Here is a 57,671-nt window from a genome sequence, read left to right as displayed (position 1 = left end):
GCTATTATTCCTTATTTAATTGAGCAAGACCCAGAGCTAAAAGACGCTGCTGATGTTGTGAATATGTTAAACAAGACATCAGGTCTTGGTGGGGTGTCAGGCATTTCTAGTGATATGCGTGATATTGAAGCTGGTTTGCAAGAGAAAGATCCAGATGCCGTTTTAGCTTACAATATCTTCATTGATCGTATTAAAAAATTCATTGGTCAATATTTCGCTGTTTTGAATGGAGCAGATGCTTTGGTCTTCACCGCTGGTATGGGTGAAAATGCACCATTGATGCGCCAAGATGTTATCGGTGGCTTGTCATGGTTTGGCATGGAAATTGACCCTGAGAAAAATGTTTTCGGATACCGTGGTGATATTTCAACACCTGAGTCAAAAGTGAAGGTTCTTGTTATCTCAACAGATGAAGAATTATGCATTGCGCGTGATGTTGAACGCTTAAAAAATACAAAATAAAAGAGGCTAAGTTTCAATAAATAACCAAGTAAGGTAAAGCGATTGATTTCCCTACTTGGTTTTTTTGATAGTCTTCTAACAATTTTCCGTTGCCGCTCTCATTACAGCCAAGTAGTGAAGAAAGATTGGTGGATGGAGTATCTAAGGTGGCGCGTTGAGATAGTATTATGATAAAGAGAGATATGGCTCTGGGCTACTAGAAGATAATCTCTAGCAAAACTATGTTTAAAATGACAAATAAGTGAGAAAACTATTGACAAAAAATGTAAAGGAAACTATACTATAAATGTAAAGTTAACTTGACAATATTTTGGAGGATAAGATGGATAATCGTATTCAGGAACTCCGTAAGGCTAGACATATTAGCCAGGCAGAACTTGCTGATGCTATGAATGTCACGAGACAGACCATTATTTCTTTAGAAAAAGGTCGTTATAATGCTTCGCTTGAATTAGCCTACAAACTTGCTATTTTTTTTCAACTAAGTATTGAAGAGATTTTCTTGTTTGATCTTAATCAAGACGATTAGGTTATTTACGGCGGTATGGGGCTTATTTTGGGTTCTGTTATCGCAAAATACAAAAACGAGCACACGTCCTGCTGGTTCACTTTTTGAATAACGGCATAGCCCTGATAGTGATGACTCTTGCGACAACGATGATTTCTTAACATAAGGAGATTGAGGTATGAAAAAGGAACCTTCACTTAAACAAAAATGCCAGTACTGGGAAAAGGTCTATACTCGAATTGGCCATGTATTGGTTGCTTTAGGCTTTTTATCCGCGACTTGGGGTATTTGGTCAATGACACGTGGAAATATGAGACAGGGAACTCTGTTCTTTTTCCTTGCCCCCTTGTTTTTGATTGCTTCAACCTTTTTCTTTTATGTGTTTACAGAACCTACTGATTTAAAAAATTATTTGGTGGCTCTGCACGATGAGCGTAATCGTGCCATTCGAAAACAGACACAGGTCTACTGCTTTTACGTGATCATTAATCTTTTTATTGTTTTATGCTTTTTTTCCCCAATTAACTATTCGAGACCTTGTGTCGTATAAATTGCCTTTGATTTTGACTTATCTTTATTTCTTCCTTAGACATTGGGTTTCTAAAAAAATGTAATCCCATTCTAAACATTCTAAAGACAAGAAAACACCCCTGTTTGAGAACAGTTTAACTTCCTTGTTAGATGTTTTGTCTAACAGTTAAGTGACTTGTCCTTGAACGGGGATGTTTTGCTAAATGAGGTACATGGTAGTACCTATTTTTGTAACTGTTTAGCCTTATCAATGGTTTTGTCAATGGCAGAGCTGACAGTAGCTGTGAGGCCAAGGCGTTCTAATTCTAATAGCCCAGCAATAGTTGTTCCACCAGGACTGCAGATGGCATCGATAAAGTCGTGAGGACTTTGAGAGCTGGCTAAGAGATTGTTGGCGCTTGCCAAGACTGTCTGGGTAACAATCTCCAACGCCTTTGCTTTAGGAATGCCATTCTTGACACCAGCCTTAGCCAAGGCCTCAATAAAGAGGTAAATATAGGCGGGACTTGACCCTGCTAAAGCGGTAAAGGTGTCAAAATCCTTTTCACTGATAACAAAAGTGCTGCCAAAGCTATCTGTTAAGTCTCGAACACGTTCTTGTAATTCCTGAGACACCAAAGCGTTTCCAGTTAAAGCGGTGCTGCTTTGGAGAATCTGTGCGTTCATGTTTGGCATGATACGTAGCAAAGGGAGGTCTTCTCCTACTAATGTTGCCAGTCTTTGGAGAGAAATGCCTGCTGCCATAGATATAACAGGTTGTTTGAAGTGAAGTGGTTTGAGGACCATTTCAAATAATTGAGGCTTGATGCCTAAAATAACAAGGTCAACTTGGTCAATAAGGTCTTGATGGGACATGGCATAAGGCAGTGTTAATTGCTCAGCAAGTTCCTTAGACCGTTCTAAAGATGATCCTGAAATGATAAGTTCATGGGGCGTTTGTTTAAGGCCTTTGATGATAGCGCTAGCCATTTTGCCAACACCAATAATTCCAATTTTCATGCTGTTGCTCCTCATGGGATATTGTGGTTAGTCAGGCTAACACTAATTTAGTAATGTTTAATCAAGTCAACGGTTGAGCGATCCAGTTTTTTGACAATGGCTTGTAAGAAGGCTTGGGCTTCTACGAAATCGTCCATGGCGTAGAGGGTTTGGTGAGAGTGAATATAGCGTGCACAAACCCCAATAGTTGTTGATGGAACACCATCATTTTGAAGGTGTGCAGCACCTGCATCTGTGCCTCCCTTGCCACAATAGTATTGGAAATTGACACCAGCTTCCTCAGCCGTTGTGAGTAAGAAATCACGCATATCTTTGAGCATGACATGGCCTGGGTCGTAGAAACGCAACAAGGTGCCATCTCCGATTGTCCCAGGATTGCCATAAATATCGCCAGCAGGCGAACAATCTACTGCAAAAAAGAGTTCAGGGTTGAACTTGGTGGTTGAGACGTGGGCTCCGCGCAGACCAACTTCTTCTTGAACGTTAGCACCTGCAATTAGGGTGTTGTTAAGGTCTTGTCCTTTCAGAGTTTCAAGCATTTCTGTTACCATGAGAACGCCATAGCGATTATCCCAAGCTTTTGAAATGATATTTTTTTGATTGGCTGTTAGGATAGTTTCAGATTGAGGGACAATAATATCTCCCGGTGTAATGCCAAAGCTTTCAGCTTCTGCCTTATCTGTAAAGCCACCATCAAACACAATATCTTCAATGTTAGGTAGGCTAGCAGAGCCATTTGCCCCACGTAAAAAATGAGGTGGTACTGATCCTGAAATAAGGGGAATAGCTTGACCAGTGCGTGTGTAAAGAGTAAACCGTTGTGAGCTGACAACAAGTGGGTTCCAGCCACCGATACCAACCACGCGCAGGGTTCCGTCAGCTTTGACATCGCTCACCATAAACCCAACTTCGTCCATGTGCGCAGCTACTAAAATACGAGGTGCTTGCTCAGCTTTACTGTCTCTAATACCAAAAATCCCACCAAGCCCATCTGTTTCAACACGGTCAACCAGTGGGGTTATTTTGGTGCGGAGGTAATCACGGACACTATGTTCGTAGCCAGCAATACCATCCAGTTCAGTTACTTCTTTGATTTTTGAAAATAAATCTGTCATTTTTTTGCTCCATTAATAAGGTTTCAGACCAGTTCAACACGGTCATCTATCTTATATTTTACCACTTTTTAAGCAAGAATGGGTTACGATTTCCAGACCCTACAGGTCTTGAAGCCGTTTTCGACTGATAGCGTGTAAAAAATCAGGAACATTAAAGGCAAACAAAAAACCTAGAGATTAGGATTCTCTAGGACTTTTGTGAGGAGTGCTTGTCTTTTTGCCGTAAGCTGTTTTTTTAGGAAGTAAGGTGATCATTAAGATGATAAAGCAAAGGCTGGTCAGTAAGAATAGTAGGGCACTTATAGTACGAAAAGACTCTCCACTGGCGAAAAGTAAGGATAATGGGGTCATAAGAGGAACCTTCTATTTTCTAGAAATTATCAAAAGCATGGGTTGTTTAATTTAAAAATAAACCATGCTTAATAAATGTAATTTCAGTCTAAGCACTTTTGCCTTTTTTGTCAAGTAGTGATTGGATAAAATTTTTAATTTTAGCTGATTTATGCCCGTCATGGTTGATTTTAGGCTAGCTTATCTTGCCTTTTTTATGATAAAATGAAAGGTATGAGTAAAAAGAAAATAGGTATTATTTCAGGATTACTTGGAGCAGGCTTGGTTATCGGTCTCGGAATAATGATAAATGATTATTATCAGGAGAAAGAACGTCAACAAGTAACAAGAGACTTACGTGCTTTTTTTTCAAAACTGGGGCAAATTGACGTTTTATATGTGACTACTGTAAAGAATAGTTCTGAGCCGATTTCGGGTGGTGTTGTCATGACAGGTGGCAAACAGTATCTGTACACCTATCATAATGGGCATATTAGCTTTGAGGAGGAATAGAGATGATTACACCAACAACTTACGAGGAGCTAGCAGCTCTTATTGAAAATGAAGATAAGCTCGTTTTGTTTTTCACAGCTGACTGGTGTCCAGATTGTCAATTTATCTACCCTGTAATGCCAGACATTGAAGCAGAGCATGCGAGTATGACCTTTGTCCGTGTGAATCGCGACCAATTTATCGAAGTGGCACAAGAATGGAATATTTTTGGGATTCCTAGTTTTGTGGTGATTGAAAGTGGTCAAGAAGTGGGTCGTTTGGTTAACAAATTGAGAAAAACGAAGGCTGAAATCAACAGTTTTTTAGCTGACCATCATTAAGAGAGAAGGAAGAGATAAATGATTTTTGCATATAATAAAGAACAAGTTGGGGACGTGTTGATGGTTATCTTCCAAGATACCAAAGATATTAAGCGTCAAGTGGAGCGTCGAGGAAAAGTTGCCCGTGTTTTTGCAGAAGAAAGTGGTAAGACCCTTGCTTGGAATATCTTTGAAGCATCAAGCCTGATTGCTGTTGAGGGCAATGGACAGGTCTTTTTGACAGATGAGGACGTTGCAACACTAAATGCTGAACTTGCTAAAGAAGGCTTTTCAGAAAAACTGGAGAATACTGCGCCCCCTGTTTTTGTGGTTGGTCAAATCATTGAGATGGTAGCTCATCCAGATAGCGATCACCTTAATATTTGTCAAGTAGCTATTGGTGAGAATAAAACAGTTCAAATCGTAGCTGGGGCACCAAATGCTGCATTGGGCTTAAAAACGATTGTTGCCCTACCAGGTGCCATGATGCCAAATGGTAGCCTCATCTTCTCAGGTCAACTGCGTGGCGAAGAGAGTTATGGCATGATGTGCTCTCCACGTGAGTTAGCCTTGCCAAATGCACCGCAAAAACGTGGTATTATTGAGCTTGATGAGTCAGCTGTAGTAGGAGAAGCTTTTGACCCGGCTACACATTGGAAAGGTTAGAAAGATCAGCTGAAATAGGACTGTATTTAACTAAATGACCAGAAGCAAGGTTTAGGAGATCCTAATCCTTTTTTCTTATATGTTCAAAAACGTTTAAAATGAAACTTGTTTTACCACAATTTTTACGAATAATAAGATAAGGAGGTCAGTATGTATAATAAAGTAATCATGATTGGTCGTTTGGTGGCTAAACCTGAATTGGTAAAAACAGCTACGGATAAGCATGTGGCGCGTCTATCTTTGGCTGTTAATCGGAGGTTCAAGAATGCTTCAGGAGAGCGAGAAGCTGATTTTATTTCTGTTGTTGTCTGGGGAAAGTTGGCAGAAACTCTGGTTTCTTATGCCAGTAAAGGTAGTTTGATGTCTATTGATGGCGAGCTTAGAACCCGCAAATATGATAAAGATGGGCAAGTGCATTATGTGACGGAAGTGCTATGTCAGTCCTTTCAGTTATTAGAAAGTCGTGCTCAGCGTGCAATGCGAGAAAATAATGTGGCCAGTGACTTGGTGGATTTGGTCTTGGAAGAGGAGGACTTGCCTTTTTAAGCAGTAGTAGCCGAGTGATTTAGGAAATGTCTTGCACGCAGTTCCACTGTGAGTATTTTTTCCTAACAATTTGTCTTAAAAATCCTGTTATTTAGCAGGTTCAACTACTTTTTCAACTTGTCAGAATATTATTAAGAAATCGAAAATTCCATTAATAACAAAAACCTTGACAGTGTTTAGAAAGAGAGTTAGAATGTTAAACAATTAAAATGGAAGAAAACAGGAGGTGCTGATATGGTATTAAATAGCACAACTTACACGATGATTAATCGTTATTACTATAGCTTCTTTAGATAGTGTTTGTAGACATGGGAAATATGGGTACAAACACGGTGAACGTTACGTTTGTATCTATGAGGCTATGGCTATTTGAGTTGTTTGTCCGCATAGATGATATATCTAGGTGGACACCATACAGCGCGTATTTTGTGATACCCTTACACGTATAAGACCATTTAGGTAATGCTAAATGGTCTTATTTTTATTATGGCTTCAAGCCAGTTTTTCTCGAAGAGAAAAATAAGAAAACCACCAGCTAAGCTGGTGGCTGATAAGGCTTATAGCTTCCATTTATTTTTCTTAGTATAATCTAATTGTTCAGGTTAGACAAAGGAGGAAAAATAAATGGCTAAAACCAGTTACAGTCTATCACATACCAAGTGGATGTGCAAATATCATATTGTCTTTACACCAAAGTATCGTCGAAAATCTATCTACTACACAATAAGAAAAGATTTAATTGAGATTTTTCGACATCTATGTCAGTATAAAGGCGTGGAGATAATTGAAGGACACATGATGCCAGATCATGTTCATATGTTAGTGTTAATACCACCAAAAGTTGCGATTTCCGATTTTATGGGCTATCTGAAGAGTAAGAGTGCTCTTATGATATTTGATAAACATGCGAAATTAAAGTATAAATACGGAAATCGCAAGTTTTGGGCGAGGGGATACTACGTCAGTACAGTTGGATTGAACGAAAAAACGGTAGCGAAATACATACGTGAGCAAGAGAGGAATGACATATCTCTTGATAAATTGAGTGTAAAAGAATACGAAGATCCGTTTTCAGATGGTGGATTTAGAACACGATAAAAGCCCGTTATTACGGGCATCAGTCAAGTAACGAAAGCATAACCTGAACGAAGTTCAGCGAGCGTCTTTAGACGCCGCTGGAAATTATCGCCTTATAGGCGGTGTACAAACCACCCGTCTAACGGGTGGTCATGATTATTCTAGATAGTCAGCGGAATTAGACATGCTGTAACGACCCTAGATGTGATTCAAGTCTTTGGCCGAAAACGACTACAACAAACCTAAGGCTTTGAGTTTATCATCAACCAGTTGTAACACGGTTGCTAAGTCATCTGGATTTTGAACGAAGTCAAGAGAGTTGCCATCAATTTTCATTTTGGGAGAGATCTTGTAGTCTTCGTACCAGGTTGGGTATTCACCATGTACTTGATGGTAGTAGTATTCTAAGTCAGGATTATCATCAACCTGTTCAAAACTTCGGCCGCGTTTTTCAATGCGTTCAAGCATTTTATCAAAGGATACATCAATATAAATGAGAAGGTCAGGGCGTTTCTTAGGCATGCCCTCTAGCTCCTCAAGCATATTTGCGAGTAATTCTTGGTAGATTTCGAGTTCTGTCTTAGTGACATTCCCATTTTTGTAGTTGAGTTTTAAAAAGAGTTCGTCTTCAAAAATGGAACGGTCGAGGATATTATTGTCAGCCTGATAAGCCTCTTTGATGGATTTAAACCGTTTATTTAAAAAGAAAATTTGAAGTAAAAAGGCGTATTTTTTAGGGTCTTGGTAATAAAGGTCAAGTACGGGATTGTTGTCAACCGCTTCGTAAAAGACTTCAGTCCCCAAATGCTCTCCAAGTGCCGCAGCAAGAGAACTCTTGCCAGCACCAATTGTTCCTGCTAGTACAATCAACATGTGTCTCCTTCTAATGTGTTTAGCGTACTTGTGCAAAAATCGCTTCAACCTCAGCTAGAGTCTCAGCGCGTGAAACAGCACCACGAACCTTGGCAGCACCAGCTGTTCCACGAAGATAGTGTGGCGCTAAGCCACGGAATTCCCGAACAGCAATGGTTTCACCTTTGAGGTTAATCAAGCGTTTGAGGTGATCTTCGGCGATGTCTAGTTTTTTGGCAAAGGGAAGATCAGGCAATTCTTGCCCAGTCTCAAAGAAATGATTGATCTGAGTGAAAAGGTAAGGATTGTTCATGGCTGCGCGGCCAATCATCACGGCATCCACACCGATTTCTTCAATCATAAATTTGGCGTCTTGAACGGAACGCACGTCCCCATTTCCAATAAAAGGAATCTTGGTAATAGCTTTAGAAACTCGAGCCAGTGTGTCATGGTCGCAGGTTCCTGTATACATTTGTTCACGGGTGCGGCCGTGCATGGCAAGAGCAGAGACACCGGCTGCTTCAGCCGCAAGGGCATTTTCAACAGCAAGCGAACTATCCGCCCAGCCTGTACGCATTTTGACAGTCAGTGGAATGTCTAAAACAGAAGTGACTTCCTTGACAATGTGGTAAATCTTATCCGGGTCACGCAGCCATTTCGCACCAGCCTCGTTTTTGACAACCTTATTAACAGGGCAGCCCATATTAATATCAACAATATCGGCCTTAGTGTTGGTTTGAATGAAATCAGCGGCACGTTTCAATCCTTCCGCATCACCACCAAATAATTGAATGGACATAGGGTGCTCATTCTCGTCAATGTGGAGCATGTGGAGGGTCTTTTCGTTATTGTAGAGAAGCCCTTTTTCGGAAATCATTTCCATAACCACTAAACCAGCACCAAATTCTTTGGCGATGGTACGAAAGGCAGAATTGGTCACTCCCGCCATGGGAGCAAGTACGGTGCGGTGAGGGATTTCCACATCACCAATCATAAAGGAAGAATTAAGCTTTGTCATTGATGAGGACCTCCAAATCATTTTCGTTAAATTGGTACTTGGTGCCGCAGAATTGGCAAACAATCTCAGCACCTTTATCTTCATCAATCATGGCCTGCAAATCTGCTTTAGGCAAGGTCATTAAGGCTGTCTCAAAGCGCTCTCTAGAACAGTCACACTGAAAACTCAGAGGTTCTTCGGAGAGACGTTTGTAAGGCTCGTCTCCATAGATGGCCTCCAAAAGAGCATCCACATGATTTTCGGAAGTTAGCAGTTGAGAAATAGCAGGCATTTCTTGTAGACGTTTTTCATAGCGAGCAATCTCTTCCTCAGAAGCGCCTGGTAGCACCTGCACCATAAAACCGCCAGCAACTTTGACCTTATCATTCTCATCGAGCAGCACATTAAGCCCAACAGCAGATGGTATTTGCTCTGATTCGGTCAAATAATAGGCAAAGTCCTCACCAATTTCCCCAGTAATAAGAGGAGTTGTTGAGGTGTAAGGGTTACCTGTGCCATAGTCGATGATGGTCACAAAATGACCATTTCCCATAAAAGGTCCAACAAGGACTTCACCTGTTGCTGTTTTTTTGATGTCGACACCAGTATTTTGAATGTAACCTTTCACATGCCCTTTGGTATCTGCCACAGAAATAATGTGTCCAAAGGAAGAATCACCAATCACTTTGACGGTGATTTTGCTGTCGCCTTTTTGGTTGGCCGCTAATAGTTGATTAGCAATCAAGGTACGACCAAGGGCCACTGTTGATGATGACAGGGTATTGTGTTTTTCCTGAGCCGCTTTAACTGTTTCAGTGCTATCAAGAACATAAGCCCTAAAAGCACCTGATTGAGAAATTGATTTAATAATGTTATCCATAACTCATATTATAGCATAAAGGCCTCACTTCGAGAGGGGGAATGACCTGAAAATTTTGCTTTGACGCCTTAGCAGCGCCAGCGATTCTAACAGGGAATTGAACCCCTTCCCGCCTGAGCGAGAAGGGGCATTGAAAGGTTTGTGAGGTTAGCTGTCTAACTCAGATGATTGGCCTGAACAATTGCACAAGGAAATCATTTTGGAGCAGTGTCACGGTATTTGGCGAGATACTCGTTGGATGACATGCCTGTGTATTTTTTAAATGTCTTGAGGAAATGCGTGGTGTCGTAGAAATGCAAAACTTTAGCCACCTCTCCGACAGGCATCCCTCTTTGCAAGAGCAGCTGTGCTTCTTGAATCTTAGCCTTGAGAATATGGCTTTGCAAGGAAATATCAGAGTATTTTTTGAAAACAGAACGTAAATGAGACTCTGATACATATAAGTGACTAGCAATATCAGAGACCTTGAGCTTGGAATAAAGGTGACTATCTACATAATGGAGGACACTGTTATACATTTGACGCTTATCAGAAATGCTTTTATTGACTATAGATTCGGAAAAACTGATAATAGCAGCGCAACGAATCCTTAAAACGTCGATTAAATCTCGAGCTTCTTCATTCAAGGCCATATAATGTTTCACAAGAGTGTAATTCTTGGCGACATCAGTGTTTTCCTCAAAGCTTAACTCTAATAATCTGGTGAAATAAATAACAGACAGATTTTTTTCAGCCCTCAGTGCTGGAATCGAAGAGGACGTCACAGTGGATAGGGGAATACGATTGATTTCTTGCTGGAGCAATTGTGGATTGCCTAACCTGACGAGACTGATAATATGATTAAGATGTTCTAACATAGTAGGCAACTGAAAAGTAGGTTTGTTTTCATGTTTGAGCTGATGAATAAGCTTAGAATCTGCCACAATCTGTTTCGAATGCTCCGACAATTGATTAATAACTTGCTGGCAAGTAATCTCAAACTGAGTATTAAAAAAGGCATCAATAGTTATCAAAAGGCTGCGCATATTGTTAATTGGAAAAAATGGCACAAGCCCCATATAAGTTATAAGCTCTTCTTTAGTGCGTTCAGAAAAGAGCTCTAAAAACTGATCTGCCAATTTTTCATGGTAGGCCTTATCAAGGGAATAAGGGTAAAAAGGTCCAATAACGACAATCTGTTGTCGAATCGGAAAAATCAAAAAGGACTCTTCAAAAAGTCCCTCATAAAAACTGATGTCTTCGGCATCATGAGGGATAACCAGACGCTTCAATATTTGATGGTAAGGCAATAAATAGTCTTCATTACCATAGACCTGAATCAGTTCCTTATCCAGCGACATGACTGAAATAGGCAGTTGAGATAAGTTATGCAATGTTTGAACATATTTAAAATCGAATGTAACCATTTTGATAAACCTGCTTTCATCATTAAATGTACAACTCTTTTAGGACTATAAAAGTTATAAGTAATATCAATGATGAAAACAACTGATTTTTAGGCACACTAAAAAACGTAGCAATAGCGCAACTCTCTCCATCATCTCTCTCTTACTAATTATACTATTAGTCATTTAGTAAATAAAGTTAAGTGATTTTTTTAACAATGGCAATTTACCTATGCATTTAAACTTAATAATAAACAGACTAAATGATAAATACAAAAATATATGTACAAACCGATTTGTATTAGAGGGGTAATGAAAATTAAACGAACAAGAGGGTATAATGAATGATTGTATAGATAACAGATAATCTGTTACTGATTTTATTAAGGATAGAGAGAGCATGATACCCCCAAATAGATTATATAGAGTTGTTAGGCTAATAGTTGTTATAAGCCTAATTTTTTCGCAGTTAGTTTTACCTATAGGGCAACTAGGCTTGCAGATGGTTTTTACACATACCAAAGAACCTCAAGAGACTGTTATTCAAGAAGACAAGGGAGCTCAGGTAGTCGCAACGAAACAAGAATTAGAGTCAGAAAATAGTAGCTTAAAAGTAGCCCTTAAAAGAGAATCGGGTTTTGAACAAGATGCTACGCTTGATGCTTCTTTGGATACAGAATCCAAAGAAGATAATAATCAACGTAGCGTAATTCAAGCTATCGCTACTATGGCATTAGAATTGAGAAAGCAAGAGCTATCAATCATCGATGCCAAAATAATTAGAATCCAGTCTTCTACCAACCAAAGAAACGATGTCACAACAACCTTAACTTTTAAGAATGGCTTATCTTTAGAAGGTGTTTCAACCGAAATAAATAACCCGAATGTAAGAGTAGGTATCGTAAATCCCAATGATACCGTTCAAATAATAAGACCTACTGTCAAACAAGAAGCAGATGGTAAAGTTAAGAGTCTTGTTTTTACAGGCCAGCTTGGGGATCAGCTCCTAATCGCTAGTACAGCTCATCTAAAAGAAGAACAATCAATTGCGTTAGATTCTTATGGAGAATTAGTCATTGATGGAGCTGTTGAACTCAACCAGAAAGATAGGCCCCCTTACAGCAAGCCAATCACAGTAAATATCTTAAAGCCAAAGTTATCCTCAATGGAAAGTTCGCTTGATTCTAAAGATTTTGAAATCGTTAAAACGATTGACAATCTCTACACTTGGGACGATCAGTTTTATCTCTTGGATTTTATTTCCAAACAATACGAAGTTTTAAAAACTGACTACCAATCGACTAAAGACAGCGTTCCACAAATACGAGACATTTTGTTTGGAGAATACGCTGTCGAGCCTCTAGTCACGGCTAAAGACCATAGCAACACGATTAACATTTATATCCGCTCAATAAAACCGCTTGGTTTAAAACCAATGGGAGCAACACCGGTAGCAAACCAGCCACGTCCTTTTCGCTCCTTGACCCCCAGATCAGCTAGAATGAGGAGGTCTGCCCCAATCGAAGAACCCAAGAGTGAATTGGAGCACCATAAGCGGATTGACTATTTAGGAGATAATCAAAGCACTCAGCAGGATAACCCTGATACTACAGTTGATAATGCGGATAGCCAGCACGACACTTCGGACCTTTATCGTCTTTATTTGGATATGACAGGTAAAAAGCAACCATTGGATATTCTTCTTATTGTTGATAAGTCTGGCAGTATGCGAGAAGGAATTGGGTCAATAGAGAAATATAAATATTGGGAATCTCGATATGATCAGTATTATCAGACTTGGATAAGTGTTGGTGCAGTGTATTTTGATGAATATTTTGGTCCTACCTACCAACCTGACAGATTCACTTCTTACACTTATCGTTCGAAAGAATCCGTATCCTCTGGTACGAGGAGAGATCAGGCTGTTAAAGATGCTTTACTTGGCTCAACAGGACTTCTGCAGAAATTTTTAGATATTAATCCTCAAAATCAACTTGCTGTTGTTGGATTTCAAGGAAGTGTGGCTCATAGATATTATGACGAAAAGCTTGAGCGAACTCCTTGGAATACAATTATGTATCAACCAAGTATTGAAACCAGTAAAGATGCTGATATACTAAAAAATTGGGAAAATTCAGCCACCTTAGATTCGGAGAGTCTTTCCTATCTTTCAAATAATGGTACTAATTATCATGCGGGATTATTAAAAGCTGATGAAATGTTACAAAAAGTAGCTAATAATGGGCATCGAAAGATTATGCTTTTTATTAGTGATGGTGTACCGACATTTTATTTTGGAACAGATAAATATCGTTCAGGGAATGGTACAACGAGTGATGAGAATAATATTATTAATTCTCAAGTAGGTAGTAAGCTTGCGATAGATGAATTTAAACGAAAATATCCGAACCTTTCCCTCTATTCTCTAGGTGTTTCAAAAGATATTAATAGCGATACAGCTAGTTCTAGTCCTGTTGTTTTGAACTATTTATCTGGTAAAGACCATTACTATGGTATTTCAGATACTCAGCAATTAGAAGATACCTTAAATAAAATTGTTGAAGACAGTAAGATATCACAGCTAGAGATTTCCGATAGCTTAAGCCGGTATGTGGACTACTATGAGCAACAACCTGACTTACTTGTTACTAGAACTTCAAAGTCTACAAAAGAAGTTCAAACGCTATTTAAAGATAAGCAGATAACTAATGAGGGGAAAGACATTGTTGATAAAGTCTTGTTCACTCCAAAAGCTGATATGCAACCAAAAGGTAAAGTTACTTTAACTTTTAAACCTGATTATAAGGTTGATGATGAATATACCTATACGCTTTCTTTCAATGTCAAAGCATCTGATAAAGCTTATGAAGCATATAAGGATATGCAAGGAACGTATTCAGTGAATGGTGATAATGATACGGACTATTCAGGTAATCAAACCAGTTCTGGAAAAGGTGGATTGCCTTCTAATTCAGATGCTTCGGTTAATTATATGGCAGATGGCCGTGAACAGAAGTTACCTTATAAGCACCCAGTGATTCAGGTCAAAACAGTACCAATCACGTTTACTAAAGTAGATGCTGACAACAGCCAGAAAAAACTTGCAGGTGTTGAATTTGAACTTCGTAAAGAGGACAAGAAAACAGTTTGGGAAACGGGGACAACAGATTCAAACGGTAGACTAGAGTTTAAATACCTTCAAAAAGGCAAAACCTATTATCTTTACGAGATTAAGGCCAGAATAGGGTATACACTTCCAGAAAACCCATGGGAAGTTGCCATTGCTAACAATGGTGATATAAAAGTAAAACACCCGATTGAAGGTGAATTGAAGTCAAAAGATGGCTCTTACATGATTAAAAATCATAAGATTTATCAGTTGCCATCGTCTGGGGGAAGAGGAAGTCAAATTTTCATTATAGTTGGTAGCCTGACAGCAACCATAGCATTATTATTTTATAGACACCAACATAGGAAAAAGCAATATTAAATTAATGGTCATATTTATTGACAAATAGGAGAGAAACAGTGAGAGAGAAAATATTAATAACAGCAAAAAAATTAATGCTAGCTTGTTTAGCTATCTTAGCAGTAGTAGGGTTTGGAATGACACGAGTATCAGCTTTGTCAAAAGATGATAAGGCGGAGTTGAAGATAACAAATATTCAAGGTGGGCCAACAGTCACACTTTATAAAATAGGAGAAGGAAAGTATAGCGAGCGAGGAGATTCCTTTATTGGGTTTGAGTTAAAGCAAGGTGTGGAGCTAAATAAGGCAAAACCTACATCTCAAGAAATAAATAAAATCGCTAATGGTATTAATAAAGGTAGTGTTAAGGCTGAAGTAGTTAATACAAAAGAACATGCTAGTACAACTTATAGTTATACAACAACTGGTGCAGGTATTTACTTGGCTATATTGACTGGAGCTACCGATGGACGTGCTTATAACCCTATCTTACTGACAGCTTCTTACGATGAGGAAAATCCACTTAAGGGAGGGCAGATTGACGCAACTAGTCATTATCTTTTTGGAGAAGAAGCAGTTGCTAAATCTAGCCAACCAACAATTAGCAAGTCAATTACAAAATCCACAAAAGATGGTGATAAAGATACAGCATCTGTAGGTGAAAAAGTTGATTACAAGTTAACTGTTCAGTTACCAAGTTATTCGAAAGATGCTATCAATAAAACGGTGTTTATCACTGACAAATTGTCTCAGGGACTTACTTTCCTTCCAAAAAGTTTGAAGATTATCTGGAATGGTCAAACGTTAACAAAGGTGAATGAAGAATTAAAAGCTGGAGATAAGGTAATTGCTCAACTTAAGGTTGAAAATAATGGATTTAATCTGAACTTTAATTATGATAACCTTGAGAACCATGCTCCAGAAGTTAGTTATAGTGCTCTTTTGAATGAAAAGGCAATTGTTGGTAAAGATGGTAACTCCAACAACGTAGATTATTACTATTCAAATAATCCCAATAAAGGGGAGACACATAAAACAACTGAGAAACCTCAAGAAGGTGGTAGTATTTCTAAAAAAACAGATAAAAAGGTTGTCTATACTTATCGCGTAGCTTTTAAGAAGACAGGCAAAGATAATGCCCCGCTAGCTGGTGCTGTTTTTGGAATCTATTCAGATGAAACAGCTACAAAATTAGTTGATATTGTTGTAACAAACGAAAAAGGTTATGCAGCGTCAAACCAAGTAGGCAAAGGCACTTACTACATTAAAGAAATCAAAGCCCCTAAAGGTTATTCTTTAAATACAAAAGTGTATTCAGTGGAAACTTCATGGGACAAAGCTACGATGACTTCTATCACTAATCGCACAGAGACAATTTATACAACAGATGAAAGTCAAAAATCTCCAGGGACTAATTCAGTAGGCTGGTTGGTAGACAATGCCTTCTATAAAGAAAAGCCTGAAGGGAAAGATGCTAAACCTGCCTATATCAAAAAATCTACAGAAGAGGCGTCTACAACAACCGAAGTTAAAGAAAATCAAAACGAAGGAGCAGGAACTGTTTTGTTAAATCAAGACATTCCTAACACAAAACTTGGCGAACTTCCTTCTACAGGTAGCATTGGAACTTACCTCTTCACAGCAATTGGTTCGGCTGCAATGATTAGTGCTATTGGTATTTATCTTGTGAAGCGTCGTAAAGCATAAAGCCATCTCAGTAGTAGTAAAATACAACGAGACTGTCTAACTACAGTCTCGTTTTTTAATGATAAGGAGGCACTGTGATAGAAAAACTAAAAAATTTAGGGATACTCTTATTATTTTTATTGGGGACAGTCATTTTTCTTTACCCTACGATAAGTAGTCAGTGGAATGCCTATCGTGATCGTCAATTGTTATCAACTTATCACAGGCAAGTGACTAAAAAGAGGCCGTCAGAAACGGAAGAGATGTGGCAAAAGGCTAAGGCCTATAATGCTAGACTTGGGATTCAGCCAGTACCAGATGCCTTTTCTTTTAGAGATGGGATTCATGACAAAACTTACGAAAGTTTACTGAATGTTGATGAAGTTGATATTATGGGATATGTTGAGATTCCCTCCATAAAAGTTACTTTACCAATCTACCATTATACAACGGATAAGGTCTTGTCCAAAGGGGCTGGGCATTTATTTGGGAGTGCTTTGCCTATTGGTGGAGATGGAACTCACGCAGTCATTTCAGCTCACAGGGGGCTTCCATCGGCAGAAATGTTCACTAATTTGAATTTAGTGAAAAAGGGAGATACTTTTTACTTTCGTGTGTTAAATAAAGTGTTGGCTTATGAAGTTGATCAGATACTCACTGTTGAACCAGATCAAGTCACATCACTTTCTGGGGTAGTGGGAAAAGATTATGCCACCCTAGTTACTTGCACACCATATGGTGTTAATACCAAGCGTCTATTGGTAAGAGGTCATAGAATTGCATATCATTACAAAAAGTATCAAAAAGCTCAAAAAGCCATAAAACTAGTGGATAAATCAAGAATGTGGGTAGAATTATTGTGTGCTGTTTTCGGGGTGGTTATAGCTATTGTTTTAGTATTTCTGTATTCGCGAGTAAGTGCTAAGAAAAACAAGTAATAGTTAATTAAGAGATTGTAACAAAAACTGCTGGACCTTGCCCACCAGTTTTTTGGGGTACGATGGGTACGTCGTACAGAGGTCCTCCTTCGGTCACTTCAAGTATAATAAAAGAAATAAAAAGAGTCTGAGCAATCATGCTGTCTCAGACTCTAACAATATTAATTAAAAGGTAATCAAACTAGCAGTTTCATTTACTCACCGAACTCTCTCCTTTGTAGCTTGGGAATGAGACTGCTAATGAATGATTCTGCTTAATATCTGCTAAAAATAGCAATTTATTCTATTTATCTTGATAGCTATCTTCTAATTCTGTGGTAAATCGCCCTACAAGTTTATGAGAAAAATAAGTATGTGATTGACGACCCTAGGTGTCTACTAAAACGTGAGAGAATTTTCCTTCGTCTTTTAGTTTGTAAAATTTATCTAGAGATGAACTCCAATCAGTATAACCAGGGAATTTATCAAATTATTGTTTAAAATTAGTTTTTTGGCTTTCCAAATTATCATGTCATTGTGCATTTGGTGCTGTTCTTGAATCAATTTTTCTGTTTTGCCAATGCTCTTGAATTGTTATTTGCGCAGGAGCTTTCATGCCCTTGGGTAGAAATACTGAAAAAATAGGATAAGTCTATTTTTCTAATGCGTTATTAAAAACTACTACCCATTCACACTCTTTCTATCTGCAGTTAATGTGTTTGTATAATCGACATAGTTATCAACATAGTAATTTCCCTGCTAGTAAAGGTGTACTTTCCCTATCTCATCAATGTTATCATGGACATGTACTGGCTTATGAGAACTAAATAGCATCAAGACTGCTAGCAGTGAAGTGAAGAGAATTTGTCACATTATTTCATATCATGAAAAACTTTTCTTTTAATACTAATATATAAATTAAAAAGTAAATTATTTTTTAGTTGTTTATCATTAACTAATAAACATTAAAATAACATTGAGCCAGGACAGAGAGACAGTTGCTTAATGGGAGACTTGCTTTCTTTCTATAAATAATGTTTATGGGAATGATAAAAAAGAGGTAGTTGTTTATTTTTGGAAGCGCTGTCATAATAAAAGGGTAACAAAAGAGATTTCCTTTTGGTAATTCTTACTTTACCTGTTGATAATCACACAGATTTTGATGAGACGCTTACAGCTTTATCAGAGGTTTAGCAGGAGGCAAGAGGAAAAGGCTCTTTTGGACAATGTGAAAGGAAATGACAACATGAATGACACCAAAACGAAAAAAAGTTTTATGGATCGCTATATTGATGGCTTTATGAAATGGATGCCAGAATCTCTATTTATCTGTTTTATTTTAACCTTTTTAGTTGTTGCTATGTCTCTTTGGATGACAGATAGCCCCTTTATTGGTACAGAAAAGACCGGCGGTATTATCTATGGCTGGGTAAATGGTTTTTGGGGACTCTTATCGTTTGCCATGCAAATGACGGTTCTATTAGCAACAGGAAATGCCGTGGCAAGTTCGCCACCTGCTCATAAAATGTTTAAGTCCCTTGCAAAATTACCTCGTACGAGAACACAAATTTTTATTTTTTCTATCATTGTAGGCTCCACGTTTGGTTTTTTGCACTGGGGACTAGGTATGATGGTTGCTATCGTTTTTGGTAGAGAACTATTGGTACAGGCTAGGCAAAAAGGCATTAAAGTGCATACACCACTGTTTGTTGCAACCTTGTTTTTCACCTTTTTACCAGCTACATCAGGCTTATCAGGAGCAGCTGTGCTTTATTCGGCCACTCCTAATTATTTACGCAATAGCGTTGCGGAAGCTTATAAACAGGTCGTCCCTGAAAGTGTTCCCCTGACAGAATCAGTTTTAAATTTACCTTTTATTAGTCTTTTAGTCGTTTGTATGCTAGTACCGCTCTGCTTTGCATTATTGGCACACCCAAAAGATGATGCAAAAATCATGGAACTTGATGATGAGATTTATCACCATAGCATCAGTGACGCTTCTCGCATTGCGATTCCGAGAAACACACCTGCTGAAAAAATGAATGCATCACGTGTGGTGATGTACCTTGTGGGTGGCGTCATTGTTAGTTACAGCCTTTATCACTTTTCAGTCGTTGGCTTGTCTGGCTTGGATTTGAATAGCTTTAACTTTTTATTCCTTGGGCTTGGTTTATTGCTCTGTGGCCAGCAAGGACCAGAATACTATGGATCTTTGTTTAAAGACGGTGTGATGTCATCTTGGGGCTTAGTTCTTCAATTTCCTTTTTATGCTGGGATATTTGGAATTATCCAGAGTACAGGCCTAGGGCTAGAGATTTCACATTTCTTTGTAGCCATCTCAAACGGAACAACTTGGCCAGTCTTTGCTTACCTTTATTCAGCTTTGTTGAATATTGCGGTGCCGTCAGGAGGCTCAAAATTTGTGATTGAAGCTCCATATATTGTTCCGGCAACGATTGAAGTTGGGAATGACTTAGGTAAAATTTTACAGGCTTATCAGTTAGGAGATGCTACAACAAACTTGATTGTTCCTTTCTGGGCCTTGTCTTATCTCTCAAACTTTAAGTTAAAATTTAATCAAATTGTGGCTTACACGATTCCGTGTGTCTTGGTGGTTACAGGGATTGTCATTATTTACTTGCTTGTCTTTTAGGGAAGACAGATGGTTCTTGAGCAGAAATAAACGTCTGAATCTTTTGATTCAGGCGTTTTTAATTTGATGGGAATATGATTTAGAAGCGTTGATTGCTGAAATAATCTAAAATACTGTTTTTAATATAGGTTTTTAAGTGACTGGTTTTATCACTTTTGAGTGAGGCGAGAACAACTTCCCATTTGGGACGCTCGACTAGCTGTATTTCAACAAGGCCATTCATGTTGGCAAAGTGGGTGATGGGTCTTGGTAAAATCGTCAGGTAGGAGGAATACCGTGTACTATTCAGTAAAAAATCCCAAGAAGCTGAGTAATACTTGATTTTGGGGCTGATGCGTTCTTTTTTAAACAGGGTATCAAGCTGATGGTTAATCATAAAGGTTGAATCAAAAGTCACCAAGCTTTCTCGATGGAGATCTTTGATGCCAATATACCGGTTGCCATGAAATTTGTCTCGGAAGGTTTTTTCTCCCATATAAAGGCAAAGTTGATCTCTTAATAGTACTTCGATGTCAGCCATATTAGGGTCCAGTGTTGTTGGGGTCAGTAAGATGCCAAAGTCGACATCCTTTACAAATAGTTTTCGTTGCAATTCGTAGGCACCGGTCTCAATGATGTTAAACTTAACATCTGGATTTTCTTCAATGAGTTTTGGGATAAGCTCAGAAAAGACAATGCCAGAAATTAATTGGGGAATCCCAATCGTAACCTCTCCTTTGTATTTTTTTGATTCATTGCGCAAATCAGCCATTAATTGTTCATGTGAAGAGATGACAACTTTAGCATTTTCAAAAAAACGTTCACCAACCGAGGTAAGTCCCACCAGTCGCCCCTTTTGACGATGGAACAGAACAACACCTTCATCTTTTTCGATGGTTTTAATATAACTACTGAGAGCAGGCTGGGAAATATGGCTCTTTTGAGCCGCTTTCGTCAGGTTAAAGTCACAATTAACAATCTCAACAAAATAAACCAAGCTTGAAATATTCATAACGCCCTCTTTTCGATAACTTTTAGTTATAGTATATATAATAAAACGATATTTGTTTATTATAGTTTCCATTATATAATAAAAATGTAAGCGTTTCAATAATGAAAAAGGAGACTCATATGAGTAGAGAAGTTGTTATCACATCAGCCTATCGTACCCCAATTGGAAATTTTGGAGGTGCTTTTAAATCAGTGTCAGCGGTTGACTTGGGCGTAACAGTTGTTAAAAAAATTCTAGCAGAAACAAAGCTTCCTAGTAATGCTATTGATGAGGTTATTTTTGGAAATGTTTTGCATGCAGGACTTGGGCAAAATGTCGCTAGGCAAGTCGCCCTTCACTCAGGACTTCCTTATGAAACTCCAGCCTTTACCATTGATATGGTTTGTGGGTCAGGTTTAAAAACGGTGGAGTTAGGTGCCCAAAAAATTCAAGCAGGAAATGCTGATATTGTTTTGGTTGGTGGCACGGAAAACATGAGCCAAGCTCCTTATATTTTACAAAATCAACGTTGGGGCTCTCGTATGGGAGATGCTAAAGTAGTGGATACCATGCTTAGAGATGGTCTAAGTGATGCCTTTGAAGGGTATCATATGGGAATAACCGCAGAAAATATCGTTCAAAAATATGGTTTCACCAGAGAAGAACAGGATCAATTTGCAGCTAACAGCCAACAAAAAGCACAGAAAGCTATTGAGCAAGGTCGCTTTAAAGATGAAATTGCTCCTGTAACGGTTCCTCAGCGTAAAGGTGATCCGCTTGTCGTTGATCAAGATGAGTACCCTAAATTTGGAACAACGGTTGAACAGTTGGCCAAACTAAGACCAGCTTTTATCAAGGACAAGGGGACAGTAACAGCTGGTAACGCTTCAGGAATTAATGATGGTGCAGCAGCCATTTTACTGATGAGTAAAGAGAAAGCTGAAGAACTAGGGCTTCCTATTTTGGCGAGAATTGTTAGTTATGCAAGTGCAGGTGTAGATCCAAGTGTTATGGGATGTGGTCCTATTCCTGCTACGCAAAAAGCTCTTGCAAAGGCACAGCTTACGATTGATGATATTGACTTGATTGAAGCTAATGAAGCATTTGCTGCTCAGGCTTTGGCAGTCTCTAAAGACCTTGGTTTTGATGATGCTAAGGTCAATGTCAATGGTGGAGCAATTGCTCTAGGACACCCAATTGGAGCTTCTGGTGCTCGTATTTTAGTAACTCTATTAGCAGAAATGTCTAAGCGTGAGGTGCAGTATGGTCTAGCGACACTCTGTATCGGTGGTGGACAAGGACAAAGCTTGATTATAACAAGATAGAAGGTGACCCTATGGAAAATAGTAAAACAATTTCAATGGCAGAAGCTATTAGTCATATTAAAGACGGCGATACGATTATGGTAGGTGGTTTTATGGCTAATGGAACACCAGAAGCCTTAATTGATGCACTGGTTGAAAAAGGTACAAAAGATTTAACCTTGATTTGTAATGATGCTGGGTTCATTGATCGAGGAGTCGGCAAAATGGTTGCTGGTCATCAATTCAAAAAGATTTATGCGACCCATATCGGTTTGAATAAAGAAGCTGGTCGTCAGATGACAGCTGGAGAAACCATTATAGAGTTGATCCCCCAAGGAACATTTGCTGAGAAGATTCGTATTGGGGCTTATGGTATTGGAGGGTTTTACACACCAACTGGCGTAGGAACCTTGGTAGCCGAAGGAAAAGAAACAAAAGTTATTAATGGAAGAACTTATCTGCTAGAATACCCATTTGAAGCAGACGTTGCCTTGATTTTTGCCAATAAGGCTGATGAGCTTGGAAATCTACAATACAGTGGCTCAGAAAACAATTTCAACCAGTTGATGGCAGCCTGTGCCAAGACTACTATTGTGCAAGCTAGAGAAGTAGTAGCAGTCGGTGCTTTACAGCCCGAACATGTTCACACACCACATATTTTTGTGGACTACATTGTTGAAGAAGGAGCATAGTTATGGCCATTGAATTAAGTAAAGAAGAGATTCAAAATCGTATTGCAAAACGCGTCGCACAAGAATTGACAGATGGTTCTTTGGTAAATCTAGGAATTGGGTTACCAACCAAGGTAGCTAATTTTGTTCCTGATGATATGACCGTTTATTTCCAATCCGAAAATGGCTTTATTGGTTTAGGTCCTAAATCAGATGATCCCAACTCAACGATTGTTAATGCAGGTGGACAGCCTGTTACCGTTTACCCAGGTGCTGCTTTCTTTAACAGTGCAGATTCCTTTGGGATTATTCGTGGTGGACACGTTGACCTAACAGTATTGGGTGCCTTAGAGATTGCAGAAAATGGGGATATTGCTAACTACCTCATTCCAGGGAAAATGGTTCCTGGTATGGGGGGTGCGATGGATTTGTTAGTTGGTGCTAAAAAAGTTATCGTAGCTATGGAACATACCAATAAAGGTAGACATAAGCTTTTAAAAGAATGCACACTGCCTTTAACCGCAAGGGGAGTTGTCGATATGATCATTACAGAAATGGGTGTGTTTAAAGTAACTCCTGATGGAATCAAAGTCATTGAAATCAGTGAAGGCTTTACCTTTGATGAGGTTCAAGCAGCAAGTGGTGTTCGTTTGAGCATGTTTGAAGCTTAATCCCTAAGCACAGTGACTCATTTCTTAATAAACTAAAGCGTCTCTTTCGTATTAATGTTAGGAAAGGTGGCTCTAAGAATCTGGGAAAGAACAGGTCAGTTACTGGAAGCGGTCAAAAACAGGGAACAAGATAGGCTAAAATTTACGGTTCTCATTGGTCCTTTCTCATAATAAAGTTTGATAAAAAAAGTTCAGCCAGAGGAATTCCAGAGATTGTGATGCTAATCTGGAATACTTCTGGCTGATGTTTGATAAGGTATTTTAGTACTATCAATCAGACTCGATTTTTTTGAGGTAGCGATAAACACTGGGTTCAGAGATGCAAAGAATGTCAGCAACCTTTGAGACCGCTCCTTTGAGTTGAAAGACCCCTTTTTCAGAGAGTTTGGCCACAATGTCGATTTTGACATCTTGGCTAAGGTGAACATTGTGTCTTAACAATGAAGGGTCTATGATTTCGCTGATAATGTCTTGAATGTTAGAGGTTAAAATTTCAACTGCTTCTTCTTGTGGGGCTGTTGGTGGTTTGGCTTCTGTGGCATTAGGAATGAGATTTCCCAAATTGAGGTTGGCCAGTTTTAACACTTCGCTAGCCACCCCTTGATAGGCAGAAATATCTAAATTAATACACAACATGCCTTCAAGGTTACCGTCTTTGTCTTTAATAAAAAAGGTGGAGCCGCGGACTTCCTTGTGTTGTGGGCTAACAATGGCCTTATAATTGGTCACGAAATCTTTTTCTTGATAAACCTTTTGGGTAATCAAGTCAAGGGCAAACTTCGTTAGAGGGGAATTTTTAGAGCGCCCACTGATGTGACTATTAACAAGTTCTCCAATATAAATATCATTTTTATCAATGACATGTAAAATAATCTCGTAGTTATCACCTAAGACATCATGAAGAAATGTGATAACGGTTTTCCAGTAGTTTAACGTTTCTTTATCCATGTCGCACTTCCTATATCTTCTTATTTATCAATATAGTAATATATTTTAGACTAAAAGACAATGAGCAATTATACCAATAATAATTTTTTATCAAAACAATAATTTATTATTGACTGTGAATGCGGTTTCCTGTAAAATTTAACTATATTATCAATGAGGAGGTTCGTATATGAACAGTTACCCAGAACCAATGGGACCCTATTCACCTTATACGATTGAAGGAAATCTTCTATATACTGCAGGGCAATTACCTCTTAATCCAGTGACAGGTCAGTTGCCAGATGGTTTTGAAGCGCAGTGTCGACAGGTTTTTACCAATCTAGAATCCGTTTTAGCGCAGCAGCAGGTGGCTATGAGCCATATCTGTAAACTAAACGTGTATTTATCAGATGTGAGTCATGTTGACACCTTAAATCACGTGATGAGTGATTTGTTTGAGGAACCCTACCCCATTCGGACGGCGGTTCAAGTGTCAGCTCTTCCTCTGCAAGCTTTGGTTGAAATCGAAGCTGTGGCAAGAGTGAAACAGTAGTAGTTTTGTAATGACATAGATTGGTGGAAAAGAATATGGATATTATTATTGGAACAGGTCTTTTGATTCTTGTTTTAGCTATTTTTAGTTTATTTAACTATAAGGCTCCTCATGGTGCCAAGGCCATGGGAGCTTTGGCATCGGCAGCTTGTGCATCCTTTTTAGTAGAGGCCTTTCAGGATTCCTTTTTTGGGAAGGTTTTGGGCTTCCAATTCTTAAGTGAAGTTGGTGGCGCTAACGGTTCCTTGTCAGGTGTTGCCGCAGCTATTTTAGTTGCCATAGCCATTGGGGTGTCACCAGGTTATGCTGTTTTGATTGGCTTGTCCGTTTCAGGAACAGGGATTATCCCAGGTTTTATCGCAGGGTATTTGGTATCTTTTTTAATCAAATGGATGGAAAAAAATATTCCTGGTGGGCTTGATTTGATTGCGATTATTATTGTCGGAGCACCTTTGACTCGTTTCTTGGCTCAGTTGATTACTCCTGTGATCAATAGCACCCTGTTAACCATTGGTGATATTTTAACGTCAAGTGCTAATAGTAACCCGATTATTATGGGAATGATTTTAGGTGGAACCATTGTGGTGGTTGCAACAGCACCTCTCTCATCAATGGCCTTGACCGCTATGCTTGGTTTAACAGGTATTCCAATGGCCATTGGCGCCCTATCTGTTTTTGGATCTTCCTTTATGAATGGGGTTCTTTTCCACCGACTAAAACTTGGAGAAAGAAAAGACAATATTGCCTTTGCCATTGAACCGCTGACTCAAGCCGATGTTACTTCAGCCAATCCAATTCCAATTTATGTGACGAATTTCTTTGGTGGTGCGGCTTGTGGTGTCTTGATTGCTTTGATGAAATTGGTCAACGATACCCCAGGAACCGCTACTCCAATTGCTGGTTTTGCGGTGATGTTTGCCTACAATCCGATGATGAAAGTGTTGATTACAGCCTTTGGTTGTATTATTTTGAGTTTGATTGCTGGTTATATTGGAGGCTCAGTTTTCAAAAACTACCGTTTGGTAACAAAACAAGAATTGCAAGCAAGAAATTAGCAAGTCGATTTTCTGGCAGATTTTTAAGGATAGCCTGATAGTGCTTGAGTCTTATTTTGACTCGGCAGGCGCCAGGCAATCTGCTAGAAATCCTAGGGTCTTGCTTTTGAAGAAGATGATAAATGGCTGGGAGATTCTTATCTTTTAGCCAATGTGAGTTGATGACATGCCTGGAAAAATAGGATAGCATGATTATAGCTGGGAGAAAGTACTCGTAGCTTTGCAGCCACCTCATGTTTGACAGGCTTTTAGATAATCTCTATTTGAATACAAGGACACGTTTTTTAGCCAAAAAATGTAAGCGCTTAATGAACTTAAGGGTATTATCAGGTAGAGAGAGGTCTTTTGTAACCTAAAGATAATATTGAAGGATAACACTGGTACACGCTTCCTAGCCTTTTACTTTTATAGGAATCTTAAAAGGGCACAGATGACAGCTGATAACCTACGAAAAAGCTCTCCTTTCGGGATATGGTTTGTCCCTAAAATGAGAACTAATAGAATTAAGGAGTTGATGTGTGATGAATACGATGTTGTCACTAATGAGTAGCATCGAACAAGAAGCAAAAGACATTTATGATAGTTACGATGCTAAGAAAAAAGCTCTGGCAGATCAAAAGGAGACAACCCTTAATGAGTTGTTCTCGGTATATGAGCAAGAAACTCAGGCTCTCTTACAAGAGGAGCGTGACAAGTTTCTGGCAACTCATCATCAAGAAAAAGAAGTCTCTCAAGAAAGCATAAGCAAGCAAAGAGTGGCTCTTCACACCATGATGACAGAAAAAAAGCCAGCGCTTGTCACTGAGATTGTGGATAAGGTGGTGGAGATATATGGCCATTAGTCAAATGAAAAAGCTGTCTTTGGTTTTTGGAACAGACCATCTTGATCTGGTGCTAAAGACGCTTCAACAATCTCAGCTAGTTGAGGTCCGTGACATGGCACGGCTAGACCATTGGCAGGATGCCTTTGAAGAAGGAAACGTGAGACTACCACAAATTATCCAATATGATGCAAGTGGTCAACGATCCTTGGTGGATGATGAGGCCTTGCAGTATCTTTTGCAAAGGCAGCAAGACCTAGAGGCCGCTCTAGCCAACCTATCCCCCTTTTTACCGCCAGTAGGAAAACTAGCTGCTTTGAGACAGGGGTCACCATCTCTTTCGTTTGGTCAATTTGAGGAAAATCAGCGCCAGCAAACAGCCCAGAAGGCTTTGAAGGCTCTTGATCAAAAAGTTTATCGACTAGAGCAACTGCAAAGAGACATCGATCAGATGGCTGAGACTTGTCGTGACTTAGAAAAGTGGCAAAACTTGTCCGTTTTGCCCCAAGACTTAACAGGTTTTCACTTTTTAACGGCGAGGGTTGGAACCATTCCAAGCACGGCAGATGATCGCTTTTACCATCAGCTTAAAGCCAATAAGGACATCTTTGTTGAAGAGATTTACCATACGGAGTTAGAATATGGGCTTTACTTATTTTGGCAGTCCAGTAATGCTGTTTCGTTGGAAGACTACCACTTTAAACCGTTGGTCTATAAAAATCAAAAGCTCCCCTTAAAGCAACTTCAGATTAACCAAACATTAATGGCGGATTGGCTGGCGGAAAAAGAAGCCTTGCTGGAAGAGTTGGGACAATCTCAAGAAGTATTGGTACAGTTACAGGTTGAGACGGATTATGTGCTTAGCCAGTATCGACGTCAAGAAGTCAAAAAGCAGTTGGTCAGCACAGGCCATTTAATTGCCTTAGAAGGTTGGGTGGAAGCTGCTTGCCTAGACAAATTACAGGAACTTTTGACGGAACAATTGGGACAGCTTATTTATATAGAAAGCCACGACGTCACCCCAGCTGACTGGGAAGAGGTACCTATCAAGTTACACAATCATCCTTACCTTGCTCCCTTTGAATTGGTCACCGAAATGTATGCTTTGCCAAAGTATCAAGAAAAAGACCCCACTCCCTTTTTAGCACCTCTATACATCACCTTTTTTGGGATGATGGTGGCTGATTTGGGTTATGGCTTACTCTTATATGTTGTCACGCTGCTTGCTTTGATTTGTTTTAATCTCCGTAAATCAGGCAGGCGGTTGATGACCTTCTTTAACCGTTTAGCCATTTCAGTAGCTATTTGGGGACTTATTTATGGGTCATGTTTTGGTTTTGACTTGCCTGTGGCGCTCTTATCAACCAAAACAGATGTGATTACGATTTTAGTTCTCTCCTTACTTTTTGGCTTTGTTACCCTTATCTTTGGTTTATTATTGGGAACTTGGCAGCAGGTGAGAATGAAGGATTATGCTACAGCCTACACGGCAGGAGCTGCTTGGGCACTTATTTTACTGGGTCTCTTATTATTTGTAGTGGGTAAGAATTTGTCTGGTTTAGCCTACCTTTTGATTTTGGGGAAATGGCTGGCGCTTAGTAATGCTCTGGGGATTTTGTTGGTCTCTGTGCTTAAAAACAAGAGTTTGTTAGGCCTTGGCAGCGGGCTTTATAATCTTTATGGTATTAGTTCTTATCTCAGTGACCTGGTTAGCTTTACAAGATTAATGGCTTTAGGTCTTTCTGGAGCCAGTATTGGATCAGCCTTTAACATGATTGTTGGGATTTTCCCACCAGTCACGCGCTTTACAGTTGGTGTCTTTATTTTTATTCTGTTGCATGCAATCAATATTTTCTTGTCTATGCTGTCGGGCTATGTGCACGGTGCTCGTCTCATTTTTGTGGAATTTTTTGGTAAATTCTATGAAGGTGGAGGTAGGGCCTTTAGCCCTCTAACCTTAGCTGATAAATATGTCAATGTCAATGGAGAAACGGATTTGGAGGAAAATTAATATGGAACATTTAGCAAACTACTTTACAGCACATGGCGGTCTCTTTTTCGCTGCTTTAGGAATTGTTCTAGCAGTCGCTCTTAGTGGCATGGGATCGGCCTATGGTGTTGGTAAAGGTGGTCAAGCAGCGGCAGCCCTCTTGAAAGAAGAGCCTGAAAAATTCACATCTGCCCTTATCTTACAATTATTACCGGGTAGTCAGGGGATTTATGGCTTTGCCATTGGCATTTTGATTTGGATGAAATTGGCTCCTGAACTTCCTTTAGATCAGGGGGTCGCTTACTTTTTAGTTTCGCTTCCTGTTGCGATTGTGGGTTATTTTTCTGCCAAGCATCAAGGGAATGTCTCAGTGGCAGGCATGCAGATTTTGGCCAAACGTCCTAAGGACTTCATGAAAGGGGTTATCTTAGCAGCCATGGTTGAAACTTATGCCATTCTTGCCTTTGTGGTCTCTTTTATCCTGCTTAATAAAATTGGATAAGTTTTACCGTGATGATTTTAGCTAAAGGAAACAGGGCTATTCATGGCGATATTAGAAGGGGGAATTTAGGTGAGTGATGTAACACAGTTAAAAGAGGCTGTCCTTGAAAAAGCCCACCAGGAAGGGGAAAGACTCCTAGAGGCAGCGACGGTCTCCCTCGAAGCTGATTTTGAGGTACGAAGACAGGAAGGGTTAAAGCGACTAGCAGCTAAGCGTCAAGGGGAACTACATGCCCTTTACCAGCAATTTCAAGTAGAGCAACAAGAACTGAAGAACCAAGAGCGACAGGCCTTGTTGGCATTAAAACACGATAGCATTCAAGAATTGTTTGATGCTTCCTTAGAACGATTAGAGGCCTTCTCTAAAGAAGAAGAATTAGCCTTTCTCAAACAAGTTTTATCTAAGTATCCTGATCAGCCTCTCCTTGTAACTTTTGGGGAGAAGACTGGTCAGAAGCTCAGTTCCTACGATTGCGCTGAACTGAGACTTTCCTTTCCCCAAATCAGTTATAATCAGGAATTGATTCCTCAGGAGGCTGGATTTTTAGTCAGTTTGGAACAGGTCGATGATAATTATTTGTACCGTCATCTTTTAGAGGCAATCTTTAAAAAGGAAAGCTCTCACATGATTAGGACGATTTTTTCGGAGATATAGGAGGGGTGACCAAGGATGACGACATGTTCAGAGCTCAACACAACCATTAGTGTCAAAGAAAAAGACTTATTGACCAAGGACCAATTTGACAAGCTCTTGCAGGCGCCTGACACAGAGACCTTGGCTCGACTGTTACAGCCGTCGGTCTATCGTTTAGATGCTCAAACCTTGACTGATTTAGATCAGGTAGAGACGGTTTTAATGGCAGAGCTAATCAAAACTTATCGGTGGGCCTTTGCAGAATCTCCTCAGCCAGAAATCGTGCAGTTGTTTACACTGCGTTACACTTATCATAATGTGAAAGTCCTGTTAAAAGCTAAGGCGAGCCAAACGGATTTGAGTCACCTATTGATTCCGATCGGTGTCAAACCTTTAGCGGCTTTGGAACATTTGGTGACGACCCTGACTTCTGATGAATTTCCAGAAGAAGTGGTCTCAGAAATCCAATCCATTTGGTCAGAATATGAAGATTATCAAGACGTGCGTGTCTTGGAAATTGGAGCAGATTTAGCTTATTTCAAGGCTTTAAAATGGATAGCAAAACCCTTAGGTGATGCTGTTTTTCAACAGGCCATTCTTGTGATGATTGACTTGTATAACCTGATTACAGTGAGACGGGCTAAGGCGCAAAATAAACCGATTGGTTTTATGAAACAACTGCTCTCTGATGAGGCTAGCCGTCCAAGTGGGGAATTTATTACCTTGGAAGAAGATCAGGATGTGATGGCTTGGTTTCAAACCCTCAATCCTGACCTCTATGCAGTTGACCTAAGATCTTATGAAGAAAAACTGCGGCAAGGAAAACTAAGAACTATTGATTTAGAGTACCTTGTTGATGATTTTCTTTACCATTTGTTTGCCCAGGCCAAATATCAGGTGGACGGGCCTTATGTTCTGGCTCGTTTCTTGTTAGCCAAGACATTTGAAGTGAAGAATCTCCGCCTCTTAGCGTCAGCACTTGCCAATGACTTGCCTAAAGAGCGCGTGATAGAAAGAATGAGACCAATAGGATGACGAAAAAGATGTATAAGGTTGGAGTAATTGGGAATCGTGATGCGATTCTTCCTTTTCGGATGATTGGGTTTCAAACCTTTCCTGTGACAGAGGCACACGAAGCCGTTAATCAGCTCCGCCAATTGGCTATGGAAGACTTTGGCATTATTTATGTGACAGAAGACATTGCGGCAGCTATTCCAGAGACCCTTGCCCACTATGATAATCAGGTTCTACCGGCAGTCATTTTATTGCCAACTCATCGTGGTACACAAGGACTAGGGCTTCAGAGAGTGCAAGATATGGTGGAAAAGGCTGTAGGGCGAAATATTTTATAAGGCTAAGCCTATTAATCAAGAGCAAAAGAGTTTTCAAGAGGAAGTAAGGAAGGAAAACTGGTTTGCCGCCCCTTAGCTGTTGCCTTAGTAGTTAATACTATTTGGCCTATGTCTTTGGAGGTGTCTTAAAAAAAGTGGTTAAGGAAATAGTGTCTGTAACGTAGTCTCAGGCCTTGATGTGACAGACCAATCAGAGTTGTTTGGGGAAAATAAAGGAGGAAAAAGGTGAACCAAGGAAAAATTATAACCGTTTCGGGCCCTCTTGTAGTGGCTTCTGGAATGCAAGAAGCTAATATACAAGATATTTGCCGAGTGGGCCATCTTGGTTTGGTTGGAGAAATTATTGAAATGCGACGGGATCAGGCGTCCATTCAAGTTTATGAAGAAACATCAGGTATTGGTCCAGGAGAACCAGTGGTGACCACAGGTCGCCCCTTGTCAGTAGAGCTGGGACCAGGTCTGATTTCAGAAATGTTTGACGGCATTCAGCGGCCTCTTGATCGTTTTCAAAAAGCCACAGAGAGTGATTTTTTGGTTCGTGGTGTGGCTATTCCAAGTCTAGATCGGGAGGCTAAATGGGCATTTACCCCCACATTAGCCATTGGTCAAGAGGTTGTTCCGGGTGATATTTTAGGAACTGTGCAAGAAACAGCCGTCATTGAACATCGCATCATGGTTCCTTACAAGGTTTCAGGGACCTTGGTGGCTATCTATTCAGGGGATTTCACAGTAACAGATACGATTTATGAAATCAAGCAAGCCGATGGTTCCATTTACCAAGGGACCCTAATGCAGACTTGGCCAGTTCGCCAAGGGAGGCCAGTTGCTCAAAAACTCATTCCGGTTGAGCCTTTGGTCACAGGTCAGCGGGTCATTGATACCTTTTTCCCTGTTACAAAAGGTGGTGCGGCTGCTGTGCCTGGGCCATTTGGAGCAGGAAAAACTGTTGTGCAGCATCAAATTGCTAAATTTGCCAATGTTGACATTGTTATTTATGTTGGTTGTGGAGAACGCGGCAACGAGATGACCGACGTTTTGAATGAGTTTCCAGAATTGATTGACCCAAATACAGGCCAGTCTATTATGGAACGGACGGTATTAATTGCAAATACCTCTAATATGCCAGTGGCCGCTCGTGAGGCTTCAATTTACACAGGTATTACCATTGCCGAATATTTCCGAGACATGGGCTATTCCGTCGCGATTATGGCGGATTCGACGTCACGTTGGGCAGAAGCCTTGCGCGAGATGTCTGGTCGTTTACAAGAAATGCCTGGTGATGAAGGCTACCCAGCTTACTTAGGGAGTCGTATTGCCGAATATTACGAACGTGCCGGTCGAGCACGTGTCCTAGGGAGCGAAAGACGCGAAGGTACCATTACAGCCATTGGAGCGGTTTCTCCTCCCGGAGGGGATATTTCAGAACCTGTCACCCAAAATACCCTTCGCATTGTCAAAGTTTTTTGGGGACTGGACGCTCCCCTGGCCCAACGTCGTCACTTCCCAGCGATTAATTGGTTGACCTCTTATTCTTTGTATAAAGACGAGGTTGGCAACTATATTGATAAGAAGCAGCAATCATCTTGGTCTCAAAAAGTGACTCGCGCCATGGCTATTTTGCAACGTGAAGCCAGTCTGGAAGAGATTGTTCGCTTGGTTGGGCTTGATTCGCTGTCAGAACAAGATCGGCTGACCATGGCTGTTGCTAGGCAAATTCGGGAGGATTACCTCCAACAAAATGCCTTTGATTTGGTGGATACCTTTACCTCCTTTCCGAAACAGGAGGCCATGTTGACCAATATTTTGACCTTTAATGAGGAAGCCAGCAAAGCCTTGTCCTTGGGAGCTTATTTTACAGAAATTATGGAAGGAACTGCTCAGGTACGTGATCGTATCGCACGTAGTAAATTTATTCCAGAAGAAAACTTAGAGCAGATTAAAGGGCTTAGTCAGAAGGTTACCGAAGCGATTCACCAAGTTTTAGCAAAGGGAGGAATTTAGATGAGCGTTCTCAAAGAATATCGGACGGTTAGCGAAGTGGTTGGCCCTTTGATGATTGTGGATCAGGTGGCAGGCGTTCACTACAATGAATTGGTAGACATTACCTTGCATAATGGGGACAGCCGTAAAGGTCAAGTGCTAGAAGTCCAAGGGGACAAGGCCATGGTACAGCTGTTTGAAGGATCAACTGGTATCAACCTAGCCAAAACCAAGGTTCGCTTTACAGGGCATCCTTTGGAATTGGCAGTGTCAGAAGATATGGTAGGGCGTATCTTTGATGGCATGGGGCAGCCCATAGATGGTGGTCCTGAGCTGATTCCTGAAAAGTATATGGACATTGATGGGCAGGCCATCAATCCGGTTGCCCGTGATTACCCAGACGAGTTTATCCAGACAGGGATTTCAGCCATTGACCACCTCAATACCCTTGTTCGTGGTCAAAAGTTGCCAGTTTTTTCAGGCTCAGGGTTACCCCATAATGAATTGGCAGCACAGATTGCTCGTCAGGCAACTGTTCTAAACTCTGATGATAACTTTGCGGTGGTTTTTGCAGCGATGGGTATTACCTTTGAAGAGGCAGAATTCTTTATGAATGACTTGCGTGAAACGGGGGCCATTAATCGTTCTGTCCTGTTTATTAATTTAGCCAACGACCCTGCTATTGAACGTATTGCGACACCACGTATTGCCTTGACAACAGCCGAATACTTGGCCTATGAAAAAGGCATGCATGTTTTGGTCATCATGACAGATATGACAAATTATTGTGAAGCCTTGCGCGAAGTCTCTGCCGCTCGCAGAGAAGTTCCAGGCAGACGAGGTTATCCTGGCTACCTCTACACGAATTTGTCTACGCTATATGAACGGGCTGGTCGTCTAATAGGGAAAAAAGGGTCAGTCACTCAAATTCCTATTTTAACCATGCCAGAAGATGACATTACGCACCCTATTCCAGATTTGACAGGCTATATTACTGAGGGACAGATTATTTTATCACAGGAACTGTATCATAACGGTTATCGACCACCGATTAATGTCTTACCATCGCTGTCTCGCTTAAAAGACAAGGGATCAGGCGAAGGCAAGACACGAGAAGACCATGCCGCAACAATGAATCAGCTCTTTGCCGCCTATGCTCAAGGAAAACAGGCTAAAGAATTGGCTGTTGTGCTTGGCGAATCAGCCCTTTCTGAGACTGATAAACTGTATGTGGTCTTTACCAACCGATTTGAAGAAGAATACATTAACCAAGGATTTTACACCAACCGTAGCATTGAAGAAAGTCTTGATTTGGGTTGGGAACTGTTGTCTATTTTGCCACGTACCGAATTAAAACGCATTAAAGACGACATGCTGGATCGTTATTTACCTCAAAAAGAAGTGTCTGAAAAGGAAGGTTCTTTGGAAAATAGCTGAGCTGGCCAATCAAACACGTGTCCTTGGCGAAAGGAGTCCTATCAGTGGCAAGATTAAATGTGAAACCAACACGCATGGAGCTTAGCAACTTAAAAAATCGCTTGAAGACAGCTACAAGAGGTCATAAATTATTAAAGGACAAGCGGGATGAATTGATGCGCCGCTTCGTTGATTTAATTCGTGAAAACAATGAGCTTCGACAAACTATCGAAAAGGAGCTCGCTGCCAATATGAAGGAATTTGTCTTGGCAAAAGCATCCGAAAATAGTCTGATGGTAGAAGAACTCTTTGCTGTTCCAGTCCATGACGTGACCTTATTGATTGATATTGAAAATATCATGAGTGTCAATGTTCCTAAATTCCATGTCCAGTCTAATACGGCAAGAGAGCAGGAACAAGGCGAGTTTGCTTATAGTTACCTCAGTTCCAATAGTGAGATGGATAATACCATCCAAAAGACAGAAGGTCTCTTAGACAAGCTTCTGAGATTAGCTGAAGTTGAGAAAACTTGTCAATTAATGGCAGATGATATTGAAAAGACCAGACGTCGTGTAAATGGTTTAGAATATTCCATTATCCCTCAACTGGAAGAAACGATTCACTACATTGAGTTGAAATTAGAAGAGGCCGAGCGTGCTAGCCTTGTTCGAATCATGAAAATCACCTCTTAACAAAGTAACCCCTATGAGCTAGTTTTTGGTTTGTTCTCTTCAACGATCGTTTGTTCTGTGGAGTATGGTTGATGAAGGGGAGTTGCCCCATCAATGGTCAGGAAAAGATTGGCTTTACTAAGCCCCAGATTGAAGAAAAAGTCTATCTAGGATCATTTTTCTTCAATCTTTTTTGCTCTTCTAAAAACGAAAAACTCCTGAAACACGATAACATAAGCGCTTCAAGGGTTACTTGAAGTCATGATTATTAAATTATTGTCATTGACATCTTGTAAAAATAGAGTTCAGCTGTGTTCTGTAGCTTTACCAGGCCCGCCTTTTAGTTTTCTACAGCTTTTTGAGTTTCCTTACCTTCATTTGAGGAGGGTTTGAACAATTTTTTGATCACGGCGTCTAACAGAATCATTGATGGTCTTGGCAGATTTGACAATGATGTTTTCGAGTTGCGCCCGTTCTTTTCTGCCCTGATCAATAGCAGCGATGATGCCATTATTTTGTGCCACTAAGCTTTCTGCTAGGGTAGTAACAGATTTGATGGACATGGTAGGAGGTATGTGCGGAGCGCTCTAGGGCTAGAATGGCTTTCTGCAAGCATTTGGAGAGCAGCATTATTAGCATTGGCAATGGCATCAGTAGTGAGTCCAGATTTAACCGATTGCTGCATCATACTGAGTTGGGCAGCGGTAAATGGTAGGATCCATCTTGCCGTTTAGGGCAATGGCTTGTGTCCTAATGTCACTCAATTGTGGCAAAACTGTCCAGCGAGAATAGTCTATTGGGCAACATCGTTGTCTGCTAAGTAACTGTCCAACAATTTGACCTTACGGTCAGCCAGTTGAATATTGGCTTTTAAGTCTTCTAATGGCTTGGCAAGGGTGGTTTTTGCGAGCCGTTTCTGACGAGACTTGAAACGGTAAATAGCATAGCCCGTCCCTCCAATAACCCAATAATTAGAAGAGGAAGAACATTTTCAGCAATTTCTACCAAGGAAAGCTCGCTCAAAAAACTGGTGATAATCACAAGCGTAATCATTGTCTCAATCCAACTGAATGGGCTTTTTCTATTATTATAAAGTCTCATCATTTCCTACTTTCTCTACCCGCTTTTACAGTCGCTCTTTTAACCTCTATTTTCCCTTAAAAGTCTTATTTCTTAAAGAAAAGATCTGTTTTCTGAGTAATTATTGCCCCTTTTCTAATGGCTTAAAATCAAGCGATTTTTAAAAGAAGAGACCTTCTTCACCTAACTAATGTTCGTTTTCTCTATTTATTTTAATGATTAAAAAAATTATTTTATCTTTTTTTCTGAATATTGCCAGGGAAATCTAGCAGAAAAAAACATTTTTTGCTATAATGAGGTGTAAGATATATACTTGCAGGTGAGATTCCTGCCCCATTCTCTTTGAAAAAGAAAGAGATAGGCTCTTAGCTTTACTAGAGGGCTCCTTTAGGAGTGGCTTGGTCTGGCGGGCTCATCTGGCTTTTTTGAGAGAAGAAGTGTTTCAGAAAGTTAGGACAAGGATATGACATCAGTAGTAGTCGTCGGTACCCAATGGGGTGATGAAGGTAAAGGAAAAATCACTGACTTTTTATCTTCAGATGCAGAAGTGATTGCGCGTTATCAAGGTGGTGACAATGCCGGACATACCATCGTTATTGATCGTAAAAAGTTCAAGTTGCATTTGATTCCATCAGGAATTTTCTTCCCAGAAAAAATCTCTGTGATTGGTAATGGCGTTGTGGTTAATCCCAAATCATTGGTCAAAGAGTTGGCCTACCTGCATGACGAAGGAGTGACGACAGATAACCTTCGCATTTCAGACCGCGCTCATGTTATTTTGCCTTATCACATTCAGTTGGACCAATTGCAAGAAGATGCCAAAGGTGACAATAAAATTGGGACAACCATCAAAGGCATAGGACCAGCCTACATGGACAAGGCAGCGCGTGTTGGTATCCGTATTGCTGATTTGTTGGACAAGGATATCTTTGCAGAACGCTTACGTGTTAACTTAGCTGAGAAAAACCGTCTCTTTGAAAAAATGTACGACAGCACCCCGCTTGATTTTGATGCTATTTTTGAAGAATACTATGCTTACGGTCAAGAAATCAAACAATATGTGACAGATACTTCTGTGATCTTAAACGATGCGCTTGATGCTGGTAAACGTGTTCTATTCGAGGGTGCTCAAGGGGTCATGCTTGATATTGACCAAGGAACTTACCCATTTGTAACGTCTTCAAATCCAGTTGCTGGTGGTGTAACCATCGGTTCTGGTGTTGGCCCAAGTAAAATCAACAAAGTTGTTGGTGTATGTAAAGCCTACACTAGCCGTGTTGGTGACGGGCCATTCCCAACTGAGCTCTTTGATGAAGTGGGTGAACGTATCCGTGAAGTTGGTCACGAATATGGGACAACAACAGGTCGTCCACGTCGTGTTGGCTGGTTTGATTCAGTCGTTATGCGCCATAGCCGCCGTGTATCAGGGATTACCAATCTCTCCCTCAATTCTATTGACGTTCTTTCAGGACTTGATACGGTTAAAATCTGTGTCGCTTACGACCTTGATGGGGAGCGTATCGACCACTACCCAGCAAGTCTTGAACAACTCAAGCGTTGCAAACCAATTTACGAAGAATTGCCAGGCTGGCAAGAGGACATTACTGGTGTTCGTAGCCTTGATGAATTGCCTGAAAATGCTCGCAACTATGTGCGTCGTGTTGGAGAATTGGTTGGCGTTCGCATTTCTACTTTCTCAGTTGGGCCAGGACGTGAACAGACTAATATCCTTGAATCTGTTTGGGCATCTATTTAGCTTAACCAATGTTAGTAAAGAGGAGTTGGACAGGATGTCCAGCTCCTTTTGTCATGTTCTTAATGGCACAGTTGGACTTGCTTTGGGGGACGCAAGTCATTTCTTCCCTATCTTCTTTTTAATAATGGCAAGAAATGATTCTTAAGCAATCCGTACCTTTGTTTGCTCTTTGTTTTTTAATGCTTAAACATAGTGTCATCTAGTAAAAAACCAAGCTTGCTACTCGCTTATTTTGAGACAATGTTCGGATTTTGCTCTAAAAATGACATTTTTTGATAAAAAATTAGGTTAAAACTATTTTTTTTGATATACTAAGTTTTCCGTTCTTTAAAAAGCTAAAGAACGTAGGAAAAGATCATTCATTTTATTTCATTAAATATTTAGGAGGTTCATTCATCACATGAATAAAAAGGTAATGTCACTTGGACTTGTTTCAACAGCTCTACTAACTTTAGGAGCATGCAGTAATCGTTCTGCCAATAAAGAAGCTGACAGCTCATTAAAGGTTGCTATGATTACAAACCAGACAGGGATTGATGACAAATCATTCAACCAATCAGCTTGGGAAGGGTTGCAGGCTTGGGGCCAAGAAAATAAGCTTGACAAAGGAAAGGGTTACGATTATTTCCAATCTGCTAACGAATCAGAATTTACCACAAACCTAGATTCAGCAGTATCAAGTGGCTATAACCTAGTGTTTGGGATTGGTTTTCCGTTGCATGATGCCGTAGAAAAAGCAGCAGCAGATAACCCTGAAAGTCAATTTGCCATTGTCGATGATGTGATCGAAGGCAAGAAAAATGTAGCAAGCATCACTTTCTCTGACCACGAAGCAGCTTATTTAGCAGGAGTTGCTGCAGCTAAAACGACAAAAACCAAACAAGTTGGTTTTGTAGGCGGTATGGAAGGTGTTGTGGTTAAACGCTTTGAAAAAGGCTTTGAAGCTGGGGTTAAATCAGTAGATGATAGCATCAAAGTAAGAGTATCCTATGCCGGTTCCTTTGCGGATGCGGCTAAAGGGAAAACCATTGCAGCAGCCCAATATGCCGAAGGTGCAGATGTTATTTATCAAGCAGCAGGCGGCACAGGAGCCGGTGTCTTTAACGAAGCAAAATCTATCAATGAAAAGCGTGATGAAGCTGACAAGGTTTGGGTTATCGGAGTTGACCGTGACCAAAGCGAAGACGGTAAATACACTTCAAAAGATGGCAAGGCAGCGAACTTTGTATTGACATCAAGTATCAAAGAAGTAGGACAAGCCCTTGCTAAAGTCGCTACCAAAACAGCTAAGGGCAAATTCCCAGGTGGTCAAGTCACTACTTTTGGGTTAAAAGAAGGCGGGGTTAGCCTCACAACAGCTACGCTACCGAATGATACTAAGACAGCTATTGAGGCTGCTAAAAAAGACATTATTGAAGGAAACATTACCGTTCCTGAAAAATAAGTTTCCAGATAAACAATTGAAACTAAAATAAAAGTCACCCGCCCTATGGCGAGTGGCTTTTTGACCAAAGATAAGGCTTTTAGAGAGGTTCTTTAAGTGAATAGCATAAGGCATGGGCTACACTTTTTGTTACCAGCCAGACATCCTGACTTCAATTGGCGAGCGACTTTTGGGTACTACCTATGTTGAAGAATTATCTAGTTCTTATCTTAGAAGTAGCAATGAATATTGTGGTTGAGAAAGACAGCCTGATAGTCTTTTAAGTCCTCTGGGTGATAGGCCTGGACCTCAGCCATCTCATAATCTCTACCTAAGAGTTTATACTTATTTTCTCCGAATTGGTGGAAAGGTAACAACTGTACTTGGTCGATGTCAAGCTGGTTGAAGAGTTCTGAGAAGGCTTTAGCATCTTCTAGTGAATCATTAAATTTGGGAATAACAGGAATGCGCAGGACGATTTCTTTACCAGCTTGAAAAGCGTAATGAATATTTTTGATAATCAAGTCATTGCGAACTCCAGTTACCTTGCGGTGCCTAAGCTGATCATAATGTTTCAAATCAGTGTAGATAAAGTCTACGTAGTCAATAAGGGTGGCAAATTGCTCGTGTTTGGCAAAGGCGGTAGTTTCAATTGCAGTGTGGAGCCCTGCTCCTTTGGCGGCTTTTAACAGGGCTAAGGCAAAGTCAAATTGGGCAAAGATTTCCCCTCCTGACAGGGTCATACCTCCACCTGATTCTTCGTAAAAATCAAGGTCTTTAAGAACTTCCTCAATCACCTCTTCCACGGTTTTTTCTTGTCCAACCATTTCAGTTCGGAGGCCATCCCTTGTTAACATTTGTTCAGGTGCTTTTTGTTGGGATTCGGGATTGGCACACCAAGGGCATCTCAAGGGGCAACCTTTTAAAAAAACGGTTGTCCGAATACCAGGGCCGTCATGAATGCTAAAATGTTGGATATTGAAAACAATGCCGCGATTAGTCATAAGTGTGAATTCCTTTCGTTGTAAACTCATCATAACAGATAAACGTAAATAAATCAATTACGAATGAAAGCAGAATTAACTTTTCTTTTAGGGAAATAATTGTTACAATGAAAAGGAGGTGAATTATGAATCGATTAGAGCGTATTATCCAGTTGGTTTCCCAGAAGAAAAAAATAGATGTTAACAGTTTATCAGAGCAATTAGAGGTTTCGAAAGTAACCATTCGTAAGGATCTTGATAAGCTTGAAAGTAAGGGCTTGTTGCGACGTGAACATGGCTATGCGGTGTTAAACAGTGGTGATGACCTCAATGTGCGCTTGTCCTACCATTACAACATTAAGCGACGCATTGCAGAAAAAGCAGCTGAATTGGTTCAAGATAACGATACCGTTATGATTGAATCGGGGTCAACCTGTGCCCTTTTGGCAGAAGTGCTTTGCCAGACCAAACGAAATATTAAAATCATTACCAATTCTTGTTTTATCGCTAATTACATTCGTCAGTATAGTAGCTGTCAAATCATTTTACTAGGCGGCTACTACCAGCCCAATTCAGAGGTGACTGTCGGTCCTTTGTTGAAAAAAATGATTTCCCTATTTCATGTCAATCATGTTTTTGTGGGGACGGACGGTTTCAATCCAGACCTTGGCTTTATGGGCAAGGACATGATGCGCTCAGAAGGGGTGCGTTACATGGCAGATGCTGCTGAGGAAGTGGTGATATTGACCGATTCCAGCAAATTTTCCAAAACTAGTTTGGTGCACCAGTTGTCTCTGGCAGATGTTGATCGGGTCATCACAGACCAAGCACTGGACAAGCAAACACAGGACTTATTAAGTGCTAGTGGTCTTGTTCTTGATTTTGTTTCTTAGAAAATAGGTGGACAGATGAAAGAGGAACGCAGACGGCTCCTTGCTAAGGTGGCTTATTTGCATTACATTCAAGGTAAGAGCCAGACCTTGATTTCAAAGGAGATGAATATTTACCGAACAACCGTCTGCCGTATGCTGGCCAAGGCTAGGGCTGAAGGTATTGTTCGGATTGACATTGCCGATTATGATGCTAATTTGTTTGGCTTGGAAGAATACGTACGCCAGCAGTATGGCTTGGAAAAACTAGACCTTGTTCCCAACCAAGTGGAAGATTCCCCAGCGGATACTCTAGTAAAAGTCTCTAAGACAGCAGCTGAGGTCGTGCGGCATGCGGTAAAAGATGGTGATAAAATTGGCCTGTCCTGGGGGGCTACCCTCTCTAGCTTGATTGATGAATTAGATCCTAAGATGATAAAGGATATTTTGATTTATCCTTTGGCAGGAGGCCCGAGCCATATTAATGCCAAATACCATGTCAATACTCTCGTCTATCGTTTGGCACGTATTTTCCATGGGAATAGTGCCTTTATCAATGCTATGGTTATCCAAGAAGACAAGCAATTAACCAAGGGGATTTTACAGTCCAAATATTTTGAAGACATTTTAGCCAGTTGGGATCAGCTGGACCTTGCTTTGGTTGGTATTGGTGGTGAGCCTAACAGCCGCGAGGAAAGCCAATGGCGAGATTTGTTAACCGATGCCGATTACCAGCAACTCAAACAGGAAAATGCTGTTGGTGAAGTCTGTTGCCGTTTCTTTGATCAGGCGGGTCGTCCTGTTCACAAAGGTTTGCAAGATCGAACCATCGGTATTTCTCTGGCACAACTGGCGCGTATTCCTAAAACCATTGCTGTTGCCACAGGAAAATACAAGGCAAAAGCCATTTTGGCCGCGCTAAAGGCGGGAGTTATTAATTATTTGGTGACTGACAAAGACACCATGATGGCTGTTTTAGCCTTAGACGAGACAGCAGAGTTTACGAACGATTTTCTTTAATGACAAATCATCTTAGTGATAGGGAGTCCAAGCCCAAGAGGCTAGGGCTTTTTTTGTTGTCCTTTAAGGCCTTTGCTCAATTGAGTAAAAGAATAATATGCACATAAGTGCGTAAAATGAAATATAGCACAAAACGTATTGACCCTAAGAACAAAAATGATACAATAAACTTATCAACGAAATGTAAACGATTACAAACGCAATAAAACCATCTTCGAAGAAAAAAGTTATTGCCATGACATCACATGAGGAAAAGGAGATACCAATGGAACTGATTGTACCAGACCAGATCATTATGGGTTTGATTCTAAATGCAGGCGATGCTAAGCAGCATATTTATCAGGCCTTGAAATTTGCCAAGGCTGAAGACTATGATACGAGTGAAAAAGAGATGGCATTAGCAGATGATGCCTTGTTGGAAGCCCACAATTTACAGACCCAGTTTCTTGCCCAAGAAGCTAGTGGTAATAAGTCAGAAATTACTGCTCTTTTTGTTCATTCACAGGATCACTTGATGACGACCATTACAGAAATTAATCTCATCAAGGAGATTATTGACCTTCGTAAAGAATTGGCAACTAAATAAGATGTTATTACTAAAAAGGAGATTGACATGATTAAGATTGGATTGTTTTGTGCAGCAGGGTTTTCAACAGGCATGTTGGTGAATAATATGAAAGTAGCTGCTGAAAAAAAGGGAATTGACTGTCAGATTGATGCCTATGCCCAAGGGAAATTGGCAGAATATGCACCTGTCATTGATGTAGCACTTTTAGGCCCACAGGTTGCCTATACTCTGGATAAATCAGAAACTATCTGTAAAGACAATGGCATCCCCATTGCAGTCATTCCCATGGCTGATTATGGAATGTTAGACGGCAACAAGGTGCTTGACCTAGCCCTTAGCCTTGTTAAAGAATAGGAGATAATCATGGCAAATAGGAATATGCAAAAAATCATCATGCCGATTATGAAATTTGTTAACATGCGTGGTATCATTGCCCTCAAAGACGGCATGTTAGCCATTTTACCTTTGACCGTTGTAGGAAGTCTGTTCCTTATTGCCGGTCAGATTCCTTTTCAGGGGGTCAATGATGCTATTGCAGGTGTGTTTGGTGCCGACTGGACAGAACCCTTTATGCAAGTTTACCAAGGTACTTTTGCTATTATGGGCTTGATTTCCTGCTTTGCGATTGGCTATTCTTATGCTAAAAATTCAGGTGTTGAACCTCTCCCTTCAGGTGTTTTATCCTTGTCAGCCTTCTTTATTTTGTTGAGATCATCTTATGTTCCAGCAGAAGGCGAAGCTATCGGTGATGCTATCAGCAAGGCTTGGTTTGGTGGTCAAGGGATTATTGGTGCTATTTTAATTGGTCTAACGGTAGGTGCTATCTATACAGCATTTATCCGTCGCCACATTGTTATCAAAATGCCAGAACAAGTGCCACAAGCCATTGCCAAACAATTTGAAGCCATGATTCCAGCCTTTGTGATCTTTACCTTGTCAATGATTGTTTACCTTATTGCCAAGTCAGTGACAGGTGGCGGAACTTTTATTGAAATGATTTATGGGGTCATTCAAGTGCCGCTGCAAGGATTGACAGGCTCTCTTTATGGTGCATTAGGCATTGCCTTCTTTATTTCTTTCCTTTGGTGGTTTGGGGTGCATGGACAATCCGTGGTCAATGGGATTGTAACAGCTCTTCTCTTATCAAATTTAGATGCCAATAAGGCCTTGTTAGCAGCAGGTAATCTGTCTTTGGACAAGGGTGCCCATATTGTGACCCAACAATTTTTAGACTCTTTCTTGATTCTCTCTGGTTCAGGAATTACCTTTGGTTTGGTGGTAGCCATGGTTTTTGCGGCCAAGTCCAAACAATACAAGGCTTTGGGCAAGGTTGCAGCCTTTCCAGCCCTCTTCAATGTTAATGAACCTGTCGTCTTTGGCTTTCCAATTGTGATGAATCCCGTCATGTTCCTGCCGTTTATTCTGGTTCCTGTTTTGGCAGCTCTTATGGTTTATGGCTCCATTGCTATTGGTTTCATGCAGCCTTTTGCAGGAGTAACCCTTCCGTGGTCAACACCAGCCATTATTTCAGGGTTCATGGTTGGCGGTTGGCAAGGTGCTTTTGTACAAATCCTTGTGCTTGTCATGTCTACTTTAGTTTATTTCCCATTCTTTAAGATCCAAGATAGAATCGCTTGCCAAAACGAAGCGGCAGCTGAAAACGCATAGTTATCCCGTGTTTATGACCTCATTTCCCTCTTGGAAGCCCTTGTTACACTGCTTTTTAGACTCTATTTACCCTTGATTTCTTTAAGACCATCTCAGCTGATGAGGTGGTTTTTTAGGAAAAAGATCAAGTGTTTCAACTATAGATATGCACTATTGTGCAAATTAAACTTGCTTATTATTATTTGATATGACAGTGTTAAAAAAAGGTCTGAATATGGTAAAATAATTACGAAAGAAACATTTATTTTTACGAAAGAAACAAAGGAGAAAAAATGACTGACGTAAAGACCCCTTATTTTGGCAACTTAACAGATAGAATGAACCAGTACCGCGAGGCAGTGTTAGAAAAGAAACCTTACATTGATGCTGAGCGTGCCATTTTGGCAACAGAAGCCTATCAAAAACATCAAAACAAACCAGCCAACCTGAAACGGGCTTACATGTTGCAAAATATTTTGGAAAACATGACCATTTATATTGAAGACGAAAGCCTCATTGCTGGTAATCAGGCCTCTTCAAATAAAGATGCGCCGATTTTCCCAGAATACACTTTGGAATTTGTCCTCAATGAACTTGATCTTTTTGAAAAACGAGATGGAGATGTGTTTTACATTACCGAAGAAACCAAGCAACAGCTGCGAGATATTGCCCCATTCTGGGAAAACAATAACCTCCGTGCTCGCTGCGGAGTCTTGCTTCCAGAAGAAGTTCAAGTGTATATGGAAACAGGTTTCTTTGGCATGGAAGGCAAGATGAATTCGGGAGATGCCCATTTAGCTGTCAATTACCAAAAAGTGTTGGAACACGGCTTGAAGGGATTTGAAGAACGGGCACGAGCTGCCAAAGCTGCACTTGATTTGACTATTCCTGAAAATATTGACAAATACCATTTTTACGATGCTGTCTTTATTGTCATTGATGCAGTCAAAACTTATGCCAAACGCTATGCCCAATTGGCTAGAGAATTAGCAGAGACGGCTAAGCCAGAACGTCGAGCAGAATTGTTAGACATCGCGCGCATTTGTGACAAAGTGCCTTATGAACCAGCAGAAACGTTTGCAGAAGCTGTGCAATCCGTCTGGTTTATTCAGTGTATCTTGCAAATTGAATCAAATGGGCATTCCCTCTCTTATGGCCGTTTTGACCAGTACATGTATCCTTATGTCAAAGCTGATTTGGAGGCTGGCCGTGAAACAGAAACCTCAATCGTTGAACGGTTGACCAACCTCTGGATTAAGACCTTGACCATTAACAAAGTGCGGAGCCAAGCCCACACCTTCTCATCAGCAGGTAGTCCACTTTACCAAAACGTGACTATTGGTGGTCAAACACGAGATAAAAAAGATGCGGTCAACCCACTGTCATACCTTGTCCTGCGGAGTGTGGCTCAAACCAAATTACCACAACCTAACTTGACTGTTCGCTATCATAAAGGCCTAGACAATACCTTTATGAACGAGTGCATCGAGGTCATGAAACTTGGTTTTGGCATGCCAGCCATGAACAACGATGAAATCATCATTCCATCCTTCATCAAAAAAGGTGTCTCAGAAGAAGATGCTTACGATTACTCAGCCATTGGTTGTGTGGAAACAGCAGTTCCAGGGAAATGGGGCTACCGTTGCACTGGTATGAGTTACATCAACTTCCCTAAAATCTTGCTGATTACCATGAATGACGGGATTGACCCAGCATCAGGGAAGCGCTTTGCAACAGGACACGGTCATTTCAAGGACATGACATCTTATGAAGAATTAAAAGCAGCATGGGATGCCACCCTGCGCGAAATTACTCGCATGAGCGTCATTGTTGAGAATGCCATTGACCTAGGTCTCGAGCGTGAAGTGCCAGATATTTTGTGCTCAGCCTTGACAGATGATTGTATCGGCAGGGGCAAGACCTTAAAAGAAGGCGGAGCTGTTTACGACTACATCTCAGGCCTTCAAGTCGGGATTGCCAACCTATCTGATTCCTTAGCAGCGCTGAAAAAATTAGTGTTTGAAGAAGGTCGCTTGACCCCAGAGGAACTCTGGCAGGCCCTTGAAAGTGACTTTGCTGGAGAACGCGGAGAAGAAATCCGCCAAATGCTAATCAATGACGCACCAAAATATGGTAACGATGATGACTACGCAGATAGTCTCGTGGTAGAAGCCTACGATACCTACATTGATGAAATTGCCAAATACCCAAATACCCGTTATGGCCGTGGCCCAATCGGAGGTATCCGCTATTCTGGGACCTCATCAATCTCAGCCAATGTCGGACAAGGAAAAGGAACCTTGGCGACACCAGACGGTCGCCATGCAGGCACACCACTAGCAGAAGGTTGTTCACCAGAACACAGCATGGACAAAAAAGGCCCAACATCTGTCCTTAAATCTGTTGCTAAATTACCAACTGATGAGATTGTGGGAGGTGTTCTCTTGAACCAAAAAGTTAACCCACAAACCCTGGCCAAAGAAGAGGACAAACTGAAATTAATGGCCTTGCTCCGCACCTTCTTCAATCGTCTCCACGGTTACCATATTCAATACAATGTGGTATCGCGTGAGACCTTGATTGATGCCCAAAAGCATCCGGAAAAACACCGTGACCTTATTGTTCGTGTTGCTGGGTATTCTGCTTTCTTCAATGTTCTATCAAAAGCAACCCAGGATGACATTATTGAACGTACGGAACACACACTTTAGAAAGAAGAATATTTATGGAATATATGTTAGACACTTTAGATTTAGATGCCATTAAAAAATGGAATCACATTTTGCCTCTTGCAGGTGTGACCTCAAACCCTTCTATTGCCAAAAAAGAAGGTGACATTGATTTCTTTGAACGGATTCGAGAAGTTCGTGCCATTATCGGTGATCAGGCTTCTATTCATGTTCAAGTGATTGCTCAAGATTACAAAGGCATCTTAAAAGATGCTGCTGAAATTCGTAAACAATGTGGGGATAATATTTATGTCAAAGTACCTGTCACCACAGAGGGGCTTGCGGCCATCAAAACCTTGAAAGCTGAAGGCTATCATATTACAGCGACAGCTATTTATACGACTTTCCAAGGTTTATTAGCCATTGAAGCTGGTGCTGATTATTTAGCCCCTTACTACAATCGTATGGAAAATCTTAACATTGATCCAGAGGCCGTGATTGGGCAATTGGCAGAAGCTATTGACCGTGAGTGTTCTGACAGTAAACTATTAGCAGCAAGCTTTAAAAATGTGGCTCAGATCAATAAATCCTTTGCCTTGGGAGCACAAGCCATCACTGCTGGGCCAGATGTGTTTGAAGCAGGATTTGCTATGCCGTCTATTCAAAAAGCGGTTGATGATTTTGGCAAGGATTGGGAAGCCATTCATCACCGCAAGAGCATTTAAGGAATATCGTCAGTATTAATCACAGATAAAGGAGTTCAACGATGAAAGTATTTGCAAGTCCATCTCGTTACATTCAAGGTAAAAATGCCTTGTTTACCAATGCAGAAATCCTGAAACAACTAGGGGATAACCCCATTTTACTTTGTGATGACGTGGTTTATGGTATCGTCGGAAAAACATTTGAAACTTATTTGAAAGATAAGGGCATGACCCCTGTTCACGTAGCCTTTAATGGGGAAGCCTCTGATAATGAAATCAACCGTGTGGTTGCTATTGCCAAGGACAATGGTAGCAATGTCATCATCGGTCTTGGTGGCGGTAAAACTATTGATAGTGCTAAAGCTATTGCAGATGTGTTGACTGTTCCAGTGATTATTGCCCCAACCATTGCCTCAACAGATGCCCCAACCTCAGCCTTATCGGTTATTTACACCGATGAAGGAGCCTTTGAAAAATACATTTTCTATTCAAAGAATCCAGATCTTATTTTGGTTGATACACAAGTGATTTGTCAGGCACCAAAACGGTTATTGGCATCAGGGATTGCAGATGGGTTAGCAACATGGGTAGAAGCACGTGCTGTTATGCAAAAAAATGGAGACACCATGGCAGGTGGCAATCAAACGCTGGCAGGAGTTGCTATTGCGCAAGCCTGTGAACGAACCTTGTTTGCAGATGGCCTAAAAGCGATGGCTAGTTGTGACAGACAAGTCGTGACCCCAGCCTTGGAAAATGTCATTGAAGCCAATACACTCCTTAGTGGGCTTGGTTTTGAAAGTGCGGGTCTGGCTGCTGCACACGCCATTCACAATGGCTTTACAGCGTTGACAGGTGATATTCATCACCTTACTCATGGTGAAAAAGTCGCCTATGGCACGTTGACGCAACTCTTCTTGGAAAATCGTTCGCGCGAAGAAATTGACCGCTACATTGACTTTTACCAAGCTATTGGCATGCCAACAACCCTCAAAGAAATGCATTTAGACACGGCTAGTCCAGATGATTTCTTAAAAGTTGGCCGCCAAGCCACAATGGCAGGCGAAACCATTCACCAGATGCCATTTGTTATCAGTCCAGAAGATGTGGCTGCAGCCTTGGTTGCTGTTGATGCCTATGTCACTAGTCGATAGGGACGTGTTGGTTAAAAACTATTGATAACTAGATTTTTCTAATCATCAAACAAACCGCAAGACCAGTGAATCCTTGCGGTTTTTACAGGTCAATCAGTCTCTTACTTTGATTGCACAAGAGCTTTTCTTTTGTTACTATTAATTTATTCAGCAATAAAGCATAGGTATTGGGACTATGAAATAGAAGGTGGTTTATGAAATGTTTAGAAGACAGCAAAAGAGGGCAGAATTTATGGGTTGCTTTCAATCTTTATATAATGACAAAGAGCTTAACGTAAGTCAGCCTTTTAAGGAAAAGTTGATTTAGGCAGCTAAAGGGGTTGAAGCTGGAGATAGACTGAGTTGTCTAGCTTACCAATTATATCCCTATCTTATTGAAGAGATGAGAAGGAACTAGCCCCACCCCTCAGTTCTTAAAAGCTAAAAAGTACTTAGAGAAAACGAGATGGCGATATGATGTGGGTTCCGTATGGAGCTGACCCTTCTCTCATTAAAACTAGCAGTCATTGACAGGAGTAAAAAAACCAGTCTAGGGATACAATTTCTAGACTGGTTTTGATTGTTATGGTGTTTACTGTTGGTTGGTAATAGCACTTTTAGCGGGGTCATTGTGGGCAATACGACTGGCGGCTGCTGCAGCAATGGCGCTGACAATGTCATCTAAAAAGGTATGGCAGGACTTGCCGTCTTTGTGGTTGAGTTTATCAACAATCCCTGGCTTTGTCTTGTCCAGATACCCATAATTGGTAAAGCCGATGGAACCATAGAGGTTAACAATGGATAAGGCTAAGATTTCATCAATTCCATACAGGCCTTGGTCGGTTTTTAAGATACTAAGGAGTGGCTCAGACAGCTGGTTGGCTTCAGCTAATCTATCCAATTCTACCCCAGTGATAATGGCGTTTTGGACTTCTCGTTTTTCAAGCACCGCCTCAACGCTCTCTAAACATTCTGCCATGGTCAAATTGGGGATGTAATTATTTTGCAAAAAAAGTACTAGCTCTGCGATAGCTTCTAAAGAAACCCCTCGTTCAGCCAGTAATTGATAAGAAACTTCTCGTAGTTGATGGTCAGTTGTCATGTTAAGTCTCCTTTTTCTTTATTGTAACATAAATGACCCGCCAAGTAATCAAAAGGAAGTCTTACCAGAAATGGAACTTGAGAAATAGTTATAAAACGGTTACACTAGGGTTAAATAACAGTCCACAAAACTATTCGCTTGTCCAAACTTAGGGACTAGAAAAGAGGTTGATATGACAAAACGACAGCTCCTCTGGTTTTTTCTTGCGATTTTCGGTTTAATGGTTTTATTATTCTGGTGGCATAGCAGAGCAGTCTTCCCAGACCAGCATCAGCCATCAGCTCTTTCAGTTTCTCAAGCAATTATTTTCCCAAAAGAAACGAACGGGTTGCCTGGTCAAGCCCAACTCAAATCAGGCCAATTAGTGGAAAAAGATGGAAAACAATACCGGACGTTGTCTGCGTCATTGCCTCAACAGTCAGGGAAGATTTATTTTTACTGTCAGGTATCAGAAACAGGAGAGAAAAAGGGCATTAAAAAGATTTTGGCGGCAGGCTATCAAGCTGGAAAGAACCATGTGTTTGATGGGCAGTTGCAGTTCTATTTACCTGAAGAGAATCGGATTCATTTTACGGTATCAGGAAAAATCTTTGCTCAAACCAAGGTTAAGAAGGTAACAGCTCAGTCAAAACCAACTGATGAGGTAGGGGGTTATGAGATTCAAGTTGTCGCTAAAAATGTTTTAAGAGCTCCCTTGCTAGACCACCAGGACTTGGTCTATTAGTTGGATAACTGCTAACACCACTTGTGAGAAATTTTGGCTGCTCATCTTCAGTAAAGGGCTTTTGTGTTATAATGAAGCAATCTATTGTGAACAAGGAGGGTTTTAATGATTCAAAAAGTTGGTATTGTCAGTTTATCAAGTGGTATTTTGGGTGAGGACATGGTCAAGCATGAGTTAGATTTGGGCATCAAACGGTTGAAGGCTTTGGAACTTGATCCTGTCTTTTTACCAAATGCCTTAAAAGGGTTGGAATATTTAAAGAGCCATCCGGAAGCTAGGGCTGCTGATCTTATGGAAGCTTTTGCAGATCCGACCATTGACATGGTGTTATGTGCCATCGGTGGGGATGATACCCATCGTCTTTTGCCTTTCCTTTTCAGTGACAAACAACTCGAAAAGGTTATGCAAGAGAAGGTCTTTCTTGGCTTTTCAGACACAACCATGAACCATCTCATGCTCCACAAACTAGGACTTAAAACTTTTTACGGTCAATCTTTTCTTGCAGATATTTGTGAATTGGAAGAAGAGATGTTACCCTATTCCTTAGCCTATTTTAAGGAATTAATCGAGACGGGAAGTATTGCTGCCATTAAACCAAGTGAAGTGTGGTATGACGAGCGGACAGATTTTAGCCAAGCAGCCTTGGGGACCAAACGAGTGGCTCACTCCAATCAGGGATTTAAACTATTACGAGGTCCAGCTCAATTTAGCGGAGAGATCTTAGGGGGCTGTCTAGAATCCCTCTATCAGATATTTGATGGGTCACGATATGCTGATAGTGTGTCTCTGTGCCAGCAATATGACTTATTCCCTTCTTTGGCGGATTGGGAGGGCAAGATTCTTTTACTTGAAACAAGTGAAGAAAAGCCAAATCCAACTCTCTATCGTCACATGCTTGAAGCCTTAAAAGAAACAGGCATTTTCAGTGTCATATCTGGTGTCCTGGTCGGCAAACCTATGGACGAAATCTACTATGACGATTATCAAAACATTCTTTTAGAGGTTATTGATACTGCTATTCCTATTTTGTATAACATTTCTATTGGGCATGCTACCCCAAGAGCTATTGTGCCATTTGGAGTGAAGGCCTTTGTTGATGCAAACCAGCAGCTTATTCGTTTTGATTGTTAGAATGATGGAATGTTTACTTATAATTTGACCAGTCATCAGTAATGTAGACAGAAGTCGAGGTAAGTCTGCGAAAAGGCAGAAATTATCAGAAAAAGAAAATGTTAACACCCAGATCGTAGACACAGTCTATTTTTAGAAGGTGTCAATGAAAATGATTCAATGATTATGATGTCAACTAACTCCCGAAACGCTTATATTATTGTGTTTCAGGAGTTTTTCTTTTTTAGAAAATCAAAAGGGTCAGTTGGTTCTTGATTTGGGTTAAGGGTTTGCCTTATATCTTCTAATCCTGATAGCGTGACATCATCGAAGACATGCCTTTAAAGTTTCAGGATAGTTTTAAGACAAGATTCCATGACTGTCATGGTCCCTACAGGACTGATCAATCTCAATGGTTGCTTCCTGGATATGATGTTTTTTAAAAATCTGATGAATGCTTTGTCGGCAAGTTTTGTCGTCAGAGCGATGGGCATTCGTGAGGCAAATATGAATGGTAGCCCTATTGTCCAGTCCATCTAGTGACCAGATGTTTAGCTGATGAATATGTTTCAGGAAACAAAGCGCAGCTAATTCACTTTGCAAGGCCTTATAGGAAATGCTTTGAGGGAGGGCTCCAAGTAAGATTGTTATGGTTTCCCACATTTTAGGAAGGGCCTTGGACAAGATAAAGACTGCAATTAGAAGAGATAAAAGAGGGTCTAAAATATACCACTCACGAACCCTTAGGACGAGCGAGACCAAAATGACACCTAGCCAGCCGAGGATATCTTCTAAAAAATGCAAGCTAAGCAGATTTTCAGTAGTTGTCTGACCTGAATTGACGATGAAACTGGCGGCAAGATTAATCACAATAGCAAAGATTCCTAAAACAAGTGTCCCTTGGCTATCAATAGTAGGGGGATCCCATAATTTTGGAAAATTAGTGAGGATAACGCCAACCGAACCTCCTATCAAGACAAGACCTGTTAGTAAGGCCCCCAATAATCGGAAGCTATGATATCCCATGGTAAATTGGTTGTCCTTTGGCCGATGAGCATAGCGATCAAGCCAGGCAGATAAACCAATAGCTAAGGCATCTCCACAATCGTGAATGGCATCAGCCCAAACCGCCCCTGAGGAAAAGAGGCAGGCAAAGATCATTTCAATAATGGCAAAACCAAGATTAAGCCAGAAAACGAGCTGGATATTTCTAGAAGCTGTCATAGTGACCTCCTTTTTGTTATACTTAGGTGTGAACTTATCTTTATTATCTATGTTAAACGGAAAGGTTACCAGAATTAAGACACTAAAACTGTCCTTTAGTGAACAAATTCTATAAAATGTCCCCGAATGATTCCTGATCGACGTGTGCAAAAAACAAGGGAAGCCATCTATGCTGCCTTTTTAAAACTTTTGAATGCCAAGGGCTATGACCGCATGACCGTTCAAGATGTTATTGACTTGGCGAATGTGGGACGGTCAACTTTTTATGCCCATTATGCCAGCAAAGAAGCACTCCTAGAACAATTATGCCAAGAACTCTTTCATCATCTGTTTCATCAGCAACAAGAAATTGGCTTTGAAGATTATGTAAAGCATATTTTAGGGCATTTTAGAGAAAATAAAGACAGTGTTGCCAGTCTTTTATTAGCAAAAGAGCCTTATTTTCTCCTAAAGTTAAGTGCAGAGTTGGAACACGATGTCTACCCACAACTAATGGCCACTTATGTCCCGCAAAAGGTAGGCTTACCGGAAGCTTTTGTGAAACAATTTATCATTTCCAGTTTTATTGAGACCCTAACTTGGTGGCTACATCAAAGACAGCCGATTACTGAAGGGGAGTTACTAGCTTATTATTTGCAAATGATTGGATGTTGTCAGCACAAGTAGACTTAGCTACATTAGTTGGGCAAGAAAATAACAACTATTTGTCCCTTCTCCCCTCTATCAGATTTCTAATGATTAGACAATTGGTTTAATGGTTAGAAGTCTTTTTAGTTAGGGAGAATGGGCGGAGCTAACGAGAGTAAAGAGATAATCAGATAGCCACTTTGCTCATAACCGTAGCTAAAAAGCAATAGGCTTAAGGTGCTAAAAAACGTTTTAGCTAAACTGTGAAAGTTTAAACATACAAAAAATGATAAAACCCTCGTTAGCTTTTTAAAAAAGTCTAAAATAAAAAATAACAGCATTGTTGCAAAATAGGGAGCTATTATTCGAGTTTAACGATCATTATCTTTTTTAATTTTCACGTTTTTTAAACTATTGCTAAATTGGTTAAGCAAGAGTATGCTATGGGTAGTGAGTGAACTGAGAAAAGAGGATACTACTATGAATCTACTTGAATGACAACGGCTTTTTTTCAAAAAACTGTCGGTCAGCTAAGTAATCACTAGTGGCTTTGTTGTCAGCTACTTTTGTTGAAGCCACACTAACACCTGAGGCACGACCTGACACTTGGTCTAACCTAGGGCACGAAGAAGCCGAGACAGTAATTACCAATGTCACTTTTACTGCCAAACGTACTGGTATGGAAAATTGGCAAATCATTCATTCTGCTGAAGAAGTCCCAAAAATGATTGTAGAAGGCTGTTTTGCAATACCAGATGGTCATATTTTTGCCCCACAAGATGTTTTAGCTGTTTCGAAAGATGGTTCGTTTAGTATCCCAAGATCAGGAAGGGGTTCTTTGGGAACGATAAACAAAACAGACTTGTCCGAACAAGAGTGGCAAAAGACTCAGGCCTTATTGGTTAAGAAAAAGGCCCTACCAACTCCTAATGCAGAAAAAATGGATCAGGCACTGATACCTAGACCAGCTATGCCAGCTAATAGTTCAGAGCTAAGCACGGACAAGTCATAAAAGCATTATTTCAACATAAAAAGCAGGGACAAACAAAAAAGCACTGGTCTTCTGTATTAGCCATTCAGGAATCATTTTCCTATTTAGAAAAATGCTTTTACCTCTCAATAAGCAGGCTGCTAAGGTCAGATTTAGCAAGTGTTTATGCTAAAAAGAAGTATTCGACAGTCTTTTATTGTGAAAATTAAAAAACAAGACTATAATAATTCCGTAGGAATGACTTCCTTGTAAAAGGAAGGTCAGTTGATTAAGGTGGTGCTATGCAAACAGGAAAGTTAAGAATTTATTTTGGCTATGCGGCAGGAGTTGGAAAAACTTATGCCATGCTTAACGAAGCTCAGAAAGCTAAAAAAGCTGGGGTAGATGTGGTGGCAGGTTATATCGAACCTCATAATCGACCTGAAACAACGGCTTTATTAGCTGGACTTGAGCACTTATCTCCCAAAACCATAAAGTATAAAGGCATTACCTTAAAGGAATTTGACATTGATGCTGCTCTAAAACGCCAGCCACACATTATCTTAGTGGATGAATTAGCCCATACTAACTCTTTTGGGTCGCGTAATAAAAAGAGGTATCAAGATATTAGGGAATTGCTTTGCGCAGGTATCAATGTCTACACTACTGTAAATGTTCAACATATTGAGAGTTTAAATGATGTGATTGAAACCATTACAGGCATTCAAGTTAATGAAAGAATTCCAGATGCTGTTTTTAATCAGGCCGATCAGATTGAATTGGTGGATATTGAGCCCTTAGATTTACTTGAACGACTGGATAAAGGGAAAATCTACGCTAAATCGCAAGCTAATCTGGCCAAACACCATTTTTTTACCGAAGAAAAATTAATAGCTCTAAGAGAAATCGCTCTACGTAAGGCTGCCGATCAGATTAATCAAAGTGCTATCCGGTCAGAAAAAGTCAAAGCCAGTCTTGTGACCAAAGAACATGTCTTGGTCTGTGTGTCACCGTCTCCCTACGCTTCACATGTCATTCGTGCTGCATCAAGGCTGGCCAGTGCTTTTAATGCAGACTTTACAGCCTTATATATTGGCAGTTTAGATAGAGAATCTACGAATCAGGAAGCTGATAACAAGTTACGTCAGCACCTGGAATTGGCAGAACAGTTAGGTGCCAAAGTGTCAATTGTGGATGCTGACAATGTGTCCAAGCAGATTGTTGATTATGCCAAGGTGAGCCATGTTTCCAAGTTGGTGGTCGGAAAAAGCAGCGACAAAACCATTTGGCCGAAAGAAAATATTGTGGAAGTGCTTAGCCAGTCTGTTCCTGATTTGGATATTTTTGTAATTCCCAATGCCAGAGGAAAAAAAGCGCCTTACCATGATAAGTTCTCCTTTGTTTCTTGGATTCCTAAGTGGCAATTTTCCTTCAGTGACTTGCTTAAAACATTAGTAATGTTGTTGCTAGTAACCTTAACGGGTCTTTTATTCCGTTACTGGAACTTCAGTGTTGATAATATTATTACCATCTATATTTTAGGGGTTCAGCTCAATGCTGTTTGGACAAAAGGAAAACTCTCCAGTGTGATTTCTTCTATCTTATCAGTCCTTTGTTTTAATTATTTTTTCACGGTGCCCTACTATACCTTTGTAGCCTTTAGTCCTAATTATCCCATCACTTTTATCATTATGCTGATTGCTGGTTTAATCACTTCTAGTCTCATCAAACGGATTCAAGAACAGGCAAGATTGTCTACTGAAAAATCTTACCGAACAGAGCTCTTATTACAAACCAATAAAGGCTTGTCTCAGGCAGACACTATTCCAGATATTTTAGAAGAACTGGCTGTTCAGGTCAAAAAATTATTGGATCGCGATGTGGTGATTTATCCTGTAACAGCTGGCATTTTGGAGGAGCCCAAGTATTTTCCCACCAGTCAGTCTTTGCAGACCTTAGCCGATTATGACCAACTCAATGAGCGAGGAGTGGTTGAGTGGGTGTTACATAACAATAAACGAGCCGGAGCCACAACAAACACCTTGTCGGCTGCCAAATTCCTGTATTTATCTGTCAGAGGAAAGGACCATGTTTTTGCCATTATTGGTATCCTAATGGAGGACAAGGCGGCCGTTGACCTGTTTGAAAAATCTGTGATTCTAGCTGTTTTAGGAGAAGCCGCCCTGGCCTTAGAAAAAGAAAGATTACGTGAAGAACAACAAAAAATAGAACTTAAAATGCAAAAAGAACAGTTAAGGGCTAACTTGTTAAGGGCCATCTCACATGACTTGCGAACCCCACTGACAAGCATATCGGGTCAGGCAAGATTAATGATGGAAACGGGTGAGACCTTAGAGAAACAGCAGCTAACAGAATTAGCCACCTATATCTACGATGACTCCATGTGGTTGATTAATCTGGTTGAAAATTTATTGTCGATTACCAAATTGGATAATGACATGACCCTCTCGCTAAGCACCAATATTTTGGATGAGGTAGTTGAGGAGGCCTTGAAACATGTCGATCGACACCTCAAGTACCATAACTTTGTTTTAGCCTTATCAAATGACCTATTAATGGCCAAAATGGATGGTCCCTTAATTGTGCAAGTGTTGATTAATATCATCAATAATGCAGTTAAATACACGCCTGAAGGGTCGCAGAT

52 protein-coding genes and 2 pseudogenes (2 of these 54 running past the window's edge) are annotated in these 57,671 nt (G+C 40.4%); 41 read left to right on the top strand and 13 right to left on the bottom strand.

All coding sequences use genetic code 11. The features are described 5' to 3' along the window. The 3 genes from EL097_RS02085 to EL097_RS02070 form a co-directional block, all read left to right on the top strand. On the top strand, positions 1-462 hold the final stretch of the coding sequence (locus EL097_RS02085; protein ID WP_003046198.1) for an acetate kinase. The gene continues 735 nt to the left of window position 1, outside the view; only the last 462 of its 1,197 coding nucleotides appear in the window; its start codon lies off the left edge, out of view; its stop codon occupies positions 460-462. Between the two features lie 322 nt (positions 463-784). After that, complete coding sequence (locus EL097_RS02080) at positions 785-991, top strand: helix-turn-helix transcriptional regulator (protein ID WP_003046200.1); 207 nt, start codon at positions 785-787, stop codon at positions 989-991. Positions 992-1,148: 157 nt separating this feature from the next. Beyond that, a complete protein-coding gene (locus EL097_RS02070; protein ID WP_003046201.1) occupies positions 1,149-1,520 on the top strand; it encodes a hypothetical protein in 372 nt (123 codons plus the stop codon). Between the two features lie 203 nt (positions 1,521-1,723). Here the strand turns inward: EL097_RS02070 and proC are convergent, their stop codons facing one another. Continuing rightward, the gene (gene proC / locus EL097_RS02065; RefSeq protein ID WP_003046203.1) at positions 1,724-2,500 is read right to left on the bottom strand and encodes a pyrroline-5-carboxylate reductase; all 777 of its coding nucleotides are present in this window, start codon (positions 2,498-2,500) and stop codon (positions 1,724-1,726) included. Between the two features lie 47 nt (positions 2,501-2,547). Beyond that, complete coding sequence (gene pepA / locus EL097_RS02060; protein WP_003046205.1) at positions 2,548-3,615, bottom strand: glutamyl aminopeptidase; 1,068 nt, start codon at positions 3,613-3,615, stop codon at positions 2,548-2,550. Between the two features lie 564 nt (positions 3,616-4,179). Here pepA and EL097_RS02050 point away from each other — a divergent pair. From EL097_RS02050 to tnpA, 5 genes are all read left to right on the top strand, one after another. After that, complete coding sequence (locus tag EL097_RS02050; protein WP_003046210.1) at positions 4,180-4,458, top strand: DUF4651 domain-containing protein; 279 nt, start codon at positions 4,180-4,182, stop codon at positions 4,456-4,458. A 2-nt stretch (positions 4,459-4,460) separates the two neighbouring features. After that, positions 4,461-4,778, top strand: coding sequence for a thioredoxin family protein (locus tag EL097_RS02045; RefSeq protein WP_003046212.1), 318 nt, complete (start codon positions 4,461-4,463; stop codon positions 4,776-4,778). Between the two features lie 18 nt (positions 4,779-4,796). Further along, complete coding sequence (ytpR, locus tag EL097_RS02040) at positions 4,797-5,423, top strand: YtpR family tRNA-binding protein (protein WP_003046214.1); 627 nt, start codon at positions 4,797-4,799, stop codon at positions 5,421-5,423. A 150-nt stretch (positions 5,424-5,573) separates the two neighbouring features. Further along, the gene (locus tag EL097_RS02035; protein ID WP_003046216.1) at positions 5,574-5,969 is read left to right on the top strand and encodes a single-stranded DNA-binding protein; all 396 of its coding nucleotides are present in this window, start codon (positions 5,574-5,576) and stop codon (positions 5,967-5,969) included. A 624-nt stretch (positions 5,970-6,593) separates the two neighbouring features. Continuing rightward, complete coding sequence (tnpA, locus tag EL097_RS02030) at positions 6,594-7,067, top strand: IS200/IS605 family transposase (protein WP_003046218.1); 474 nt, start codon at positions 6,594-6,596, stop codon at positions 7,065-7,067. Between the two features lie 210 nt (positions 7,068-7,277). Here the strand turns inward: tnpA and EL097_RS02025 are convergent, their stop codons facing one another. The 4 genes from EL097_RS02025 to EL097_RS02010 all read right to left on the bottom strand — a co-directional run bounded on the left by EL097_RS02025 (position 7,278) and on the right by EL097_RS02010 (position 11,181). After that, positions 7,278-7,919 (bottom strand): deoxynucleoside kinase, encoded by a 642-nt coding sequence (locus EL097_RS02025; protein ID WP_003046220.1) that lies wholly within the window; start codon positions 7,917-7,919, stop codon positions 7,278-7,280. 19 nt (positions 7,920-7,938) lie between these two features. Next, entirely contained in the window at positions 7,939-8,916 is a 978-nt protein-coding gene (dusB, locus tag EL097_RS02020; protein ID WP_003046221.1) for a tRNA dihydrouridine synthase DusB, read from the bottom strand. Further along, complete coding sequence (gene hslO, locus EL097_RS02015; RefSeq protein WP_003046222.1) at positions 8,903-9,775, bottom strand: Hsp33 family molecular chaperone HslO; 873 nt, start codon at positions 9,773-9,775, stop codon at positions 8,903-8,905. Before hslO ends, dusB begins: the two co-directional genes overlap by 14 nt. A 194-nt stretch (positions 9,776-9,969) precedes the next feature. Then, a complete protein-coding gene (locus EL097_RS02010) occupies positions 9,970-11,181 on the bottom strand; it encodes a YSIRK-targeted surface antigen transcriptional regulator (RefSeq protein ID WP_003046224.1) in 1,212 nt (403 codons plus the stop codon). 379 nt (positions 11,182-11,560) lie between these two features. Here EL097_RS02010 and EL097_RS02005 point away from each other — a divergent pair, with 379 nt between their 5' ends. The 4 genes from EL097_RS02005 to EL097_RS01985 all read left to right on the top strand — a co-directional run bounded on the left by EL097_RS02005 (position 11,561) and on the right by EL097_RS01985 (position 19,884). Further along, positions 11,561-14,650: a DUF7604 domain-containing protein gene (locus EL097_RS02005; protein ID WP_039994752.1), complete on the top strand. Its 3,090-nt coding sequence runs from the start codon at positions 11,561-11,563 to the stop codon at positions 14,648-14,650. A 38-nt stretch (positions 14,651-14,688) separates the two neighbouring features. Further along, positions 14,689-16,335, top strand: a complete 1,647-nt coding sequence (locus EL097_RS02000) for a SpaA isopeptide-forming pilin-related protein (RefSeq protein WP_003046228.1) — start codon at positions 14,689-14,691, stop codon at positions 16,333-16,335. A gap of 74 nt (positions 16,336-16,409) precedes the next feature. Continuing rightward, on the top strand, positions 16,410-17,252 hold the full coding sequence (locus tag EL097_RS01995) for a class C sortase (protein ID WP_164993785.1): 843 nt from the start codon (positions 16,410-16,412) through the stop codon (positions 17,250-17,252). Between the two features lie 1,225 nt (positions 17,253-18,477). Then, positions 18,478-19,884, top strand: a complete 1,407-nt coding sequence (locus tag EL097_RS01985) for a short-chain fatty acid transporter (RefSeq protein WP_039994753.1) — start codon at positions 18,478-18,480, stop codon at positions 19,882-19,884. A gap of 79 nt (positions 19,885-19,963) precedes the next feature. On the opposite strand, the gene EL097_RS01980 is transcribed toward EL097_RS01985, so the two are convergent. After that, complete coding sequence (locus EL097_RS01980) at positions 19,964-20,875, bottom strand: LysR family transcriptional regulator (RefSeq protein ID WP_003046236.1); 912 nt, start codon at positions 20,873-20,875, stop codon at positions 19,964-19,966. 119 nt (positions 20,876-20,994) lie between these two features. Between EL097_RS01980 and EL097_RS01975 the strand changes: the two genes are divergently transcribed. Genes EL097_RS01975 through EL097_RS01965 form a run of 3 tightly spaced genes read left to right on the top strand, consistent with a single transcriptional unit; the run spans position 20,995 to position 23,500 of the window. Further along, the gene (locus tag EL097_RS01975; protein ID WP_003046237.1) at positions 20,995-22,179 is read left to right on the top strand and encodes an acetyl-CoA C-acetyltransferase; all 1,185 of its coding nucleotides are present in this window, start codon (positions 20,995-20,997) and stop codon (positions 22,177-22,179) included. Positions 22,180-22,190: 11 nt separating this feature from the next. Next, positions 22,191-22,850 (top strand): CoA transferase subunit A, encoded by a 660-nt coding sequence (locus tag EL097_RS01970; protein ID WP_003046238.1) that lies wholly within the window; start codon positions 22,191-22,193, stop codon positions 22,848-22,850. A 2-nt stretch (positions 22,851-22,852) separates the two neighbouring features. Continuing rightward, positions 22,853-23,500: a 3-oxoacid CoA-transferase subunit B gene (locus tag EL097_RS01965; RefSeq protein WP_003046239.1), complete on the top strand. Its 648-nt coding sequence runs from the start codon at positions 22,853-22,855 to the stop codon at positions 23,498-23,500. 270 nt (positions 23,501-23,770) lie between these two features. On the opposite strand, the gene EL097_RS01960 is transcribed toward EL097_RS01965, so the two are convergent. Then, positions 23,771-24,448 (bottom strand): helix-turn-helix transcriptional regulator, encoded by a 678-nt coding sequence (locus EL097_RS01960; protein ID WP_003046240.1) that lies wholly within the window; start codon positions 24,446-24,448, stop codon positions 23,771-23,773. Positions 24,449-24,617: 169 nt separating this feature from the next. Here EL097_RS01960 and EL097_RS01955 point away from each other — a divergent pair, with 169 nt between their 5' ends. The 11 genes from EL097_RS01955 to EL097_RS01905 all read left to right on the top strand — a co-directional run bounded on the left by EL097_RS01955 (position 24,618) and on the right by EL097_RS01905 (position 35,421). Continuing rightward, positions 24,618-24,980 carry a RidA family protein gene (locus EL097_RS01955; protein WP_003046241.1) on the top strand — a complete coding sequence of 121 codons (363 nt, stop codon included), beginning with the start codon at positions 24,618-24,620 and terminating at the stop codon, positions 24,978-24,980. Positions 24,981-25,015: 35 nt separating this feature from the next. Beyond that, the gene (locus EL097_RS01950) at positions 25,016-26,035 is read left to right on the top strand and encodes a PTS fructose transporter subunit IIC (RefSeq protein ID WP_003046242.1); all 1,020 of its coding nucleotides are present in this window, start codon (positions 25,016-25,018) and stop codon (positions 26,033-26,035) included. A gap of 521 nt (positions 26,036-26,556) precedes the next feature. Continuing rightward, the gene (locus tag EL097_RS01945; RefSeq protein WP_003046243.1) at positions 26,557-26,877 is read left to right on the top strand and encodes a hypothetical protein; all 321 of its coding nucleotides are present in this window, start codon (positions 26,557-26,559) and stop codon (positions 26,875-26,877) included. Further along, positions 26,867-28,867, top strand: a complete 2,001-nt coding sequence (locus tag EL097_RS01940; RefSeq protein ID WP_003046244.1) for a V-type ATP synthase subunit I — start codon at positions 26,867-26,869, stop codon at positions 28,865-28,867. Before EL097_RS01945 ends, EL097_RS01940 begins: the two co-directional genes overlap by 11 nt. Before the next feature lies 1 nt (position 28,868). Then, positions 28,869-29,348, top strand: a complete 480-nt coding sequence (locus EL097_RS01935; RefSeq protein WP_003046245.1) for a V-type ATP synthase subunit K — start codon at positions 28,869-28,871, stop codon at positions 29,346-29,348. 69 nt (positions 29,349-29,417) lie between these two features. Continuing rightward, the gene (locus EL097_RS01930; protein ID WP_003046246.1) at positions 29,418-30,002 is read left to right on the top strand and encodes a hypothetical protein; all 585 of its coding nucleotides are present in this window, start codon (positions 29,418-29,420) and stop codon (positions 30,000-30,002) included. A 15-nt stretch (positions 30,003-30,017) separates the two neighbouring features. Beyond that, the gene (locus EL097_RS01925) at positions 30,018-31,016 is read left to right on the top strand and encodes a V-type ATPase subunit (protein ID WP_003046247.1); all 999 of its coding nucleotides are present in this window, start codon (positions 30,018-30,020) and stop codon (positions 31,014-31,016) included. Continuing rightward, positions 31,013-31,333: a V-type ATP synthase subunit F gene (locus tag EL097_RS01920; protein WP_003046248.1), complete on the top strand. Its 321-nt coding sequence runs from the start codon at positions 31,013-31,015 to the stop codon at positions 31,331-31,333. The genes EL097_RS01925 and EL097_RS01920 overlap by 4 nt, the downstream gene beginning before the upstream one ends. Before the next feature lie 225 nt (positions 31,334-31,558). After that, positions 31,559-33,334, top strand: coding sequence for a V-type ATP synthase subunit A (locus EL097_RS01915; RefSeq protein ID WP_003046249.1), 1,776 nt, complete (start codon positions 31,559-31,561; stop codon positions 33,332-33,334). Continuing rightward, positions 33,335-34,750, top strand: coding sequence for a V-type ATP synthase subunit B (locus EL097_RS01910; protein WP_003046250.1), 1,416 nt, complete (start codon positions 33,335-33,337; stop codon positions 34,748-34,750). Between the two features lie 44 nt (positions 34,751-34,794). After that, positions 34,795-35,421 carry a V-type ATP synthase subunit D gene (locus EL097_RS01905; RefSeq protein ID WP_093998715.1) on the top strand — a complete coding sequence of 209 codons (627 nt, stop codon included), beginning with the start codon at positions 34,795-34,797 and terminating at the stop codon, positions 35,419-35,421. Positions 35,422-35,740: 319 nt separating this feature from the next. Here the strand turns inward: EL097_RS01905 and EL097_RS01900 are convergent. Both EL097_RS01900 and EL097_RS01895 read right to left on the bottom strand, forming a co-directional pair. Next, a pseudogene (locus EL097_RS01900) lies at positions 35,741-36,103 on the bottom strand (toxic anion resistance protein); the annotation flags it as partial. Between the two features lie 176 nt (positions 36,104-36,279). Beyond that, on the bottom strand, positions 36,280-36,504 hold the full coding sequence (locus EL097_RS01895) for a hypothetical protein (RefSeq protein ID WP_003046258.1): 225 nt from the start codon (positions 36,502-36,504) through the stop codon (positions 36,280-36,282). 439 nt (positions 36,505-36,943) lie between these two features. Here EL097_RS01895 and EL097_RS01890 point away from each other — a divergent pair, with 439 nt between their 5' ends. Next, the gene (locus EL097_RS01890; protein ID WP_003046260.1) at positions 36,944-38,236 is read left to right on the top strand and encodes an adenylosuccinate synthase; all 1,293 of its coding nucleotides are present in this window, start codon (positions 36,944-36,946) and stop codon (positions 38,234-38,236) included. A gap of 400 nt (positions 38,237-38,636) precedes the next feature. Further along, positions 38,637-39,680: a BMP family lipoprotein gene (locus EL097_RS01885; RefSeq protein WP_003046262.1), complete on the top strand. Its 1,044-nt coding sequence runs from the start codon at positions 38,637-38,639 to the stop codon at positions 39,678-39,680. A 209-nt stretch (positions 39,681-39,889) separates the two neighbouring features. Here the strand turns inward: EL097_RS01885 and EL097_RS01880 are convergent, their stop codons facing one another. Beyond that, a complete protein-coding gene (locus EL097_RS01880) occupies positions 39,890-40,663 on the bottom strand; it encodes a glycyl-radical enzyme activating protein (RefSeq protein WP_003046265.1) in 774 nt (257 codons plus the stop codon). Between the two features lie 125 nt (positions 40,664-40,788). Here EL097_RS01880 and EL097_RS01875 point away from each other — a divergent pair, with 125 nt between their 5' ends. The 8 genes from EL097_RS01875 to EL097_RS01840 all read left to right on the top strand — a co-directional run bounded on the left by EL097_RS01875 (position 40,789) and on the right by EL097_RS01840 (position 49,270). Next, the gene (locus EL097_RS01875; RefSeq protein WP_003046267.1) at positions 40,789-41,535 is read left to right on the top strand and encodes a DeoR/GlpR family DNA-binding transcription regulator; all 747 of its coding nucleotides are present in this window, start codon (positions 40,789-40,791) and stop codon (positions 41,533-41,535) included. A gap of 15 nt (positions 41,536-41,550) precedes the next feature. Beyond that, positions 41,551-42,531 (top strand): sugar-binding transcriptional regulator, encoded by a 981-nt coding sequence (locus EL097_RS01870; RefSeq protein WP_003046269.1) that lies wholly within the window; start codon positions 41,551-41,553, stop codon positions 42,529-42,531. 265 nt (positions 42,532-42,796) lie between these two features. Further along, complete coding sequence (locus EL097_RS01865) at positions 42,797-43,117, top strand: PTS lactose/cellobiose transporter subunit IIA (RefSeq protein ID WP_003046272.1); 321 nt, start codon at positions 42,797-42,799, stop codon at positions 43,115-43,117. 27 nt (positions 43,118-43,144) lie between these two features. Continuing rightward, positions 43,145-43,453: a PTS sugar transporter subunit IIB gene (locus EL097_RS01860; protein ID WP_003046274.1), complete on the top strand. Its 309-nt coding sequence runs from the start codon at positions 43,145-43,147 to the stop codon at positions 43,451-43,453. A 9-nt stretch (positions 43,454-43,462) separates the two neighbouring features. After that, positions 43,463-44,767: a PTS sugar transporter subunit IIC gene (locus EL097_RS01855; RefSeq protein WP_003046275.1), complete on the top strand. Its 1,305-nt coding sequence runs from the start codon at positions 43,463-43,465 to the stop codon at positions 44,765-44,767. Positions 44,768-45,039: 272 nt separating this feature from the next. Next, positions 45,040-47,457, top strand: a complete 2,418-nt coding sequence (locus tag EL097_RS01850; protein ID WP_003046277.1) for a glycyl radical protein — start codon at positions 45,040-45,042, stop codon at positions 47,455-47,457. A 14-nt stretch (positions 47,458-47,471) separates the two neighbouring features. Next, positions 47,472-48,140: a fructose-6-phosphate aldolase gene (locus tag EL097_RS01845; protein WP_003046279.1), complete on the top strand. Its 669-nt coding sequence runs from the start codon at positions 47,472-47,474 to the stop codon at positions 48,138-48,140. 41 nt (positions 48,141-48,181) lie between these two features. After that, positions 48,182-49,270, top strand: coding sequence for a glycerol dehydrogenase (locus EL097_RS01840; protein WP_003046281.1), 1,089 nt, complete (start codon positions 48,182-48,184; stop codon positions 49,268-49,270). 571 nt (positions 49,271-49,841) lie between these two features. On the opposite strand, the gene EL097_RS01830 is transcribed toward EL097_RS01840, so the two are convergent. Further along, the gene (locus tag EL097_RS01830) at positions 49,842-50,351 is read right to left on the bottom strand and encodes a phosphatidylglycerophosphatase A family protein (RefSeq protein ID WP_003046285.1); all 510 of its coding nucleotides are present in this window, start codon (positions 50,349-50,351) and stop codon (positions 49,842-49,844) included. Positions 50,352-50,523: 172 nt separating this feature from the next. On the opposite strand from EL097_RS01830, the gene EL097_RS01825 reads away from it, so the two are divergent. Next, positions 50,524-51,075 carry a hypothetical protein gene (locus tag EL097_RS01825; protein ID WP_003046287.1) on the top strand — a complete coding sequence of 184 codons (552 nt, stop codon included), beginning with the start codon at positions 50,524-50,526 and terminating at the stop codon, positions 51,073-51,075. Positions 51,076-51,180: 105 nt separating this feature from the next. Then, on the top strand, positions 51,181-52,206 hold the full coding sequence (locus tag EL097_RS01820) for a S66 family peptidase (RefSeq protein ID WP_003046288.1): 1,026 nt from the start codon (positions 51,181-51,183) through the stop codon (positions 52,204-52,206). A gap of 339 nt (positions 52,207-52,545) precedes the next feature. Here the strand turns inward: EL097_RS01820 and EL097_RS01815 are convergent, their stop codons facing one another. Beyond that, complete coding sequence (locus tag EL097_RS01815) at positions 52,546-53,409, bottom strand: cation diffusion facilitator family transporter (protein WP_003046289.1); 864 nt, start codon at positions 53,407-53,409, stop codon at positions 52,546-52,548. Between the two features lie 126 nt (positions 53,410-53,535). Here EL097_RS01815 and EL097_RS01810 point away from each other — a divergent pair, with 126 nt between their 5' ends. From EL097_RS01810 to EL097_RS01800, 3 genes and pseudogenes are all read left to right on the top strand, one after another. Then, positions 53,536-54,075 carry a TetR/AcrR family transcriptional regulator gene (locus EL097_RS01810; RefSeq protein WP_093998706.1) on the top strand — a complete coding sequence of 180 codons (540 nt, stop codon included), beginning with the start codon at positions 53,536-53,538 and terminating at the stop codon, positions 54,073-54,075. Positions 54,076-54,622: 547 nt separating this feature from the next. Then, positions 54,623-54,976 (top strand): annotated as a pseudogene (locus EL097_RS01805) (pneumococcal-type histidine triad protein); the annotation flags it as partial. A gap of 332 nt (positions 54,977-55,308) precedes the next feature. Continuing rightward, on the top strand, positions 55,309-57,671 hold the 5' portion of the coding sequence (locus EL097_RS01800; protein WP_099982896.1) for a sensor histidine kinase. 283 nt of this gene lie beyond the right edge of the window; 2,363 of the gene's 2,646 nt are visible here — the first part of the coding sequence; it begins with the start codon at positions 55,309-55,311; its stop codon lies beyond the right edge, outside the window.

This window comes from Streptococcus canis (genome assembly GCF_900636575.1).
GTDB lineage: Bacteria > Bacillota > Bacilli > Lactobacillales > Streptococcaceae > Streptococcus > Streptococcus canis.
The sequence above is the reverse complement of the archived record's forward strand: the minus strand, read 5'-3'. Positions and strand labels throughout refer to the sequence as shown.

What these genes read in the sequence shown, in the direction of transcription:
- EL097_RS02080 (WP_003046200.1), top strand. Translation starts at nt 785, where the DNA reads ATGGATAATCGTATTCAGGAACTCCGTAAGGCTAGACATATTAGCCAG.
- EL097_RS02070 (WP_003046201.1), top strand. Translation starts at nt 1,149, where the DNA reads ATGAAAAAGGAACCTTCACTTAAACAAAAATGCCAGTACTGGGAAAAG.
- proC (WP_003046203.1), bottom strand. Translation starts at nt 2,500, where the DNA reads ATGAAAATTGGAATTATTGGTGTTGGCAAAATGGCTAGCGCTATCATC.
- pepA (WP_003046205.1), bottom strand. Translation starts at nt 3,615, where the DNA reads ATGACAGATTTATTTTCAAAAATCAAAGAAGTAACTGAACTGGATGGT.
- EL097_RS02050 (WP_003046210.1), top strand. Translation starts at nt 4,180, where the DNA reads ATGAGTAAAAAGAAAATAGGTATTATTTCAGGATTACTTGGAGCAGGC.
- EL097_RS02045 (WP_003046212.1), top strand. Translation starts at nt 4,461, where the DNA reads ATGATTACACCAACAACTTACGAGGAGCTAGCAGCTCTTATTGAAAAT.
- ytpR (WP_003046214.1), top strand. Translation starts at nt 4,797, where the DNA reads ATGATTTTTGCATATAATAAAGAACAAGTTGGGGACGTGTTGATGGTT.
- EL097_RS02035 (WP_003046216.1), top strand. Translation starts at nt 5,574, where the DNA reads ATGTATAATAAAGTAATCATGATTGGTCGTTTGGTGGCTAAACCTGAA.
- tnpA (WP_003046218.1), top strand. Translation starts at nt 6,594, where the DNA reads ATGGCTAAAACCAGTTACAGTCTATCACATACCAAGTGGATGTGCAAA.
- EL097_RS02025 (WP_003046220.1), bottom strand. Translation starts at nt 7,919, where the DNA reads ATGTTGATTGTACTAGCAGGAACAATTGGTGCTGGCAAGAGTTCTCTT.
- dusB (WP_003046221.1), bottom strand. Translation starts at nt 8,916, where the DNA reads ATGACAAAGCTTAATTCTTCCTTTATGATTGGTGATGTGGAAATCCCT.
- hslO (WP_003046222.1), bottom strand. Translation starts at nt 9,775, where the DNA reads ATGGATAACATTATTAAATCAATTTCTCAATCAGGTGCTTTTAGGGCT.
- EL097_RS02010 (WP_003046224.1), bottom strand. Translation starts at nt 11,181, where the DNA reads ATGGTTACATTCGATTTTAAATATGTTCAAACATTGCATAACTTATCT.
- EL097_RS02005 (WP_039994752.1), top strand. Translation starts at nt 11,561, where the DNA reads ATGATACCCCCAAATAGATTATATAGAGTTGTTAGGCTAATAGTTGTT.
- EL097_RS01985 (WP_039994753.1), top strand. Translation starts at nt 18,478, where the DNA reads ATGAATGACACCAAAACGAAAAAAAGTTTTATGGATCGCTATATTGAT.
- EL097_RS01980 (WP_003046236.1), bottom strand. Translation starts at nt 20,875, where the DNA reads ATGAATATTTCAAGCTTGGTTTATTTTGTTGAGATTGTTAATTGTGAC.
- EL097_RS01975 (WP_003046237.1), top strand. Translation starts at nt 20,995, where the DNA reads ATGAGTAGAGAAGTTGTTATCACATCAGCCTATCGTACCCCAATTGGA.
- EL097_RS01970 (WP_003046238.1), top strand. Translation starts at nt 22,191, where the DNA reads ATGGAAAATAGTAAAACAATTTCAATGGCAGAAGCTATTAGTCATATT.
- EL097_RS01965 (WP_003046239.1), top strand. Translation starts at nt 22,853, where the DNA reads ATGGCCATTGAATTAAGTAAAGAAGAGATTCAAAATCGTATTGCAAAA.
- EL097_RS01960 (WP_003046240.1), bottom strand. Translation starts at nt 24,448, where the DNA reads ATGGATAAAGAAACGTTAAACTACTGGAAAACCGTTATCACATTTCTT.
- EL097_RS01955 (WP_003046241.1), top strand. Translation starts at nt 24,618, where the DNA reads ATGAACAGTTACCCAGAACCAATGGGACCCTATTCACCTTATACGATT.
- EL097_RS01950 (WP_003046242.1), top strand. Translation starts at nt 25,016, where the DNA reads ATGGATATTATTATTGGAACAGGTCTTTTGATTCTTGTTTTAGCTATT.
- EL097_RS01945 (WP_003046243.1), top strand. Translation starts at nt 26,557, where the DNA reads ATGAATACGATGTTGTCACTAATGAGTAGCATCGAACAAGAAGCAAAA.
- EL097_RS01940 (WP_003046244.1), top strand. Translation starts at nt 26,867, where the DNA reads ATGGCCATTAGTCAAATGAAAAAGCTGTCTTTGGTTTTTGGAACAGAC.
- EL097_RS01935 (WP_003046245.1), top strand. Translation starts at nt 28,869, where the DNA reads ATGGAACATTTAGCAAACTACTTTACAGCACATGGCGGTCTCTTTTTC.
- EL097_RS01925 (WP_003046247.1), top strand. Translation starts at nt 30,018, where the DNA reads ATGACGACATGTTCAGAGCTCAACACAACCATTAGTGTCAAAGAAAAA.
- EL097_RS01920 (WP_003046248.1), top strand. Translation starts at nt 31,013, where the DNA reads ATGACGAAAAAGATGTATAAGGTTGGAGTAATTGGGAATCGTGATGCG.
- EL097_RS01910 (WP_003046250.1), top strand. Translation starts at nt 33,335, where the DNA reads ATGAGCGTTCTCAAAGAATATCGGACGGTTAGCGAAGTGGTTGGCCCT.
- EL097_RS01895 (WP_003046258.1), bottom strand. Translation starts at nt 36,504, where the DNA reads ATGATGAGACTTTATAATAATAGAAAAAGCCCATTCAGTTGGATTGAG.
- EL097_RS01890 (WP_003046260.1), top strand. Translation starts at nt 36,944, where the DNA reads ATGACATCAGTAGTAGTCGTCGGTACCCAATGGGGTGATGAAGGTAAA.
- EL097_RS01885 (WP_003046262.1), top strand. Translation starts at nt 38,637, where the DNA reads ATGAATAAAAAGGTAATGTCACTTGGACTTGTTTCAACAGCTCTACTA.
- EL097_RS01880 (WP_003046265.1), bottom strand. Translation starts at nt 40,663, where the DNA reads ATGACTAATCGCGGCATTGTTTTCAATATCCAACATTTTAGCATTCAT.
- EL097_RS01875 (WP_003046267.1), top strand. Translation starts at nt 40,789, where the DNA reads ATGAATCGATTAGAGCGTATTATCCAGTTGGTTTCCCAGAAGAAAAAA.
- EL097_RS01870 (WP_003046269.1), top strand. Translation starts at nt 41,551, where the DNA reads ATGAAAGAGGAACGCAGACGGCTCCTTGCTAAGGTGGCTTATTTGCAT.
- EL097_RS01865 (WP_003046272.1), top strand. Translation starts at nt 42,797, where the DNA reads ATGGAACTGATTGTACCAGACCAGATCATTATGGGTTTGATTCTAAAT.
- EL097_RS01860 (WP_003046274.1), top strand. Translation starts at nt 43,145, where the DNA reads ATGATTAAGATTGGATTGTTTTGTGCAGCAGGGTTTTCAACAGGCATG.
- EL097_RS01855 (WP_003046275.1), top strand. Translation starts at nt 43,463, where the DNA reads ATGGCAAATAGGAATATGCAAAAAATCATCATGCCGATTATGAAATTT.
- EL097_RS01850 (WP_003046277.1), top strand. Translation starts at nt 45,040, where the DNA reads ATGACTGACGTAAAGACCCCTTATTTTGGCAACTTAACAGATAGAATG.
- EL097_RS01845 (WP_003046279.1), top strand. Translation starts at nt 47,472, where the DNA reads ATGGAATATATGTTAGACACTTTAGATTTAGATGCCATTAAAAAATGG.
- EL097_RS01840 (WP_003046281.1), top strand. Translation starts at nt 48,182, where the DNA reads ATGAAAGTATTTGCAAGTCCATCTCGTTACATTCAAGGTAAAAATGCC.
- EL097_RS01830 (WP_003046285.1), bottom strand. Translation starts at nt 50,351, where the DNA reads ATGACAACTGACCATCAACTACGAGAAGTTTCTTATCAATTACTGGCT.
- EL097_RS01825 (WP_003046287.1), top strand. Translation starts at nt 50,524, where the DNA reads ATGACAAAACGACAGCTCCTCTGGTTTTTTCTTGCGATTTTCGGTTTA.
- EL097_RS01820 (WP_003046288.1), top strand. Translation starts at nt 51,181, where the DNA reads ATGATTCAAAAAGTTGGTATTGTCAGTTTATCAAGTGGTATTTTGGGT.
- EL097_RS01815 (WP_003046289.1), bottom strand. Translation starts at nt 53,409, where the DNA reads ATGACAGCTTCTAGAAATATCCAGCTCGTTTTCTGGCTTAATCTTGGT.
- EL097_RS01810 (WP_093998706.1), top strand. Translation starts at nt 53,536, where the DNA reads ATGATTCCTGATCGACGTGTGCAAAAAACAAGGGAAGCCATCTATGCT.